Genomic DNA, 54,447 nt, shown 5'->3' with positions numbered 1-54,447 from the left:
AGTGTCCACGACCAGGTGCGCGGCAAGGTCGCGGCCGAGCTGATCGCGCTGGGACCGCAGCCGGTCAAGAACATCCCCGACCCGGTCGAGGTCTGGCGTGTAGGCGCAGAAGGCATCGCCTGCGCTACGGGCACCCCATTGATGCGCACCGAACTGCCCGCCGTGGTCATCCTGCCCTTTGACAACATGTCAGCCGACCCGGAACAGGATTTCCTGGCCGACGGCATCGTCGAGGACGTGACCACCGAACTCAGCCGGTTCCGCACCCTGACCGTGATCGCCCGAAACTCGGCCTTTGCCTTCAAGGGCAGCCACAAGGACGTGCGCCAGATCGCTGAGGAACTGGGCGTGCGTTATGTGGTCGAGGGTTCGGTCCGCCGCGCGGGCGACCGGCTGCGCGCCACCGCTCAGCTGATCGACGCCCGCACAGGTGCCCATGTCTGGGCCGAACGCTGGGACCGGACCATGGCCGACCTGTTCGATCTGCAAGACGAGCTGACCGCCGCCATCGTGTCCGGGGTGGAGCCGGAACTGGGCGCGCACGAACGCAACCTTGCCCGCCGCAAACCCACCGACAGCCTGACTGCCTGGGAGATGTGCCAAAAGGGTTATTCCGAATTCACCCGCTACACCGACGAGGGTTATTCGCAGGCACATGCCTTCTACACCCGCGCCATTGCCGCCGATCCGGATTTCGCCCTGCCGCACGCGCTGCTGGCACGCCTCGCCTGGGTGAAGGTCATCACCGGGCGGTCGCGCGACCCGGCCGCCGAAATCTCGACTGGGCTAGACCATGCTGCGCAAGCCATCGAGCGCGACGATCGCCTTGAAATCGGTTATGTCGCGCTGGGCGTCCTGCTGGCCATAACCGGGCGGGAACAGGATGCCGCCGACGCGCTGGACAAGGCCGAGGCGCTCAATCCCAACAACGCGGTGCTGCATTTCGGTCGCTGCCACGCCTGCCTGTTCATGCAAAGGCTCGATTGCGACCGGCTGGAACGGGCCGCCCGCACCGCACTGCGCCTGAACCCAAAGGACCCGATGGCCTGGGGCTTCTGGTTCCAGCTTGGCAATGCCTTCACCTTTCGCAACACCGACGCCGCCGATCCCGAGGCGCTGGCCGCCTATGAGACCGCCTGCCGGTTTCCCAATGCGGACTACTTCGTCTTCATGGCGACTGCCCTGAAACACGCCAAGCTTGGCAACCGGGACAAGGCCGCGCATTACCTTGCTCAAGCACGCGAAAGATACCCGGCCCTGACGGCTGAATTCTGGCGCCGCGCCTTCCGCTTTCCGATCTGGGCGCGCTGGGTTGCGGCCGACGAAGCCAATCTCCAGATCCTGATCGATCTTGGCCTGCCGGCCCAATGACGTGGCGCTCTGTTTGACAGGCCCGTCCCCGACCTGAGACCCTGTCTGTCAGGGAGGACGCAACATGACACCGGGCAAGGCCTATCTCAGCACCGAGGAAATCCGCCCCCTGGCCGAACGGTCGGACCTGATGGGCGTCTGGCTGGTTGCGCATTGCTGGGGCACCATCGCGCTGGCGGTGGCGCTCTTCGGGCTCTGGCCCAATCCGCTGACCTTTGTCCTGGCGGTGATCGTGATCGGCTCGCGCCAGCTGGGCCTTGCCATCCTGATGCACGAGGCGGCGCATAACGCGCTCTTCCGCAACCGGCGGTTCAACGACATTGTAGGCGAATGGCTCTGTGGCCGACCGATCCTGGCGGAACTGGCGGCCTATCGCCATTATCACCTGACCCACCACCGCTTTACCCAGACAGACAAGGACCCCGACCTTGTCCTGTCGTCGAAATTCCCCACCTCGCATGCCTCTATGCGGCGCAAGTTCGCCCGTGATCTGACCGGGCGCACCGGGATCAAACAGCTGACCGGCCAAATCCTGATGTCCTTCCGCCTCGCTGGCGATGACGAGGCGATTAAGGCTGCGGCTTCGGATTTCGCGCAAAGCTTCAAGGCGCCGCAACTGTGGAAATCGCTGCCGATCTTCCTTGGCGTGGCCCTGCTGATCAGCCTTGTCGGCGACTGGTGGTGGGGGCTGGCCTTCTGGCTGCTGCCCTATCTCACCTGGTTCCAGTTCGTCCTGCGTATCCGCAATATCGCCGAACATGGCGCCACCGAACAATCCGAGGATCCGTTCCGGAACGTCCGCACCACCCTTGCCGGTCCGATCGCACGGCTGCTGGTGGCGCCCTATTGGGTGAACTACCACCTAGAACATCACATGATAATGCATGTGCCTTGCTACAACCTGCCACGGATGCACGCGCTGTTGCTGGAAAAGGGGCTCGGCGCCCGGATGAAAACCGCCCCCAGCTATGGCGTCGCGCTGCGCGAGGCGGGCTGGCGCAGCGCATGAGCATTTTTCATGTCGCGCGGCCCGAGAAATCCGCTACCCTAAGAACCGCAAAGCATTTTTGTGCAGGAGATCTTGATGACACGGCGCAAGACGGCACTGGCGCTGCTGGGCGCGGGCCTTTTGGCCCCCAGCATGGCGCTCGCCTTTCAGGCCTTCAACCGGTTCGAGGTCTATCCCGTCAGCAAAGGCGTGATCGAGGTTGTCAACCGCAACGGCTCGGCGCCTAAGGATTTCTGGTGCGGCGCGGGTGACTATGCCATCCGCGTGCTGCGCACCAGCGCCACCCAGCGGATCTATTTGGTCCGCCCGGTGGGCCCCGCGGTCACGGTCAAGGGCCGCAAGGGCGTGCATTATGCGCTGCAACCGCCGCCGGGGGTCAACACCACGCCGGGCTATTCGGTCAGCGTCAAGGTCGTCGGCGACAATATGACCGCCTCGATGGCGCAGAACTACTGCTACGACCGGCTCGAGGAGGATTTCTGGCTCCGGCCCTGACCGATCGGAAACCCTCCCGCCGCTTCATTTCGCTGAAAATACTCCGGGGGAGTCGCCGCCAGGCGACGGGGGCAGCGCCCCCTTTCCCCGGTCAGATCCATTTTGCCAGCGGCGGCAGGCTCATCAGCACGGCATTTGCATCGTGGCCTGTCTCCAGTCCGAATTTGGTGCCCCGGTCATAGACCAGGTTGTATTCGGCATAGAGTCCCCGATGCACCAGTTGGGCCTCTTTCTCGGCCTCGCCGAAGTCCTGCACCCGGCGGCGCTCCACCAGCGGCAGATAGGCCGGCAGAAACGCCCGCCCGATATCCTGCGTCAGTGCGAAATCGGCCTGCCAGTCGTGGGTGCAGAGATCATCCATGAAGATACCGCCGACGCCGCGCGCCCGCTTGCGGTGCGGGATATAGAAATACTCGTCCGCCCAGGCCTTGAGCCGGGGGTAGTGGTCGTCCCCATGTGGGTCCAGATGGGCCTTTTGCGTGGCGTGGAAATGCGCCGTGTCCTCGGCGTATTCGATACAGGGGTTCAGGTCCGACCCGCCCCCGAACCACCAGGCATGCGGGGTCCAGAACATCCGCGTGTTCATGTGCACCGCCGGAACATGCGGGTTCTGCATATGCGCCACCAGGCTGATGCCCGAGGCCCAGAAGCGCGGATCGTCCGCCATCCCGGGAATGCCTTTGCGTGCGGCCATCGCCGCCTGCGCCCGCTCGCCCAGCGTGCCGTAGACGGTCGAGATGTTGACACCCACCTTCTCGAACACCCGGCCGCCCCGCATCACGCTCATCAGCCCGCCGCCCGCATCCGATCCATCGTCCGACTGGCGCGTGGTCTCGGTCACTTCGAACCGGCCCGGCGCCAAGTCGCTGAACGGCCCTTCGGCGTGGCTATCCTCCAGCCCTTCAAAGGCGGCAACGATCTGGTCGCGCAAATCCCGGAACCAGGCGGCGGCGGTGGATTTCTCGGTTTCGAACATCTGATTTTCCTTCAATGGGCGGGTGCTGCCACCGGGTCCAGCAGGGTGCGCCCGCCATCCACCGTCAGGATCTGCCCGGTCATGAAGCTCGACGCGTCCGAGGCCAGATATTGCGCGGTCTCCACCAATTCGTTCGCGGCGGCAACCCGGCCCAGCGGTGTATGCCGCTCGATATCCTGGCGGAACTCCCGGTTCTCCCTGAGCGTGGCCTGCAACGAGGCGCTCAGCACCGAACCGATAGCAATGGCGTTCACCCGGATCCGGTGCGGTGCCAGCGCCACCGCCAGCGAGCGGGTCATCTGGTCCTGCGCGGCGGTCGACACCGAATAGGCCATCAGGTCGGGATGGGTTCGCCGGGCGGCCACCGACGAGATGTTGATGATCGCGCCCGCAGGCCCTTCGCCATCCTCACCCGCTTGTTTGATCATCCGCTTCGCCACCGCCTGGCTCAGGCGAAAAGCGGGAAACAGGTTCTGGTTCAGCAGGGTGCGGATGGTGTCGTCCTCGGGATCCAGTGGATCCGTAGGGACCACTTGCCGCGCGCCGTTGACCAGAATGTCGATCTGCTCGAACGCGTCGATCGTGGCCGACAGCAGATTGGCGATGGTCAGCCGCTCGCGCAGGTCGCCCGCGAAATACCGGATCTTGCCCTCTTCGCCCAGATCGCCCAATTCCTCGGACAACCCCTTTTCGTCGATATCGGCGAACATGACATTCGCTCCGGCCGAGGCGAACTGGCGGGCAATGGCGAGGCCGATGCCGTTGGCGGCCCCGGTCACGATGGCGGTCTTGCCGGTAATGGAAAAGGACATGAGCTTCCTCCTGACTCGGGGCGCAACTTAGCCGGGATCACCGCTGGGGGCGAGAGGCATGCAGCACCTTGAAGCGGGCGTCGCCCGCCACCTCGGCCACCTGCGCGAAATGCCGCGACAGCGCCGCCTCATAGGGCAGGTGACGGTTGGCCACCATCCACAGCTGACCCGAGGCGACGAGCAGCCGCGCGGCGGCCGCGATAAATCCCTGGCCCAGCTCCGGCTCGGCGGCGCGGCCGGTGTGAAACGGCGGGTTCATCACCACCGTGTCGATGTTTTCGGGCGCCTTCCACGTAAGTGCATCGGACCAGTGAAAATGCGCGCGCGGTTCGTCCACGTTTACCCGGGCGCACTCCAGCGCCGCGTGATCGGCCTCGACCAGATGCACCGCCTTGACCCCCTCGCGCGACAAGAGCCCGGCAGACAGATAGCCCCATCCGGCACCCAGATCGGCAATCACCTTGCCGGGCTTTTTCGGCAGCGCCGCCAGCAGCAGGGCCGAGGCCGGGTCGATCCCGTCGGCGGAAAACACGCCCGGCGCGGTCCGGAATCCCTCTACCTCCTGCGCCTCGGGTGCGGCCCAGTCTGAGAAATCGGCCCCGTCGGCCCGGAACCAGAAGATCTTGCCATGCGCCTTGGACAGCGGCCCTTCGACCGCGACCCGCTTGCGGATGTCCTTCAACAGGCTGTCGATGCCATCGGTCTTGGCCCCGTCCACCACGACCACGCCCGAGGCGCGGCGGCAGGCATCCGCCACCATCGCCCGCGCCTGTGCCTTGGCGCGCGGCAGGAACACGATTGCATCCGTACAGGGCGCCTCCGACCGTGCCACCGTGTCAAAGCCTAGGCGCGCGAAATGGTCGTGATGGGGCCGAAACGGCTGCACCACCTGCGCGCCTTCGGGCAGGGCCGACAGGTCCTGCGCCGGGGTCGGCCCCAGAACAGACAAGGGCGGGCTCAGGACAAGGCCCGAGGCTAAGGCCAGCTCAAGACGAGGGGACATCGGCGTTTTCCGTTCCAGAGGGGGCAGGCGGCGCTTGCCGTCAGTCCTCTTTCTCCATGGTGCATTGCAGCGGGTGCTGGTGGCGGCGGGCGAAATCCATCACCTGTCCCACCTTGGTTTCCGCCACCTCGTGGCTGAACACGCCGACAACCGCAACGCCTTTCTTGTGCACGGTCAGCATGATCTCGAAGGCCTGCGCGTGATTCATGCCGAAAAACCGCTCCAGCACATGCACAACGAATTCCATCGGCGTGTAATCGTCGTTCAGGAGCAGCACCTTGTACAGCGGCGGGCGCTTGGTCTTGGGGCGCGTTTGCAACAGGACGGACGCGTCGTTGTCCTGGTCATCCTTGTCCGACATCATATGCGGTTTTGCGGTCATTGGGGGCGCGTATCCGATTCCGGCTTCGGTTGGGTCGCAAGCTTATATAACCTTAGCGCGGAAATGGAAAAGAGAAAGCAAACGCGAAACATGTCGCAAAAACTGACCACCGTGGGGTTCGATGCCGACGACACGCTTTGGCATAACGAGCGGTTCTTTCAACTGACACAGGCGCATTTTGCGGGGCTCTTGGCCGATTTCGCCGAGGCCGACCACCTGATGGAACGGCTGCTGGCCGCCGAGCGGCGCAACATCCGGCACTATGGCTATGGGGTAAAGGGGTTTACCCTGTCGATGATAGAAACCGCCATCGAAGTGACCGATGACCGGGTGCCCGCCGCCGTGATCCGGCAGTTGATCGAGGCCGGTCAAGAGATGTTGGCCCATCCCATCGAGCTTATGCCGCACGCCCGTGCCACGGTCGAGGCCATGGCGCAAACCCACCGCGTGCTGCTGATCACCAAGGGCGATCTGATCGACCAGGAACGCAAGCTGGCGCAATCAGGACTTGGCGACCTGTTCCACGGTGTCGAAATCGTCTCGGAAAAGACCGCCCGTACCTATCAGACCGTCTTTTCTCGCCATGGCGACGGGGCAGGGCGGTCGATGATGGTGGGCAATTCCATGCGTTCTGACGTGCTGGCCCCGATCGAGGCGGGCGCCTGGGGCGTGTTTGTGCCCCATGGGCTGGAATGGGAGATCGAAAAGGCCGACCCGCCTCAGGACCGGTCGCGATATCATAGCCTGCCTGATCTCGGCGCGCTGGCGGACCTGGTGGTTACAATCGGTTAGGCGCCGTACAATCTGCCCCGGCACACTGCACCCGGCACCTGGGCCACAAAGTACGGCCAGTGGGCACGTACTGCCATTGGCCACATTCTCGTCACAATCGCCGGTATAGAGGCGCACACGAACCAAACCCCTACATCTGGTCCAGCAAGTACAAACAAATTCTGCACATGCGCCCAAGCGGCGGGTTTATTTTGAGAAATTGCTGTGTTAGCCTGTCTCAAACACAATAAATTCGCCAGCCGGAAACCGGCGGCCCGAGGCAGACAGAGGCAATGATCGTGCAGGTTCGGCAAAAAATGCCGGCCCTTATGGGCTTACTCCTATTCGTTGCGGCAGTTGTGATGCTGTCGCTTGTTTCAATTGCGCGTGCAGCGCCCTATGCGGCTATGGTGATGGATGCCCGCACCGGCGAGGTGTTGCATTCCCAGAATGCCAACGCCCGGCTCCACCCGGCCTCTCTCACCAAGATGATGACGCTCTACATCGCGTTTGAGGCGGTGCGGAACGGCGAACTGACCATGGACACAGAGATCCGCATCACCCCGCAGGCCGCTGCCGAGCCGCCATCGAAACTGGGGTTGCGCGCCGGGCAAAAGATCGCCTTTCGCTATCTGGTGCGGGCTGCCGCGATCAAGTCGGCCAACGACGCCGCCACCGCCATCGGTATCGCCATATCGGGGTCCGAGGCCGCTTTTGCCCGCCGGATGAACCGGACCGCATCGGCGATGGGCATGACGCGCACCACCTTCAAGAACGCCAACGGCCTGACCGAGTCTGGCCACCTGAGCACCGCTCAGGACATGACCATCCTCGGGCGGCATCTGCTGTATGACTATCCACAGTATTACAACCTGTTCTCGCGTCGCCAAACCAGTGCTGGCATCAAGTCGGTGGCCAATACCAACCGCCGTCTGCTCGATGCATACGAGGGGGCCGACGGCATCAAGACCGGCTATACCCAGGCTGCGGGCTTCAACCTTGTGGCCTCGGCCAAGCGCGGCGACAAGCGGGTGATTGCCACCGTGTTCGGTGGCAAGTCGAGCACCGCGCGCAATGCCAAGGTGGCCGAACTGCTCGACCTCGGCTTCCGCAAAGCACCCAACCGCGCCCCGATCCGGGCGCCAGGCATCCCGCTCTATGCGGGCAACGACAATCTGCCGTCCGACGCGCCCTCTGTCGAAAGCACCTCGAAAACCGTGCGCGTCGCTGGCGCGCCCGGCAGTAGCCTGCGGCCGCTGGCCCGTCCCGGTGGCCAGATCGCGACCGTGGTCGCCCAGGCCGTCGCCGAAACCGCCCGCCAGGACGAAGACCGCATCCAGGCCGGTATCTCCGCTGCCATGGCCGAGGCCACTCCGGCGGCGCCCGCCGCTCCGTCAATTGCGACCCAGCTTGAACGCGGCGCCGATGCTGTGCCTGGTGTTCGCCCGACCATGCGGCCGGAAAATCTGGTTCTGGCCTCCGCCGACGCCGGTTCGACGCAAGCCGACGTGGTCGAGGTCGAACGCGAGGTCGTCACCCGCCTGTCCACCTCCGGCGGGCATCTGTGGGGTATCAATATCGGCCGTTACTCCAGCCGCTATGACGCCGAAAAGGTCCTGCTACGCACCGCGCTGGCCGAGATCAACACGCTCGACGGCACCCTGCGCAAGGTCAACCAGTCCTCCAAAGGGTACGACGCAACCTTCCAGGGAATGACCCGCGATCAGGCCGACCTGGCCTGCCGCCGTCTCTCGGCGCGAAATGTCCCCTGTTTCATGATCGGGCCGTCCTGAGCCAAAGACCTGCTACCTCGTGAATTGGCCGTGGACCCAAGCCGCGGCCTTTTCATTTCGAACATCGCCGCATGGCGCCAATGGTGGGCTATGTTCACAATGCCCAGCACTTGAACGCATTCGCGCTGTTCCGGGTTCATACGGCTTTCTGCGCTGTACCCAGGGTTATCCGTTCAGATGCTGCCGCAGCTCTTCGGCCTCTTGCCGCGCGGCGCGCAGCCCATCCATGGCGGCGCCCAGTTCGGCCTCGGTCTGTGCCAGCTGGTTGGACAGCTCCGCCTCGCGCTGCTGCAAGTAGGTAATCGCCTGATCGCGGGTTTCCTCCGCCTCGTGCAGCTCTTGGCTCATCCGGTCCAGATCGGCCACGTCGCTCTGCCGCACCCGGGTGAACCGGTGCACCAGCCAGTTGGCGAACCAGCCCATGGAAAAGGCGACGAACAGGATGATGGCCGTGGTGATGATAAACTCGGTTCTGTTCATTTATTGATCCTCCCCGGACGCCCCGTCAGCCCCTGTCGTCCCCGCTGCCGCATCCGCATCCGCATCCGCGTTTTCGGCCGCGCCGTTTTCCGTCGCCTCGATCTCTTCCAGCGCGGTGGTTTCCTCATCGAGCAACTCGGGCCGGATCAGGCGGAATTCGATCCGCCTGTTCGCCTCGCGGCCTTCCTCGGTACCGTTGTCTGCAATCGGCTGGCTCTCGCCATAGCCGACCGCCGAATAAGTCGAGGTGAGCACCCGTCGCGCCCTGAGTTCGTTCAGCACCGATTGCGCCCGCGCCTGGCTGAGCTGCTTGTTCATCTCTTCGCGACCCTGGCTGTCGGTGTGCCCCTGGATTTCCAGCCGGATCGGCCCACATGCCTGCAGCAGCTCCGCAATCTGTTCAATGGTGGTCGCCGAACTACCCGCGATGGTGGCTGAACCGGGTTCAAAATTGATCTTACCGGCTTTCTGGATTTCGACCAGTTGCGCCTCGCACATGTCGGGGTCCGGTCCGGCTTCTTCGGTCAGCGGAGGCTCTTCATAGACAATGTCCAGCTCGAAACTATGCGATTCGCCCAGTTTCTCGGCCAGAAGACGTGCCAGACTGGCGCCCGCTTCCTCGTCATGGCTGACCCCGCGCAGGATCAGGTTGTCCGGCTTCACCACCAGCGCACCGTTCTTCAGGGTCGCCAGCGCCTCTATGCCGGCCATCACCCGCATCGACCAGTCCCCAGGCAGTTCCGGCACGATCCGGGTCGCGGTATAGACCACGCTCGAGCCAAAGGCCGCCTTGGCGAAACTGTCCACCATGAACCGCATGTCCTCGCTGCCCAGCCGCCCGCGCAACTGCACCTGACCCTCGGGGCTCAGCGTCGCGGTGAATTCCGGCGGTCCCGCAGTCGATGTCTTCTCCGGCTCCGGCAGCACCGCGTGCAGGGCAAAGACATCCGGCAGGTCTGTCTGCAACTCGCCCACGACCCGGTCAAACAGCGCCTGATCGGTGCCCTCGGCGGCGACCAGGGTGATATCGGCATCTGCGATGGTTACCGATCCCCCACCCAGCGCAGCCACCGCCCCGATACTCAGTTCGACCGCCCGAGCCCAGCGGGGCGAAGGCACGCCCATCCCGATGGTACAGCCCGGGGTGCCCTTGACGCCTGCCGATTTCGCCGCCGCCAGGATGCGCGCGCGCGAAGTGGCAGTCTCGGCCGCGCAGGCGTCAAACCGAGCGCCTTCCTCGTCGATCAGAAACCGCAGGGTAAAGGGTGTAATCACCGGGCGCGGCGCCGCGATATCCAGCCCGATCCTCACCGAAGGCGGCGCTGCCCGGTTCAACGCCTCTTCCAGCCGCTTCTTGTCAGCACCGCTGTCCGAGATTGCCTTGACGGTCACTCGCCCGGCGCTGACGGAAATCTTCGACCGGGGCAGCATGTCCAGCGCCTTGACCGCAAATCCCAGCGCGTCGTTCCAGCCCTCGGGCACCGGATAGCTCGCGGTCTCCAAAAGGTCGGTCACGCTTTCGTTCTCGGCCAGCCGACCCAGCGAGGTGATCAGCGCCGCCCGGTCCATCCGGGCGGGCACAAGCCCGATCACCGATATACCGCTGTCGTTGCGCAAAATCTCGATAGAAAACCGCGGTGGCGCCATCCCGGCCGAGGGCCGGATCTGCATCCGGTCGATGACGCGCGAGGCATCCACCTCGGCGCCCACCACCGACAGCGCGTTGAACCGTTTCGCCTCGTCCGGGGCCATGCCGGTCAGCTGCACCTGCAATCCGTTCGCCTCAACCTCGGCCCAGTCATGCCCGTTCAGGTCCAGCGCCCGGCGCACGGCAATTTCCGAGTTCTCCTCGACTGCGGTCACCGCGAAACTGGCGGCAACACCGCACAGGGCCGCAGCCAGAACAAAGGTCAGCGCGACCACAAGGGTCAGGGGAAGTCGCATGAGCAGGTCGTGTCTCTCCGGTCTTTGACAGGTTTCTTAACCGCCACCGCCACCGGGTGCAATCACGCGAACAGGGCGGCGCCAAAGAAGATGAGCGGAATCAGGCCGGTGTCGCGGTTCACCCGAAACAGTTGCAAGAGCTTGCCGTTGTCGTTCAGGTCCAAGCCGCGCAGCTGCCAGGCCATGTGCCAGCCCATCGCCCAGGGCCCCGCCAGCGCCAGAACCAGCGCCAGGATCGAGGCATCTGGCAGCGCCGCCTCGATCACCGCGACTCCCATCAGGCTGACCGTGCCGATCAGGAAATACATCATCCAGCGCGGCGTCTGCTCGCCGAACAGCCGGGCGGTGGATTTCACTCCGATCAGCGCGTCGTCCTCGGTATCCTGATGGGCATAGATCGTGTCATAGAACAGCGTCCAGGAGATGCCCGCCGCATAAAGAAACACCGCGCCCCAGCCCAGCGAGCCGGAATGCGCCGTCCAGGCTAACAGAGCGCCCCAGTTGAACGCCAGCCCCAGAAACGCCTGCGGCCACCAGGTGAACCGCTTGGCAAAGGGATAGACCGCTACCGGCAACAGAGACAGTACGCCCAGCGCAATGGCCGCCCGGTTGAACGTCAGCAGGATCATCAGCGCCAACAGCGCCTGCGCCACCATCCAGACCACCGCCATCCGCACGCTCACCTGCCCCGAGGGGATCGGGCGCGAGCGCGTGCGCTCGACCTGCCCGTCGAAATCGCGGTCGGTGATATCGTTCCAGGTACAGCCCGCGCCCCGCATCAGGAACGCGCCCATGCCGCAACCCACCGCGATCCACAGATCGCCCCAGCGCGCATCCTGCCCGTCGAGCATGGCCAGCATCAGCCCCCACCAGCAGGGCAGCAGCAACAGCCAGGTGCCGATCGGCCGGTCGGCCCGGCTCAGCCGCAAAAAGGGTCGCGACCAGGCCGGGGCATGGATATCGACCCAGTTGCCGGTCACCGCATCGGCAACCTGACCATCTGGTGTTGGGGCTTGGCCTTGCATATGTAGTCTTTCATGAGTGCAAAGATCAGGCTGTATGTAGAGCACCCCTTGGCCCCGGGGCAACCTGTTCCGGTGTCGCGCGACCAGGCGCATTACCTCTTCGGGGTGATGCGGCTTGACGCGGGCGCCGCCGTGGCGCTGTTCAACGGGCGCGACGGCGAATGGCTGGCCCATGTGACCGAGGCGGGAAAGCGCGGCGGTACGCTGGTCTGTCAGACGCAGACCAAACCTCTGCAATTGCCCCCCGACCTCTGGCTGCTGTTTGCCCCGATCAAGAAGGCGCGCACCGATTTCATCGTCGAGAAAGCGGCCGAGATGGGCGCTGCCCGGATCGTGCCGGTGCAGACCGATTTCACCAATTCCGAACGCATCCGTCAGGATAGGCTCCAGGCCCACGCCATCGAGGCCGCCGAACAATGCGGCGGCACCTTCGTGCCCGAGGTGACGGATTTGCAAAAGCTTTCCCGCCTGCTCGATGCCTGGCCCGCCGACCGGCAGTTGATGTTCTGCGACGAGGCCGAGGCCGGGTCCGCCCTGCGCCTCGCCTCGGAAGGGCGGGGCAGGCCATGGGCCATCCTGATCGGCCCCGAGGGCGGCTTTTCCGAGGCCGAACGCAAGCGCCTGCACGCGATGGAGCAATCCCATGTCGTCAGCCTCGGCCCCCGCATCCTGCGCGCCGATACCGCCGCCGTGGCGGCCATGACCCTCTGGCAGCAGGCGCTGGGGGACTGGGCATGATCCGCAAGGCCGAGGACAAGGACGTCGGCGCGATTGTCGCCTTTCTGAGGCGACATAGCGAGACGTCCATGTTCCTGCTCGGCAATCTCGAAGCGCATGGTCTGAACAATACCGAACACGCCAACGGTACCGCGTATTTCCTCCGCGAGACGGGTGAGGGCATCACCGGTGTATTCGGGGCGACGAATGGCGGTTATCTGATGTGCCAGCTGCCCGGGATCGGCGCCACCGAGGCGCAGACCTATGCTCATCTGCTCCAAGGCTACACCCTGCGTGGCATGACCGGTGATGTGGCACAGGTGGATGTGGTCTTGGCAGCGTTGCCGGTGCCCGGGGACGCGTGGCACGTGAACCGGGCCGAGCCGCTCTATGCGCGCGACCTGGCAGGGATCAAAAGCAAAGCCACGCTGATCCGTCCGGCCGAGGATCACCGGGCGCTGCTGACCGAGTGGTTCGGGCAATACGCGGCGGATGCGGGGCTGAACGATGGCTGTGATCTGGCGCTGAACGCGGCCAATGCCGGGATTGCGATTGCCTCGGGCCGGGTGCGGCTGTTGCTCGTCGGCGGGATTCCTGTGGCGATGACGGGGATCAATGCCCGCGCAGGGATTACGGTTCAGGTGGGCGGCGTATTCGTGGTCCGGGACCGGCGCGGCGAAGGGCTGGCGGGCCAGATTGTTGCTGCGCATCTACAGGAATTGCGCGGCGAAGGCGTGGCCCGCGCGATCCTGTTTACCGCATCGGCACAGGCGGCACGGGCCTATGAGAAGATCGGATTCAACCAGATCGGCTCCTACCGTCTTGCCCTGCTGAAAGAGCCGCTGACATTGGGGGTGCCGCGATGAGTTTCATCCGTCCCGAGGCGCGCGCCGCGCTGTGGCGCTGGCGCGAGGTGCTGGCGGGGATCGCCATCGCGCTGGTGGGCCTCAGCTGGATCACCGGTCCGGGCGGGCTTTTGGGCTGGGTCGGCTGGCCGACCCTGCTGGCCGGTACGGGGCTCACTGTTGTCGGCCTTCAGCGTGCCCGTTTTCGCACCGGGTCCGGCGGGCCGGGCGTGGTCACGCTGGACGAGGGCGAGATCACCTATATGGGCCCGCTTACCGGCGGCTCGGTCGCCGCTGCCGATATCGAACGGCTCACGCTCGACCCCGCCCTCATGCCCGCCCATTGGGTGCTGGAGCGCCCCGGCCAGCCGCCGCTCCTGATCCCGGTCAACGCAGAAGGCGCCGAGGCGCTCTTTGACGTCTTCGCCAGCCTGCCCGGATTGCGCACGGAACGCATGCTGGCCGAGCTGAACGGCGCCCCTCGCCATGCCGTGGTGATCTGGGAGCGCACCCCTTCGCGGCCCCCCACGCAATGGCTGCACTGACAGCCGAATCAGCCGCCCGCACCCCCGCGCGCCTGACCTCCGGCCACCGACCGGCCAACACATCCGCGTGAGCTTCTCGCGCCCCATGCATTGACACCCGCGCGAAATATGCCACTTCTCGGCGGACGCAGCACAGCCAAGACGGAGCCCCAGCCATGTCCATTCCCCAGTCCGGCGGCGGACCGATCGAACGCCACGAACAGCTGGCCGAATACCTTGCCTCGGGCTGCAAGCCCAAGTCCGACTGGCGCATCGGCACCGAGCACGAGAAATTCGGTTACTGCAAGGACACGCTGAAACCGCTCCCCTACGAGGGCGAGCGCTCGATTCTCGCCGTCCTCCAGGGTCTGCGCGACCTGCACGGCTGGGCGCCGCTGGAAGAGGGCGGCAAGCTTATCGGGCTGACCAAGGACGGCGCCAATGTCAGCCTTGAACCGGGCGGCCAGCTGGAACTCAGCGGCGCGCCGGTGGAAACCATCCACCAGACCTGCGACGAGGTGAACGACCACCTGCGCGACGTCAAGGATATCGCCGACAAGATCGGCGTCGGCTTCATCGGCCTCGGCGCCGCGCCGATCTGGACCCATGACCAGATGCCGCTGATGCCCAAGGGCCGCTACAAGCTGATGGACAATTACATGCAACAGGTGGGCACATCGGGCACCACCATGATGCGCCGCACCTGCACTGTGCAGGTGAACCTCGATTTCGCCTCCGAGGCGGACATGGTGCAGAAACTGCGCGTCGCGATTGCCCTGCAACCGGTTGCCACCGCGCTCTTTGCCAATTCGCCCTTCCTCGAAGGCAAGCCCAACGGCCACAAAAGCTGGCGTGCCCGCGTCTGGCGGCATCTCGACAACGACCGCACCGGCATGGTGCCCTTCGTGTTCGAAGACGGGTTCGGCTTCGAGGCTTGGGTGCAATACGCGCTCGATGTGCCGATGTACTTCGTTTACCGCGACGGCAAGTATATCAACGCGCTGGGCCAGTCCTTCCGTGATTTCCTCAAGGGCCAATTGCCTGCGCTGCCGGGCGAGACGCCGACGCTCAGCGACTGGGCCGATCATCTGACCACGCTCTTCCCCGAGGCGCGGATCAAGAAATTCATCGAGATGCGCGGTGCCGATGGCGGTCCGTGGCGCAGGCTCTGCGCGCTTCCCGCCTTCTGGGTCGGGCTGATGTACGACCAGTCGGCGCTGGATGCTGCCTGGGACCTGGTCAAGGGTTGGGATGCCGAGACGCGCGAGACCCTGCGCATCGAGGCGAGCCGCCAGGGGCTTCAGGCGCGGGCGGGCAATATCGACATGCACGCGCTGGCGCGCGAAGTGCTGGCGATCTCCGAGGCCGGCCTCAAATCCCGCGCCCGCCCCGGCGCCGGTGGCATGGTCCCGGACGAGACCCATTTCCTCAGCGCCCTCAAGGACAGCGTCGAAACGGGCAAGACCCCCGCCGACGAACTGCTCGACCACTACAACGGCGACTGGAACGGCGACCTCACCTGCATCTACCGCGAATACAGCTATTGATCCGGCGCCCCCGCCCGTGGCGAGACGGCAGCGGGCGGGGGCGGCCGATCATGGATCATCGGATCGCACAGGATTCGGCTATCTGGTTGACTTAGGGGCAGACTATGCCCTTCATGGCGCTCTTGACCGCCAATGGCAGGTCCATATCGCCGGGAAGCCATGACAGACACATCAAACGGAAGCGGCGGGCAGGCGGAGTTTTCCGCGCCCGCCCTCATCAGAATTGTCAAATGGACCGGTCTGGTTCTCTTTGGGCCGTTCTATTTCCTGTTCATCGCTTTCATCCCGGTCCTGTGCCAATCCCGGCGCGGGTTTCGCGGCTGGTACTGGCGCACGATCAAACGAGCCTGTTCGCGCTTGATGTGGCTGCTGAGCACCCGCGTGGAAATGGGCGCAGCGGCACATGATGCGCTGCGCCACGACGAAAACAGCATCATCGTGATCAATCACCGCAGCCACCTTGACGGGTTTGCCCTGATGGATGCCCTGCCGGCCGAAAAATGGATCACCTTCGGCGCCAAGAAGGAGCTTTGCGATGCCGCCCTGCTTCGTCGCGGGTTCAAAAGCGCGGGTCTGGTCGAGATCGACCGCAAGAGCGGCAAGCTGGCGCTTCAGACATTGTCCGATGCCGTAAAGGCAATGCCCACCCGCCGGTCCCTGGTCCTGTTCCCCGAGGGCACACGCGTCGGCACCGAAACCCTGGGAGAGTTCAAGCCAGGCGCGGTTCTTGTCGCCCGCGAGACCGGTCGCACGATCCGCCCGATCGTCATCCTCAACTCCGACCGTCTCTTGCCAGGCGGCAAACGCCTGCCCAAGAGCGGCAGCATCCGGATCGAGGTGCTGGAGCCCTTCCTTTGCGACCCGAACGCGTCAGCCGACGCCGATGTGGCCCGCCTCCGGTCAGCAATGATCGAGGTTTTCGAGGGACGGCAACAGGCCCTCTGAGCGTGCCCCCGGAACACTCTCGGTCTGCTCAAAGGAAACCACGGCCTGTCGCTTTCCTTTCGACAGACACTTCTGACGGCAAGCAGGTTCATTCGGGCAGGCCGGCCCTTCGAAGCCCCCGGACAATCCGTTCAATCACTCTCTCTTCCTGAAATGGGCTTTCGCGATACTTTGTGATGCTGCTGCCCGGTTCGATGCGCAGGATATCCTCTGTTGCGGCCCGGGCTTCGCCGATCCGGCCAAGCTCTGCAAATGCCACGGCGAGCACGAAATGATTGTAGACATAGTCGGGATCTATGCGCGCCGACTCCTGCGCCGCCGAAATCGCTTCCTCTCGGCGATCCAGAAGCAGGTATGCATAAGCCAGGTCACCCAGGTACCAGGCCGGATAAATCGGGCAAAGTCGCATGGCGCGCTTGAGCAGCGGAACCATTGCCGCGGGGTTGTTGGAGTACAATTCGACGTTCGCCGCCACCGCTGGCGCGAATGAATTGCTGGGCCCCAGCAGCATCGCCCTGTTGGCAAAGTCGCGGGCCGCGTCGTGTTTGCCCAGCGAGATATGCAGAAATGCCAGCAACGCCAGCGTGTCGGGATTCGAATCGTCGATCTCGCGGGCCTTTTCCATCGCCTCCAGCGCCTTGGCTAGCGCCGCCTCCGGTTCGTCCGACCAACAGTTGTAGGCTTCGTTCCAGTATGACCATCCCAGCATGGCCCAGGCGCTGGCATATCCAGGATCGAGCTGCAAAGCTCTTTCGGCAAGTCGGCGGGCCGGAGCAATGTCAATGCGGCGATGGCTGTGCAGCAGTTCCGGGATCTGAATAGTGGCTTCCCAGGCCTCAAGGTTCTTCGTGCCGCTGGCCCAGAGCCGCGCTTGTTCCCCTTCGGTCAACTCGATCTGCAACGCGGACGTGACTTCGCGCGTCAACTCGTCCTGAATCTCGAAAAGGTCCGTAGTCGCGCGATCATAGCGCTGGGCCCAAAGGTGATGACCGGTCGTCGCGTCGATCAATTGCACCGCAATACGCAACCAGCCAGCGCCATGCTGCACGCTGCCGTCAAGCACATAGCGCACCTTCTGTTCTTGTCCGACCTTGCGAATGTCGACCGCCTTGCCCTTGTAGGTAAAGGTTGAATTGCGGGCGACGACAAACAGTTTCGAAAGCTTCGACAGGGCCGTTATGATGTCTTCCGCGATCCCATCGGCGAAAATCGCGTCCGTTGGATCGCCCGAAATATTGGCGAAGGGCAGCACAGCGATCGAGGGCAGCACGCGCACGCCCGGCGCGTCGTCGCCATTGCCCACGCGCCCGGATGCGGGAGTTGATACCGCGCCGGCCAGGATGGCCGCCCTGAGCGCCTCGGTCTCAGCGGCGGGTTCGGTGCCCAACTCGTTTTCCAGCATGACGCGGCAAGCCTCATACTGGCGCAGGGCCTGGTCGCGCGCGCCGGTTTGCACCAAGGCTGTCATGACGGCACGGTGCGCACGTTCCCGAAACGGTTCCAAGGCCAACAGCATGTTCGCCGCGGCCAGACGCTCGCCACCCTCTGCCGCCTCGAAAATCTGTTCGTGAACGCCAAATGCGAGTTCCGCTACCTTCTGGCGTTCGAACGACGCCCACTCTTCGAACGCTGCATCTCGAACATTGATGCCGTCGAGGAGAGGACCACGGTAAAGCGCCGCTGCCCTGCTCCACTCTCCCGCATCGGCCAGGGATTTCATCTCCGAAACATCGCAGCTGATCCGGTCTTGCACGAGCCGCACGTCGTCTCTCTCGGTTTCCAGGATATCCAGTGCGGCGTCGCCAAGGCGCTTCCTCAGCGCAACAAGCGCCTGACGCAGGCTGTTGCGCGAATGGTCGTCGTCACGGTCCGACCATAACAGCCCGACCAGCCGGTCGCGGCTCGCCGTCAGACCCGGCGAAAAAGCAAGGATGGAAAGAAGCCCCTGGATCTTTCGCCCGGTGATCGCCACAGGAACCCCATTGGGCGTAGTCATCTCGAAGCCGCCCAACAAACGTATCCGCGCTTGGACCTTTCCTGCGTCAGCCACCTCGCCACGCTCCCTGTCGTCGAATTGACGTTGTTCTTGGGACAATAAGCGCATTTTTCACGGCGCGTTATCGATTTCCACAATCGCTCTGACGATCGGTAAGCGATCCTTTCACGGCTCAAACGCAAACTGGGAGCATCCGGCCCGATCTCGGATGAACGGCAACAACTCCAGGGAATGTTCAGATGGCTCGCTTCGATTTGTTGAATGAATATACCAGTGCATATGTCCCACGTGTTTCAGAGCCCTCCGAAAAACCAAAAAACACGCGGCACAGGTGGTTTCCGCATTTAGCAGTTCTCGACACAATTAGCAGTTCTCGACACAATTGTGCCCGCCGCCCTCATAGTTTGTGTCTTTTGCTGACAGTTCAACGGGGATCCTGACCGTGTGGTGAATCCCGATGCCCGGCACAGCGATGATGCAGACGGCCCATCCCCTCCCGCCGGTTTCAGCTTTGGGTTATTGCCACCGATCAGTCCAAAAGGACCGCTACTCAATTGGTGGGAATCAATGGCCCGCACCCCTTTTCTTTATCGCGGGAACTCCGGCTCTAGCGATCCCTTTGGATCCAAAGATCTGGAACCACTTCGACATCGAGAAGAAAAGTATGAACACATTTGAAAACAGGGAGCTGTTCTAGCAGCACATCTTTGCGATCAATTTACCTGAATTCATAACGTTGTACGGGGGACGAAAGGATGGTCGATTTTTGTTGACTCTTCTATCCTTACAACGAGAATAAAAAATTGGAACTTAAATACATTTTTCTTTTTTTGGGAGACTTAAAAATGGAATTAAAGCTGATTGGTGTCTTTGCCGCAGCGCTTTCTTTCTTGGCTGCGGGTGCGAGCGCCGCTGTGATCTATGATGAATCCGTGAACGGGGATTTGGATGCGATCGGCAGCGCAAACGTAAATCTGGTGGCTGGCGTCAACGAGATTTTCGGCCGGCTCCCAGGAACACCGCCCGAAGACTCGGACAGAATCAAGTTTACACAGGTGCCAAACCTGATCGTCGACAGCATCGTTTTGTCATTCACCTCGCCGTTTGATCCGCAGACCATAGGGACAGCATTCAATCTGTCCCTGTTCAACAATCAGGCCAATCTGTTCGATGACAACTTTGGTACCGCGACATCGGGGGCTTCGATTTCGGCGTCTTTCTTTGACAGTTCCGGTTCTGAGACCGGGGCGCTGGTCAAGAACGTGTTTGGCACGATCTGGGATTTTTCGATTGCTGGCGGTCCAGTATATCCGCACCAAGACTGGAAGCTGACGATCACTACATCTTCCGAGAATGTAGGAGCGGTTCCCCTCCCGGCAACGGCTCCACTTATCATGGCGGCGCTGGGTGGGTTGGCGATGATGCGCCGTCGTAAGAAAACCTGAACCTCAATCTTTCGTTTGAGCTGGCAACGCCCGGTCTTTCCGGGCGTTGTTGCATTCTGTGGTGATACGCTGGCAAAGGCCCGGATCGTCCGTCACCCTGGCACATTGCGGATGATTGGACTTCAAAGGGCTGGATTCTCGATCGAAACGGGGCCAACGACGCTCCGCCAATGGATCTCGCTCCCATCCCCAAAAGAAAACCGGCAACAGATCGCTCTGCCGCCGGTTTCCCTGGGTGTGGCCGTGCTTAGTTCTGCAACTCCGCCGGGGATTTGGCGGCGATGTCAGTCCAGTTGGCGTCGGCCTTCACGATGAAACCGGGGATGTCCTCTTCCCACTTGGCCTGGATCTCGTCGGACAGGTTCAGGTACAGTTGGCCGTCAACGATCTTCCAGTTGTCCGGATCGCCGTCGAACTTGAAGCCCATCGCGGCGCCAAAGGCGCAATAGCCGCCATAAGCTGGCAGATAGGCCTCTGGGTTTGCCTCGAACGCTTCCTTGTTCTCCGCGCTGGCAAAGCGATAGGTGGCGTCATGATAGACCGAGGTGATCTTCCAGTCGCCTTCGGTGGCTTCGCCCACGGTGAAATAGGCCACCGGGTCATAGCCCTGCATGGCCAGACCGGTCGAGCTTGCGTTCAGTTCCACACCGGCGGCCAGGGCCGAGCTTGCCAGTGCGACGGACAGGGCGACGCCGCCCAGGAAGGTTTTGAAGGTTTTCATTGTCATGCCTTTCGATTTTGGCTGACCCGTCGGCGCAATTTCCGGCCGGGCCTGTTGGAACCCGCACGGCGCAATCTCGCCGCGGTGATCCCCAGATGGGCAGCCGCCCGATCACGTTCAAAGCAACTCAAGTTGATCGTGCACAGGTCCAGAGCGCCTGTGCGAAGATTCTGGGTTGACAGATCGGTAAATGATTAAACTTCCACCAGATCGGCAAGAAAGGCCACGACCTTTTCGACCGGCATCTCACAGGGAAACAGCCGCGCGCCGCCGCTCAGGTCGTAAAGGTTGAGGCTGATGTAATCGGTACCACCCAACTCGGTCGCCACCAGCTTGACCGACCGCCCACCGGCAAACACGGATTTGGACACGGAATACCGCCGCCCGCCGGACCGGCCGGGATTCGTGCCAATGGGCCAGGCGCGCAAGCGCGCCAGCGCCTGATCCTTCACGCCGATTTCTGGCCGATCTTCGGCTCGGTCCGGGCCTTCAGCCGTGCGATATTGGCCCGGTGTCGCCAGAACACCATCAGCGTCAGCACGATGCCCAGCGCAAACCCGGTGCCATATCCAAGGAACACCAGCCAGAAGGTCGAGCTTGCCGCCGCCACCAGCGCCCCCATGGACGAAATCCGCGTCACCGCCGCGCCCGCAAGCCAGCTCAGGCAGCAGGCAACCCCGACCGGCCAGGCCAGCGCCAGCCACAGACCCAGAAAGGTCGCAACCCCCTTGCCACCTTTGAAGCCCAGCCAGATGGGATAGCAATGGCCGACAAACGATGCCAGCGCCGCCACCTGTGCCGCGTCCTCGCCCGCGAACAGCCGCGCCAGCAGCACCGCCACCGCCCCCTTGCCACCATCCAGGAGCAGGGTCAGCGCCGCCGCCCCCTTATTGCCCGTGCGCAGCACATTGGTGGTGCCGATATTGCCCGAGCCGATCTTGCGCAGATCGCCCATCCCCATCGCACGGGTCAGGATCAGGCCAAAGGGCACCGAGCCCAGCCCATAGCCGATCACGGCCCAAAGGATCAGCATCATCACGGGCGTGTCAAAAACGGGCATCAGTCTCTCCGGTAAACGGCCTGTCCGGCCACATAGGTCGCCAGCACCCTACCTTGCATCCGCTGGCCGTCAAACGGGGTGTTCTGCGATTTCGACCGCAGCGTGAACCGGTCCAGAACAAAGGGCACATCCGGGTCGAACAGCACCAGATCGGCAGGCGCCCCCGCACTCAGCCGCCCGGCCTCCAGCCCCAGCCGCCGCGCAGGGTTCAGCGCCATGGCCCGGAACAGGGTGGGCAGGTCAAGCTGCCCGGCATGATAAAGCCGCAGCGCCGCAGGCAGCAGCGTTTCCAGCGCCACCGCCCCGCTTGCGGCCTCCTCAAACGGCAGCCGCTTGCTTTCCTCGTCCTGTGGCGTGTGCATGGAACTGATCGTGTCGATCAGGCCCGTGCGCACCGCCTCGATCACCGCCTGCCGGTCATCCTCGCTGCGCAAAGGCGGCTTGACCTTGAAGAAGGTGCGATAACCCGAAACATCCAGCTCGTTCAGGGTCAGATGGTGGATCGAGGTGCCGGCGGTGATGTCCAGCCCATTGCGCTTGGCCCGTTCCAGCGCGGGCAGCGCACGCGCCGTGGTGATCTGGTCGGCGTGGTATTTCGCGCCCGTCATCTCCAGCAGCGCGATATCGCGGTCCAGACCCATCCGCTCGGCCATGGGCGACACGGCGGGCAGGCCATAGAGCGATGCGAACTTGCCGCTGGTGGCCGCCGCCCCCTCGCTCAACCCCGGCTCCTGCGGATGCGCGATGACCAGCGCGCCCAACGATCGGGCATAGGTCAGCGCGCGGGAAAACACCTTGGTGTTGGCGACCACATGGTCGCAATCGGTGAACGCCACCGCGCCTGCATCCAGCAGGAACCCGATCTCTGTCATCTCACGGCCCTGCCGCCCCTTGGTCAACGCCGCCATCGGCAGCACGTTGACCGGAGTGTCGGCCTGCGCCCGGCGGGTGACAAACTCCAGCGCCTCGGGCGTGTCGATGGCCGGGTCGGTATCAGGCCGGGTGACGATGGTGGTGACACCGCCCGCCGCCGCCGCTTGTCCCGCGGATTTATAGCTCTCCTTGTGGCGCTCGCCCGGCTCGCCCACCTTGACGCCGATATCGACGATACCGGGGGCCAGGCACTTGCCACCGCAATCGACCACCTCGACATGTTCGGGCACGCCGATCTCGTGGCCCTGCGCCACGATCCGCCCGCCCTCGACCAGCAGCGCGCCGCGCTCGTCGGTGCCCGCCTCGGGGTCGATCAGCCGGGCATTGGTGAAAAGGATGTTGCTCATCTTATCGCCCTTTCGATGGCGGCCTCGGTGGCGGCCGGGTCCGCCTGGTATCTGATCAGGTGTTTGTCACCGCCCTTGGTGATCACCTGCACATAGCTGCCCATGGTCCGCACCATCTCGATCTGGCCGAGCGGCACCCGGTGGCCCGGGCCGCTGAGCGTACCGTCCGAGATTTCCCAGACCACCGCCAGCTCCTCCGACGCCAGGTACCAGCCGCGCAGCGCAATCGCGGCGAGGCCCGCCGGAGCACCGGTCCAGACATAGGGATTGTCCATCGCCCAGAGCACCGCCATGGCGCCGCCCATGGCAACCGCCGCCATCCAGGTGTGGTTGCGGATATAGGCCCCTCGGTCGGCGGGAAAGCGGAGTGTCGCGTCGCTCATGTCCCGCCCCCGGGGACGAGCGCCAGAGCGCTGAAACCCTTAACGAATCGTGAAATTGCCGATGTACAAAACGGCACATTCGCCCCGTGGGGCCGGTACAAAACGGTCAATTCGCGGGTCAAAAGATCAACCATGCCAGCCCCCCGATGATCAGCGACATCACCACGATGAACAGGGAAAACCCGATATTGCGTGCCTTCCGGCGCGCCTCGCGCGGTGGCAGACGCGGTGCGGAATGGGGCAGGGCGCTTGCCGTCTCGATCGGTGTCCCGCTCCAGTCGGTGTCTTCTTCGCGATACTCTCCCACCGGCTCCAGCGTTTCGGGCAAGGTAGTTTCGACCGGGTTCCCACCGAACGCCCGGCTTCGCAAAAGCAGTATCCAGCCCTTGTGCGCGGCTAGCTCTGCGCGGTCCAGATGGTCCTCGGATATCCCGCAACCCTCTGTAAGATAACCATAAAGACCGAAGTCTTCGAGGTCGGAGATCGGAAAGACCTCGACATGACCCATGTCGAGCGCATCGAGCCCCAGGAGTTGCGCCACCGCCCCCGGCTCGCGCAGGAACCGCGCCTCCTCGGGCCGCATGTTCAGGGCGTAAAGGCGGATCAGGCCGCTCTCGTTCCGGGGGACGCTCAGCCGGGTCATGCCGCCCCGCGCAGGTTGCGCGCCAGCAGCTCCATCGCCGCCATGCGCACCGCGACACCCATTTCCACCTGCTCCTGGATCACGGACCGGTTGATGTCATCCGCCAAGGTCCCATCAATCTCGACCCCCCGATTCATCGGCCCCGGATGCATCACAATGGCATCCGCCTTGGCCAGTCCCAGCTTCTCGCGATCCAGCCCGTAGCGGTGATAATACTCGCGCTCGGACGGGATGAAACCGCCATCCATCCGCTCTTTCTGAAGCCGCAGCATCATCACCACATCGACGTCTTTCAGACCCTCGCGCATGTCGTCATAGACTTCGGCGCCAAACGCGGCGAACTGAGAGGGAACCAGCGTCGGTGGCCCGATCAGGCGGATGCGGTTTTCCATTTTTCCCAGCAAAATCAAATTCGAACGCGCCACACGGCTGTGCGCGATGTCACCGCAGATGGCGATGTTCAGCCGGTGTAGCCGCCCCTTGGCCCGGCGGATCGTCAGCGCATCCAAGAGCGCCTGGGTCGGGTGTTCGTGCCGCCCGTCGCCCGCGTTCAGCACCGCGCAATTGACCTTCTGCGCCAGCAAGTCTACCGCGCCCGAATGCGGATGCCGCACGACAAGCAGGTCGGGATGCATCGCGTTCAGCGTCATCGCGGTGTCGATCAGGGTCTCGCCCTTCTTGATCGAGCTGGCCTGCATGGACATGTTCATCACATCCGCGCCCAGCCGCTTGCCCGCCAGTTCGAAACTGGCCTGCGTGCGGGTGGAGTTCTCAAAGAACATGTTGATCTGGGTCAGCCCCGACAGCACGTCGGAATGCTTGGCCGATTGCCGGTTCAGGTCGACATAGGTCTCGGCCAGATCCAGAATGGCGGTGATATCTGCGGGAGACAGCTGTTCGATGCCAAGCAGGTGTCGGTGGGCAAATGACATGGGCGGCTCCGGTCAGGCGATTGCGCCGCTTATAGAAAGCGCGCGGGCCGGGGGCAATACGGCCCGTCGCCTCAGTCAGAGGGGGCGCAGCCGCCCTCGGGCAGGCAGGTCTCGCCCGGCTTGCACCATGCACCGCGCCCGCAATCGACCGCCAACTGCGGCACGCAGCCCCGTTCGGCCGAGCATTTGAAGCCCGGCCTGCATTGTGATCCGGTCTCTTCGCACAGGTACCAGCCGACGCGGCTGCACCCTCCCCCGGGCAGGCACTGGGTCCCCGCCGGACAGACCCGCCCGTCCTTGCAGGGCGGGTTTTGGGGAAGGGTCAGATCTGGTTTCGGAACCGGCACGCAGTCGCCGGAAACCGAACAGGTCATCCCGGGCCCGCAGGTCAGGCCGGTCTGGCATTTGCCCGCACCCTTGGGCGCGCATCTGGTGCCGCCTGCCACGCAGTCCTCGAACGGCCCGCAGGAACGGCCGCCGCCGCAATAGGTGCCGCCCAAAGGCAAGCAGTACCCGTCCCAGCTACAGGTTTGCGACAGGCCGCAGCAGTTTGATGCACCGCATTGGGCGGTGCCCGCGGGACATTCCGCCGCCCGGGCGTCATGAAACGCGGCAACAAAAAAGACGATCAGGCTCAGGCAGGACAGTTGAAACATGCCGCCATGCTCGGCTGCGCGTTGCGCGCTGTCCAGCGGCAATCCGCTTTCCCTTGCCGCGCAGACGGTTAGATTGGGGGCATGGAATCGGCACTTGATCCTCATGCGGCGCTGGCCCTGCTGGAATGGCAGGTGGAACTGGGCGTGACCGAAGCGATCGGCGACGCGCCGGTGAATCGCTATGCCTTGGCCGATACCGCGCCGCGCCCGGATCGCGCTACCGCCGCTGCGGCGCCATCACAGCCAGCCGCGCCGCAAGTGGTGCCAAAGACGGATCCGGTGCAAGAGGCGCGCAAGGCTGCGGCCGGGGCGACGGCACTGCCGTCGCTGCGCCAGGCGCTGGCGGAGTTCGAGCATTGCGAGCTTAAGAAGGGCGCGCGCAACCTTGTCTTTGCTGACGGGATGCCGGGGTCGCGGGTAATGATCATCGGCGAGGCGCCCGGCCGCGACGAGGATCGCGAGGGGCGCCCCTTTGTCGGCCGCGCCGGGCAACTTCTGGACCGGATGCTGGCGGCCATTGGCCTCGACCGGCAGAAAAACGTCTATATCACCAATGTCCTGCCCTGGCGGCCGCCGCAGAACCGCGACCCGCTGCCGGTCGAGATCGGGATGATGAAACCGTTCCTGGAACGGCATGTGGCGCTGGCACAGCCGCAGGTTCTGGTGCTGATGGGCAATATCAGCTGTGACGCGGTGCTGGGAAAACGGGGTATCACGCGGCTCAGGGGCCAATGGACCCAGGCGATGAACCTGCCGGTCATGCCGATGTTCCACCCTGCCTATCTGCTGCGCCAGCCGCAGATGAAGCGGCAGGCCTGGGCCGACCTTCTGGAACTCAAGGCAAAGCTGAAGGAGCAGTGATGCGCATATTGGCCTTTTCCGATCTCCACATGGCGCGCGCCCGGGCCGCCGATCTGGTCGCTGCAAGCCTGGAGGCCGATATCGTGATCGGCGCAGGCGATTACTGCAACGGGCGCCAGGGGTTGGATCAGGCGATGGCGATGCTGGCCGGGATCATGGTGCCGCTGGTGCTGGTGCCGGGAAACGCCGAAAGCGCCGCCGAGCTGGAGGCCGCCGCGCCCGAAGGCGTGCATGTGCTGCATGGCACCTCGGCCACGGTGGACGGGATACGGATGTTCGGGCTGGGCTATGGCGTGCCGCCCACGCCTTTTGGCGACTGGTCCTGTGACATGACCGAGGGCGAGGCATCCGAGATGCTGGCGCGCTGCAAGTCCGCCGATATCCTGATCACCCATTCGCCGCCAAAGGGGTTCGGCGATGTCACCTCGGATGGCAAGTCGGTCGGATCGACCGCGATCCGCGACGCCATCGAACGGGTGCAACCGCAGCTGGCGCTATGCGGTCATATCCATGACAGCTGGGGCGCGCGGGGCAGCATGGGGCGGACGCGGCTTGCAAACCTTGGTCCCACAGTGAACTGGTTCGAGTGGCCGCAATGATCGAGCCCATCACATTCTTGACGTTTTTGCCGGCCGCGCTGGCGCTGAACCTGACGCCGGGCGCCGACATGATGTTCTGCCTCGGCCAAGGGTTGCGATCTGGTCCGCGTGCTGCCTGGGCGGCCAGCGCCGGTATCTCGGCGGGCGGCATGGTGCATGTCGCGGTGGCCGGGCTGGGTCTGGGGGCTGCGGTGCAGGCAATGCCGTGGCTGTTCGACGCCATCCGCTGGGTCGGCGTGGCCTATCTGCTGTGGCTGGCCTGGGGGGCGCTGCGGCAAGGGGCCGTTGCCGCCGATACCCCGCCGCGTGCCGCGCGGCATGCCTTTCGCGACGGGATGCTGGTGAACCTGACCAACCCCAAGGTGATCTTGTTTGTGCTGGCCTTTATCCCGCAATTCGTATCGCCCGAGGCTGGCCCGATCCTGCCACAGTTTCTGGTCTTTGGTGCCATCATCGGGTTGGGCGGGTTTGTCATCAACGGGTTGGTGGGGCTTTTTGCGGGCGGCCTCGGGCGCCAGTTAACAGGCAATCCGCGCCTGGGCCGCATCCTGGGCCGGGTGACGGCGGGTATTTTTGCCGCGCTGGCGCTGCGGCTCGCCATTCTTGAAAGGACCTGATCCGCCATGTCGCGCATCGACGAAAGCCTCGATTTCATTCCTGTCCGTATCGCGGTGCTCACCGTGTCGGATACCCGCTCGCTGGAAGAGGATCGATCGGGCCAGACCTTGGTCGACCGGATCGCACGGGCAGGACATGTGCTGGCCGACCGGCACATCATTCAGGACGAGCGCGCCCAGATCGCCGACCAGCTGCGCGCCTGGGTCGCCGATCCGGATGTCGATGTCATCATCTCGACCGGCGGCACCGGCCTGACCGGGCGTGACGTGACGGTCGAGGCGCATCGCGACGTTTACGAGAAAGAGATCGAGGCTTTCGCCACCGTCTTTACCCTGATTTCGATGGAAAAGATCGGAACCTCGGCGGTGCAGTCGCGCGCCACGGGCGGCGTTGCGGGGGGCACCTATCTGTTTGCGCTGCCCGGCAGCCCGGGCGCCTGCAAGGATGCCTGGGACGGGATTTTGGAAAAACAGCTCGATTACCGCCATCGTCCCTGCAACTTTGTCGAGATCATGCCACGATTGGATGAGCATCTGCGACGGAAATAGGTCAGGATCACGTTCAAGAATATGAGGCTTGGCAATTTTCCGGGGCCTCCTAGCTTGTCTATGATACTGTCACCTGTAACCGGAACCCGGTAAACAATGCGATTTCTTCGGCAAAGCCTGCTTGGTGTCTTTCTTGCCTCGGTTGCCCTGGCCCTGCTGATCTGGGCCGGGCAATTGGTGTTGGACGCCGTGCAATCCCGGATGAACGCTGACAAGAAACCACCCGCAGCCCGTGAACGGGTGTTCGCGGTCAATGTACAAACCGCACAATCCGGCACCGTCACGCCGGTTCTGGAAGCATTTGGCAAGGTACAAAGCCGCCGCACTCTGGAATTGCGCAGCGCTATGGGCGGACGGGTGATCGGGCTGGCGGAAAACTTTGTCGACGGCGGCACGGTTCATGCGGGCGAGGTTCTGGTGCAGATAGACCCCGCCAAGGCGCAGACCGAACTGGACCGGGCGCGCTCGGATCTGATGGATGCCGAAGCCGAGGAACGCGATGCCGCCCGGGCCTTGATCCTGGCGGGACACGAATTACAGGCGGCGGAAGATCAGGCCACCCTGCGCGCGCAGGCGATGCAACGTCAGCAGGATCTGGTCGAGCGCGGGGTAGGCAGCGCCGCAATGACGGAAACCGCAGAACTGGCGGATGCCCAGGCGCGCCAGGCGGTTTTGTCCCGCCAGATCGCGGTGGCCCAGGCCGAGGCACGGGTGGACCAGGCCGCGACCCGGCTGGCACGCGCGCGTCTGGCGCTGGATCTGGCCGAGCGGGATCTGGCCGAAACCGAAGTGTTCGCGAGCTTTGACGGTACGCTGAGCGGGGTGACGCTGGTCGAGGGACGACTGGTCTCGGTGAACGAGAAACTGGCCGAACTGATCGACCCGACCGCTCTGGAAGTAGCCTTTCGGATTTCGACGGCGCAATATGCGCGTCTGCTTGACGCGTCTGGCCGGCTGATCGGCGCCCCTGTTACGGTCAAGCTGGATGTTACCGGGGCCGATCTGGTCGCACAGGGCAGCATCAGCCGTGACAGCGCGGCGGCAGGGGACGGTCAGTCGGGCCGCCTTATCTATGCCGGGCTGGATGCGTCGCCAGGGTTCAAGCCGGGCGACTTCGTAACTGTGAGTGTCGAGGAACCCCCGCTATTGAATGTGGTGCAACTGCCAGCCTCGGCGCTGGATGCGTCGGGAACGGTGCTGGTGCTGAGTGCAGAAGACCGTCTGGAGGAGTTGCCGGTGTCGCTGCTGCGGCGTCAGGGCGACCATGTTCTCGTCCGTGGCGACGGACTGGAAGGGCGCGAGGTGGTGATCGGCCGCACGCCATTGCTGGGTCCGGGAATCAAGGTTCGGCCGCTGCGGGTCGAAGCGGAGGCCGGTGAACCGGATGTCTCGCTGCTGGAGCTGTCCGACGAACGCCGGGCGCGCCTTGTGGCCTTTGTCGAGGGGAACGATCGGATGCCGGCGGATGTGAAACAGCGGCTGCTGGGCCAGCTTGGCGAAACCCGCGTGCCCGCACGCCTGGTGCAGCGGCTGGAAGAGCGGGCTGGGGGCTGACCGGCATGGTCCGCGATATCCCCAAAGCCGCTGGCGGGCTTCTGAGCTACTTCACGCGCCATCGGACCGCCGCCAATCTGCTGCTTGTGGTCCTGTTGGTGCTGGGGGCCGCAGCCATTCCGAACATGCGGGCGCAGTTTTTTCCCGACGTGATCGTCCAGAACGTGACGGTCAATGTCGAGTGGGAAGGGGCCGGACCCGAAGATGTTGACAGCGCCATCGTGCAGGTTCTGGAACCGGCCTTGCTGGCCGTAGACGGGGTGGAAAGCTCGACCGCCACCTCGCGTGAGGGGCGTGCCAATGTGACGCTGGAATTCGAACCCGGCTGGGACATGGCACAGGCCGCCGATGACGTGCAGGCGGCGGTGGATGCGATAACGACCCTGCCGGAGGATGCCGAGGAGCCATCGGTCCGTCGTGGGGTCTGGCGGGACCGGGTGACCGACGTTGTGATCACCGGACCCGTCTCGCCCGAGCAACTGGCCCGGTTTACCGACGAGCTGATCGTCCGGCTGTTCGAGATCGGGGTGACACGGACCACGATCCGGGGTCTGGCCGCTCCGCGCACGGTGGTCGAAGTGCCATCGGCCAAGCTGATCGCCAATGATGTATCCATGTCCGAAATCGCGGCGGCGATTGCGGCCGAGGTCACAGGTGATCCGGCGGGCGACGTGACAGGTGCAAATGCACGTATCCGCACCGGGGTGGAGAAGCGCAGCCCCGAAGAGATCGGCGGGATCGTCCTGCGCTCGAACCCCGATGGGTCCAAGCTGCGCGTTGCGGATGTGGCGACGATCCGGGTCGAAGGGGTCACGCGCAACCGGAGCTATTGGGTCGGGGACCAGCCTGCAATGTCGGTCCGGGTGGATCGATCGGATCAGGGCGATGCGATCAAGGTTCAGCATCAGGTCGCCGAGTTGGTCGAGGTGATGGAGGCAGGTCTGCCGCAGGGCGTGAGCATGGATCTGATCCGGACCCGGGCCGAGGCAATCACCGACCGTCTGAACATTCTGGTCGACAACGGGCTTGTCGGGCTGGGACTGGTCGTTCTGTTGCTGTTTTTGTTCCTGAACGCGCGGACGGCATTCTGGGTGGCGGCGGGGATCCCGGCGTCGATGTTCGCTGCGGTGGCCCTGATGTATGCGGCTGGATTGACGATCAACATGGTGTCGCTGTTCGGGCTGATCATCACGCTGGGCATCGTGGTGGATGATGCCATCGTTGTTGGGGAACATGCCGATTTCCGGGCGCGGCGGCTGGGGGAGCACCCGGTCGTTGCCGCGGAAACCGCCGCAAGACGCATGGCGATGCCGGTCTTTGCCGCGACGCTGACCACGATCATCGCCTTTTTCGGCCTTACCGCAATCGGAGGGCATTTCGGAAAGTTGATAGGGGACATTCCGTTCACCGTGATCGCCGTGCTGGCCGCGTCGCTGGTTGAGTGTTTCCTGATCCTGCCCAACCACATGTCCCATGCCATTGCGCATTCAGCCAAGGAACATTGGTATGACTGGCCGAACCGGGCGGTGAACAGGGGGTTTCGCTGGCTGCGCGACCATCTGTTTCGCCGTTTCGTGGGCTGGGTCGTGCGGGCGCGCTATGTCGTTCTGGCGGGCACGGTGACAGTTCTGGCCAGCCAGGCGGCGCTGTTCATCACCGGCGATGTGCAGTGGCGGTTCTTTAACGCGCCCGAACGCGGCTCGGTCACCGGCAATTTCAGCATGGTCGAGGGCGCCACGCGTGAAGATACGATGGCGATGATGCACGAGTTGCAGCGCTCCACCGAGGAGCTTGGCCGCATCTATGAAGAGCGCCACGGCCGTAACCCGATCGACTTTGTGATGGCCGAGATCGGCGGAAACGCAGGGCCCGGGCTGGCCGGTTCCGACACCAAGGATGCGGATCTGCTGGGCGGAATCTCGATCGAATTGATCGACGCGGACGAACGCCCCTATTCCAGCTTTGCCTTTGTCGGAGAGTTGCAGGATTTCGTGAACCGGCATTCCAAGGTCGAAACGCTCAGTTTTCGCGGCTGGCGGTCGGGGCCGGGTGGCGATGCGCTTGACGTGCAGTTCTATGGCGCCTCGGCGCAGGTGCTGAAATCGGCCGCTGAGGATCTGCAAACCGCACTGGCGCGGTACCCGGAGGTTTCTGGGGTCGAGGACGATCTGAGCTATGACAAGGAAGAGATTGTATTGGACCTGACAGCGCAGGGTCAGGCGCTGGGCTTTACGGTTGACGCGCTGGGCCGGGCGCTTAGGGCGCGGCTGAACGGGATCGAGGCGGCGACCTATCCCGACGGGCCGCGTAGCGCACAAATCCGGGTCGAACTGCCAGAGAACGAGCTGACCGCCGATTTCCTGGAACGGACGCTGATGCGGACACCGCAAGGTGTGTATGTTCCGCTCGCCGACATCGTTTCGGTCACCCAGCGCACCGGGTTTTCCACGGTGAAACGGGAAAACGGCATTCGGGTCGTTTCGGTCACCGGCGATATTTCCGAAGACGATCCGGCGCGGGCGGCCGAGATCTCGACGGCGCTGGAAACCGAGATCCTGCCACGGATCGCCAGCGAACGTCAGGTCGAATGGAGGCTGGCGGGGCTGAGCGAACAAGAGGACACCTTCCTGACCGAGGCGGCCTCGGGCGTGATCCTTTGCCTGACCGGCATCTACCTGGTACTGGCCTGGGTCTTTGCCAGTTGGACCCGGCCCTTGGTGGTGATGGCGATCATTCCGTTCGGGCTGGTGGGAACGATCTGGGGCCACTACATCTGGGAAGTGCCGCTCAGCATGTTCACGGTTGTGGGGCTTCTGGGGATGACCGGGATCATCATCAACGACTCGATCGTTCTGGTGACGACAATTGACGAATATGCCGAAACGCGCGGACTGCTCCCCTCTATCATCGACGGCACAGCTGATCGGTTGCGGCCGGTTCTGCTGACCTCGCTCACAACGGTGCTGGGTCTTGCGCCGCTGCTTTATGAGAGCTCGCAGCAGGCGCAGTTCCTGAAGCCGACCGTGATCACCCTGGTTTACGGGTTGGGGTTTGGTGTGCTGCTCGTACTGCTGGTTGTGCCTGCCCTGCTTGCAATTCAGAATGATGTGGTGCGGCCGCTGACCGCGCTGAAACGTGCGCTGCGCGGGCCGGACAGGTTGGCGCGCTGGGCAGTTGTCACATGCGGAATATCGACGCTTGGCTGGCTTGGCGTGACGGTTGTCTGGCCAGCGGTCTTTGGGTCTTTGCCCCCGCGCCTTGTCGAAATCGTGCCGAAAATCGCAGACAGGCCCCCCATGGTCGCGGGCATGGCCCTGTTCGTCGCAGGGGCATTTGCGTTGACCCTGTTGGCAATGGCGGTTTCTGGTCTGGTGCTGGCCCGTCGAGCCCGACGGCAGTCGCAGTAGGTTACCGGTTCAACCGTCGCGAAGAGCGATGCTCAAAAGCTCGGCGACCCGGTCAAGCAGGGGCAATGTGCCTTGCCGGACATCGTCGATATGCACCCATCTGGCATCCAGCGCGTCGTCTCCGCCGCGCGGATCGCCCTCGACATAACGGCACAGAACACTGACCAACAGGTAATGCACCAGGGTTTCGCCGCTGTCGCCGCGCCGGATCAGGTCGAAATGTGTAAGGTAACGTTGCGGGCGAGCGCTAATGCCGGTTTCCTCGAACAATTCGCGAATGGCGGCATCGCGCACGGTTTCGCCCCATTCCACATGGCCACCAGGGAACCCCCATAGACCACGGCCCGGGTCCTTGCCGCGTTGGGCCAGAAGAACATGGTTGTCGTGAAGGACAACGGCGAGGGCGCCGACAAGCGGCCGTTGCTCCATGCGTTACCCCGGCAGACAGCCCAAGATGTCGACCGCGTGCTTGCTGCCGAGAACGGTGATCCGCATCTGCGATCGGTCCAGCGCGAAGGCGCCGCCGGCGGCGTTCAGGATCTCGGACCGGGCGTATAATGTGTTTCCCTGACGGCGCGTCTCGGCCTCGGTAGCCCGAAGGGTTGGGTCGCTGGGTTCGAAAACGGCCAGTTCGCTGCCGCCGGTATGGGGCAGAGTGATCTCGGCCTCGATCTGCATGCCATTGCCGGTGGGCATTAGCCGACAGGTCGCCGAGCGTACCCCGGCCTCGCTGGCCGAGTAGGGCCGTTGCGCCAGCGCAGCGGCAATCGCCGGGTTGCGGGGGGCGTTGGCGTCCAGCGTATGGTCGATGTTCCGGCTTGCAGGCACGCAAATATCCTTGCACACGCCAAAGTCCATCTCGCCCTTGAGCCGGACCGGTTGTCCGGCCTTCCGGGGGGTAATCTCGATCGGCAGGACCACTTGATCCTTGTAACCGATTGAGCGCAGACCGCTTTGCTCGAACACATGCGGTGCCGGCCATGTGATTGTCAGTTCGCCGACATTGCGCGATCCGCTCCAGTTGAAACTGGGCGGAATTCCCGCCTCGCCCGGTGCGCGCCAATAGGTTTTCCACCCGTCGGCGAGGGTCAGCCGGATCGCGCCCAGAACGGTGCCGCGCGCTGTCATGCCGCCGTCGAGGATATCGACCTGTACAAAATCATCCAGGCCGGCGGCCCTGGAAGGCACAGCCCACGAAAAGCTTAGAGATGCGATGGCGAGTGCGCCGAGCAATGTGCGGTTCATGCACTAAAGATGGCCCTGCATCCTGCATTTGCCAAGTCACGATCGGTTTAAGCTGTGCAATTTCCGCGCGGCTGGCGGGCAACTGCTTGCACCGCGCAGCGCCGAACCCCATTGTTGAGTGGCAAGGAGACATGACCATCAATGCTGGACCTGACCGGAAAACTGCTGATCGCCATGCCTGGCATGGGCGACCCTCGATTTGACCGATCCGTCATCTTCATGTGTAGCCATGGAGCGGACGGCGCGATGGGTCTGATTGTCAACAAACCCTCCGATCTGCGCTTGGCCGACCTTCTGTCACAGATGGATATGGCTTGCGAGGACCCGGCTGTGGCTCAGGCCGCAGTGCGGTTTGGTGGACCGGTCGAGACCGGGCGGGGTTTCGTGCTGCATTCGTCCGACTATGCGGCAAATCTGCATTCTCTAAAAGTGTCAGACGGTTTCAGCATGACTGCGACGCTCGACATCCTTGAAGATATCGCAAATGGCCATGGCCCCGCGCGAAGGGCGCTGATGCTTGGGTATTCCGGCTGGGGGCCGGGTCAGTTGGAGGCAGAGATTTCTGACAATGGTTGGCTCACCACCGAAGCCGAAAGTGATCTGGTTTTCAACACTCCGGACGGGGAGAAATGGGAAGCGGCATTGAAGACGTTGGGCATTGATGCGCTACTGTTGTCAGCCAGCGCTGGGCACGCCTAAGCCATTCCAGCTTGGTTTAGTTTTCGCCCTCTAAGGCCAATTTCAGGGCTGCGGTGACATGCGCAGCCGACGGATTGACGAAAAGATGCCCACCTGCGCTGAACGTTACGTCATCGACATGTCGGGGAAAGGCCAGCGGCAGTTCGGTACAGGCCAGTAGGATCGCGGTGCCCGGGGTGGCATGTCGGTCACAATAGGCAAGGAGCTTGTCCCGCGCATGCGGCGAAACACCGGCATAGAGGTCTTCGTCGATCAGGGCCTGCATCTCGGCAATCTCAATGTCGCTTAGCGGGTCATTGGCCGTAATGCCGAAGCCTGACAGGGTATTGGCATAGTCGCGGGCCTGCATGGTCACGGTCGTTCCCAGAACCAGCGCGCGGGTCAGCCCGGTTTGGGCCGTGGCCTCGGCAGTTGCGTCGAATATCGACAGGATCGGCATGGAGACGCCCAGCTGGATCGCGTGCAGCCGCGCGTGGGGCGTGTTGGAAGCGATAATGGCGAAATCGCAGCCGGCATTCTGAAGGGTAAGCAAGGCATCGCGGAATACGGCGTCAAAGCCGGACCAGCTGCGCTCATCGCCAGCCCGGCCGCGCAGCGCGCGTGTCTGGGACTGTGTCACCGATTCGATGGTCATGCGCGGGATGGGCAGCGGCCTGGTGTGACCGCGGCTGGCAAAGAACCGACCGGCGCCCTCGGCGATAGCGCGATAGTAGTCTATGGTCGAGGGCCAGCCGACGCCGCCCAAAATCCCGATCTTCTTCATACCCGTTCCCTCTCGGATCATCTGCGCCGCACGCGATCATTGCGCGCGGCGCCGACAATTGCCAGAGCGGTCAGGCGGCGAGCTGACCGATCTGGGTCCGGGCTGAGGTCAGAGCGGCCTCGGGATCGACGGCCATGCGGTCTGCGGCGATCACGCTGACTTCGGTGATCCCGATGAAGCCCAGCACATGACGGGCATAGCCGGTGGCAAAGTCGATGTCGGAATCCACCGCTGTCCCGCCGGACGCCACCGCAAGGATGGCCCGTTTCCCGGTCAGCAGACCCCTGGGCCCGTTTTCGGAATAGGCAAAGGTCACACCCGCACGGGCGACAAGGTCGATCCAGGCCTTGAATGCGGCGGGCACCGAGAAGTTGTAGATCGGTAGGCCGATAACGATCGTGTCGGCGTCCTTCAGCTCCTGCACCAGTTGATCCGACAGGGCGAGTGTCTTGCGCTGCTCATCGGTCCGGCTGTCCGCCGGGGTGAAGTTGGCATCGACCCAGGCTTCGGTCAGCAGGGGCAGGGGCGTGGACAAATCGCGGCGGATGATGCGCGCCGGGGTAAGCCGACTGACGATGTCGGCCGAAAGATCTCGGGTCGTCGAACCCTGGCGGCGGGCGGATGCGTCGATATGCAGAACGGTCTGAGTCATTGGAACCCCTTTGAGATTTGTATGCGATGGGGTGAAATTGGTTATTGCAAATGTGAACGCAACGCTGGAAAAATCACATCTTATGTTGACGTGCGCACAGATGGATTAATTGTCGAATGGAAAACTGGGACGAGGTTCGAACCGCTTATCAGGTGGCCCGGATGGGGACGGTAAGCGGCGCGGCAGAGGTGCTGGGGGTGCATCACGCCACCGTCATCCGCCATATTGATGCGCTGGAGGCGCGATTGAGCGTGAAGCTGTTCCAGCGGCATGCCCGTGGTTACACGCCGACAGAGGCCGGTCTGGATCTGTTGCGGGTGGCGCAGGCCACGGATGACCAGTTCAACCAGTTGGTCGGCCGCCTGAAAGGGGTCGGAGACGATGTCTCGGGAGAACTGGTCCTGACATCGCTCGAGTCGCTGGCGCCATTGGTGGTGCCGGTGCTCACCGCTTTTCAACGCCAGCACCCCGGATTGATCGTGCGGTTTCTGACGGGGGCCCGTCTTTTCCGGCTGGAATATGGCGAGGCACATGTGGCGATCCGGGCCGGGCGCGTGCCGGACCAGCCGGATAACGTGGTTCAGCCCTTCGTCTCTCAGGAAGCGGGGCTCTATGCCAGCAAGGACTATGTCGAGAAGCACGGCAGCCTTGACGGAGTGGAAGACATGAAGAACCATGTCTTTGTCGGCAGCGACGACGAAAACAGCCGGGCCCCCTTTCACATCTGGTTGAGGCAGAACGCCCCGGCGGACAAGATCGTGTTCCGGTGCTCGGACAATGCATCAATCCAGCAGGCCGTTCTTGCCGGAGCGGGTATCGGTTTTGTGCCGCGCTGGGAGGCGGCGCGGCATCCCGAGTTGATAGAGATGATGCCGTCCCAGGACGAATGGGCGGGCAAGCTTTGGCTGGTGACACATGTCGACCTGCACAGGACGCCCAAGGTTCAGAGCTTCCTCAAATTTCTGAAACAGGAAGCGCAAACATGGGTGGGCTGAGCCCCGAGGGACGCGGGCATCTTGCGATGTTGTGCTTTTCGGCTCTGGTGGCGGGCAGTTTTTCGTTGGGGTCCATGGTCGCCAACGAGATTGCGCCGGCGGCCTTGAACGCGGCCCGGTTCGCCCTGGCAGTGATGGTGATTGCGGGCGTCGCCTCGGTCACCACCGGAGTGCCGCGCAGCGCGCTGCATGCGCCCTGGCGGTATTTCGTTCTGGGCGGCCTTTTTGCTGCTTATTTCGTGATGATGTTCGAAGGGCTGAAGACCGCGCCGCCGGTCAGTGCGGCGGCGGTCTTTACCCTGACCCCGATCCTGTCGGCGCTGGCCGGGTGGTTCCTGTTGAAACAGGTCACGACAACGCGGATGGCACTGGCGCTTGCCATCGGGGCGACAGGGGCGCTTTGGGTGATCTTTCGCGCCGATTGGTCCGCTTTTCGCGCCTTCGAGATCGGTCGGGGTGAGGTCATCTATTTCTACGGGTGTATCGCGCACGCTGTTTATACACCGATGGTGCGCAAGCTGAATCGGGGTGAACCGGCGGTTGTCTTTACTCTTGGGATGCTGCTAGCAGGTTGCGTGATCCTGACGATCTATGGCTGGCAGGATATTCGCGCGACCGACTGGATGCATTTGCCCGCGATCGTCTGGATCGGACTTCTCTATGTGGCGATCTGTGCCAGCGCCATGACATTTGTGCTGTTGCAATACGCAACGCTCCGGCTGCCTTCGGCCAAGGTGATGGCATATACTTATCTGACGCCAAGCTGGGTGATCTGCTGGGAAATGGCGCTGGGTAATGGTGTGCCGACGGGTCTGGTCCTGATTGGCATCGCCATGACGGCAATCGCGCTGCTTATGCTTCTGGAAAGCCCGGTTCGAAGGGCGGCGGCCTGACCGGTGCCACCACCTAGCTGTCGGGCTGGGCATCCTCGCCCAACTCGGTTTCCAGGAACCGCTCGAACGCGTCCAGGTTCACCGGTTCGAACTGGCCGAACCCCTGCATCCAGACGCTGGCCGCGCGCAGCGAGTCCGGTTCCAGCTTGCACCATTTCACCCGGCCCCGCTTTTCCTGGCTGATCAGCCCGGCGCGGGTCAGTATGACCAGATGCTTCGAGATCGCGGCCAAGGACATCTCAAAGGGTTCGGCGACGTCTGTCACGGCCATGTCATCCTCAAGCAGCATCGCGAGGATGGCGCGCCGGGTAGGGTCGGCGAGGGCGGCAAAGACGTCGTCAAGCGGTTCAGGCATGTCTTGCCAGAAACATATGGCGAAAGGATCGTCAACCATTTGGTTGAATATGTCCATTTGGCCCATTTGGCGCTAACAGCGGATGCGGCGCATTCGCGCGGCAAGTTTGAGCATATGTGTTTTTCAATAAAAACAGCCGCTTGCTTGGATAATAGAGGTCGGCACTGCGGCGTTGACTCCGAGGCACTTGCCCCTTAGCAGAGTGCCAACACTGCGTGGGAGTTCCGCCCGTGACCGAAGACGACCAAAAGCAGCGGCTGACGCAGCTGGAGGCGCGGATCGCGGCGGCCAAGAAGGCCGGAAGCAAGACCGAGAAACGCGCGGATGCAAGCCATGCCCAGGGCGAATTGGCCTGGCGCATGGTGATCGAGATGGTTTCCGGTCTGGGGATCGGATTTGGCATTGGGTACGGGCTGGACAGCCTGTTCGGGACGATCCCGATCTTCCTGGTGCTGTTCACATTGCTAGGTCTTGCCGCCGGGGTGAATGTCATGCTCCGCAGTGCGCGCGAAATCCAGGCGAAGACAGAGGCTGAAGCCGCGAAGGCAAAGGCCGAGAGAGACGAGAGGGACTAGACGTGGCAAGCGAAGCACAGGCCGCAGACAAGGCAGCAGAGGGTGGTAGCCTGGTCTTCCACCCGATGGATCAGTTCATCGTCAAGCCGCTGTTCGGCGACGGCGCGGTGGGCATGTTCACCATTACCAACTCGACCCTGTGGATGGGTCTGGCGGTGCTGGCGATCATCGGCCTGCTGGTGCTGAGCACCTCGAAGCGCGCCATCGTTCCGGGCCGCATGCAGTCGATCGCGGAACTGGCCTATGGTTTCATCTACAAGATGGTCGAGGACATCTGCGGCAAGGACGGGGTGAAATACTTCCCCTATGTCATGACGCTGTTCATGTTCATCGTGACCGCCAACTTCCTGGGCCTGCTGCCCAAGTCGTTTACCACCACCTCGCATTTTGCGGTGACCGTGGTGCTGGCGTTGGCGGTGTTCCTGACCGTGACCATCCTGGGTTTCGTCAAGAACGGTGCCGGCTTCCTGAGCCTTTTCTGGGTGTCGAGCGCGCCTCTGGCGCTGCGCCCGGTTCTGGCGATCATCGAACTGATTTCCTACTTCGTGCGTCCGGTCAGCCACTCCATTCGTCTTGCCGGTAACGTCATGGCGGGCCACGCGGTGATCAAGGTGTTCGCAGGCTTTGCCGCCATCGCCGCGATCAGCCCGGTTTCGGTCCTGGCGATCACCGCGATGTACGGTCTCGAGGTGCTGGTGGCCTTTATCCAGGCCTACGTGTTCACCATCCTGACCTGCGTGTACCTCAAGGACGCGCTGCACCCGCATCACTAATGCAGCGGTGGGCAAACTGCCCACCCTACGCAACTGATAACTCTGACATTCAACTTCCAATCGTAAGGAGACACATCATGGAAGGCGATCTCGCACATATCGGCGCAGGCCTGGCAGCAATCGGTTCCGGCGCAGCCGCAATCGGTGTGGGCAACGTGGCCGGCAACTTCCTGGCCGGCGCCCTGCGCAACCCTTCGGCCGCCGCGTCGCAAACCGCGACCCTGTTCATCGGCATCGCATTCGCAGAAGCTCTGGGGATCTTCGCGTTCCTCGTCGCTCTGCTGCTGATGTTCGCCGTCTAATTCGCGGAACCTGATCCTTACGCGCAGGTGGGCCCAAGCCATAGCGGCCCACCTGTTGTAAAGACAACGTTCCGACGGAGGACAACATGGCGACTGAACATACCGGAGCTGTCAGCACCTGCGTCGATTCCCATGGCTCTGCCATTGGTATGCCGCAGCTCTGTTTCGACTGGTTCCCGAACCAGATCTTCTGGCTTGTCATCACGCTGGTCGTCGTCTTTCTGGTCCTGTCGCGCGTGGCCCTGCCGCGTATCGCGGCAATCCTGGCCGAACGGCAGGGGACCATCACAAACGACCTCGCCGCTGCCGAAGACCTGAAGGCCAAGGCGCTTGCAGCGGAAGAAGCCTATACCAAGGCACTGGCCGAAGCCCGCGCCGAAGCACAGCGTATCGCCGGTGAAGCCCGCGCCGAGATTCAGGCGGAGCTGAACGAGGCCATCGCCAAGGCAGACGCGGAAATTGCCGCCAAAGCCGCTGAATCGGAGAAGGCGATTGCCGAGATCCGGGCAGGGGCGCTGGAAAGCATCGAGGCGGTTGCCAAGGATACCGCTGGCGAATTGGTGAACGTGCTGGGTGGCCAGGCCGATGACGCGACCGTCGCCGGTGCCGTCGAAGCCCGGATGAAAGGATAAGCGACATGCGTAACATTCTCGCCCTTGTCCTGACAGCAGGTTTCGCCAGCCCGGCGCTAGCCGCAAGCGGTCCGTTCTTTTCGCTGAAGAACACCGATTTCGTGGTGACCATCGCGTTCCTCGTCTTTATTGCGGTCCTGTTCTATTTCAAGGTACCGTCGATGATCGGCGGGGCACTGGACAAGCGCTCCGAAGGCATCAAGTCGGACCTGGAAGAAGCCCGTAAACTGCGGGAAGAAGCTCAGGCCCTTCTGGCATCGTACGAGCGCAAGCAGAAGGAAGTCCAGGGGCAGGCCAACGCCATCGTTGCCGCTGCCAAGGACGAAGCCATGCGTGCGGCCGAACAAGCCAAGGTGGACCTTGAAGCGTCGATCGCCCGCCGGTTGGCTGCGGCTCAGGACCAGATAGCCTCGGCTGAGGCTGCTGCGATCCGCGACGTGCGCGACCGTGCCATCGCGGTGGCTGTCGCTGCTGCAGGTGACGTGATTGCCAAGCAGATGACCGCTGCCGAAGCGAACAAGCTGATCGAGGCCTCGATCGCAGACGTTGGCGCAAAGCTGCACTGAGCGCAGAAGAAATCTGTAACAGAGAAACCCGGGTCGTCGATCCGGGTTTCTTTTTGTGACAGCAGGGTCAGAGTCTTGCGTTTTCATGCTCCAGGCGCTGGCGGGCAATGGCCTCATTCTTTTCCGCCTTCTTCTGGTCGGCAAGACACATCTCGACATAGCTCAGATGCGCTTCGACTGCGGCCCGGGCGCCCGCCGGATCACGCTCTTGAAGCGCGTTGTTGATCACACGATGCTGGTCCAAGATTGCTTCACGCGTCGTGCGCTGGTGGAACATGATCTGCCTGTTGTAGAAAACCCCCTGCCGGAGCAGGTCGAACATCGAGCGCAGCATGTGCAACATCACCACATTGTGGCTGGCTTCGATGATCGCCATGTGGAATTCGGCATCCAGGCGCGCTTCTTCGTCACCCTTGCTGCGTTTTTGGGCCTCGACCATCTTGTCGAAAATGGCCTGGATCACTTTCAGGTCACTTTCCGATCCCAGCCGGGCGGCGCGCTCTGCCGCCAGCCCTTCCATATCTCGGCGGAACGAGAGGTAGTCGAACATCGCTTCGTCATGGGACGCAAACAGGCGGGTCAACGCGGGTGAAAAAGCATTCCCCAGCACTTCGGCCACGTAGATCCCCGAGCCAGCCTTGGTCGTCAGGAGACCTTCGCATTGCAACTCGGCCACCGCGTCGCGCAATGACGGACGCGACACTCCCAGCCGCTCGGCCAGGTCGCGTTCGGCAGGCAGGCGTTCGCCCGGCCGCAGGATGCCCCTGAGGATCAATTGTTCGATCTGGCGCACCACCGAAGTCGAGAGTTTCTCGGACTGGACCTTTTGAAACGGCATTTACTTCGAATGTCCCTTTATCTGTGTTGGAAAACATATTGCTGGTGGATGACCGGCGCAAGTTCACGTCTCTTGTAATAATGGTCAGCAATATTGACTTTGTTTTGGGCTGTCTTACGGTCGCGGCGACGGTGGAGGAGTGACCATGACCCTTGAACAGATATTCGCAACCCGCGCCGCGCGGTTGAAAGCGTCAGAGATACGCGAGTTGTTGAAGCTGCTGGATCAGCCCGACATCCTGTCCTTCGCCGGTGGCATCCCCGATCCGTCGCTGTTTCCCGCCGAGGCTTTTTCGAAGGCGTTCTCCGAGGCGTTGACACCGTCGCGCCAGGCGCAGGCGCTGCAATATTCGGTCAGCGAGGGATACCTGCCGTTGCGCCGCTGGCTCGTCAATCACATGGAAACCATCGGTGTGCCATGTACGGTGGACAATATCCTGATCACCTCTGGCTCTCAGCAGGCACTGGACTACCTAGGCAAGTTGTTCCTCTCGCCAGGCGATACGGCGCTGGTTGGCTGGCCGACCTATCTGGGGGCTTTGGCGGCGTTCAACGCGTATGAGCCGGTCTATGACCGCCTGCGGATCGGTACAAATCGTGCCCCGGCCGATTACATTGCGGCGGCCGAAGCCGCGGGCGGGCGCATCAAATTCGCATATCTCTCGGCAGATTTCTCCAACCCAACCGGTGAAACGGTCGACCACGCCGGGCGGGAACGTTTGTTGGATCAGGCCGAGACGATGGATTGCGCGGTAATCGAAGACGCGGCCTATCAGGCGCTGCGTTATGACGGCGCGCCGGTGCCACCGATCCTGGCGCTCGAGATCGCGCGCAAGGGGACGATCGAGGCTTGCCGAACGATCTATTGCGGGTCCTTCTCCAAGACATTGTCACCGGGATTGCGCGTGGGATGGGTGGTTGCCCCCCAGCCGGTAATCCGGCAACTGGTCCTGTTGAAACAGGCAGCAGACCTGCATTCGTCCAGCATCAACCAGATTGCCATTCATACCGTCGCCGAACGCCTGTTCGACAGCCATGTCGCCGAATTGCGTTCCGTCTACCAACGCAGGCGCGATGCGATGCTGGATGCACTGGCCCGTCACATGCCGGACGGTGTCACCTGGACCCAGCCCGAAGGCGGTATGTTTGTCTGGCTTACCTTGCCAGAGGGACAGGACGGAGCCGCTCTGTTGGCGCGGTCGCTGGAATCGGTCAAGGTTGCTTTTGTGCCGGGCCGCGCCTTTTTCGCCGATGGGTCCGGGGCGAACAGCTTGCGTCTCAGTTTCTCTTGCGCGTCTGAGCCGACGATCGAGGAGGGGATGAAGCGTTTGGGAGTGCTGTTGCGAGAAGGGAAACTCGCCAGCTGACAACGAATGCTTAAGGCTTGTCGTGCCAGTCTCTGGCATGATCCGCTTGTCTCTGCTTCTTATCGTTCTGGTCGGGTGCTCTCAGCCGGGTCCGGAGCTTCGTGGTCTGCCCGCTACTAGCGTGGACGTGGGCGGCAGTCTGTTCGACGTTCGAGTGCGGGGCAATCTGGCGGAAGCGATCCGCCTGAACCCGCAGTACGCGCCACGGTTCGGCCCGATCCGGGACCGGGCGGCTTTTGCGATGGCCCAGGTCTCGGGCTGTCGGGTCGAAGGCGTGCTGGGGGATCAATCGGTGGCCTTGGGCATTCTGGACTGCGGTACGCGGTCTTTGGACTGGGTGTTGCCCGTGTCTGTCCTTCGCTTCGATTGTATCGAGATCGACCAATGGGCGCAGCGACCGACGCAAACCCGTTATGTCGACTTCGAATGCACGCCATACTGAGCAGTGTGCCGCCAGATATTGTGGATAACCTCTGAGAATCATCCAGATGCAGGGGTCTGGCGTTGACAGAGGGCAACTGGGGCATGCAGTCTGATCCGACACAGGAATCACGAAAGCACGCCTTTGCGTTTCACGCGCCTCAAACTGAACGGCTTCAAGAGCTTTGTTGACCCGACCGATCTGATCATCGCGGACGGGTTGACTGGCGTTGTTGGCCCGAACGGGTGCGGGAAATCCAACCTGCTGGAGGCACTGCGCTGGGTGATGGGCGAGAACCGCCCCAAGGCGATGCGCGGCGGGGGCATGGAGGATGTGATCTTTGCCGGGGCCTCCTCGCGCCCGGCGCGCAACTTTGCCGAGGTGACGCTGTTGCTGGACAACTCCGAGCGGCTGGCGCCCTCGGGGTTCAACGATTCCGACCAACTGGAAATCGTGCGCCGCATCACCCGTGACGTGGGCAGTGCCTATAAGGTCAATGGCAAGGATGTGCGCGCCCGCGACATCCAGATCCTGTTTGCCGATGCATCGACTGGGGCGCATTCGCCTGCTCTGGTGCGGCAGGGGCAGATTGCCGAACTGATCAACGCCAAACCCACCTCTCGCCGCCGTATCCTGGAAGAGGCGGCGGGGATCTCGGGCCTCTACCAGCGTCGCCACGAGGCCGAGCTGAAGCTGAAGGGCACCGAAACCAACCTGACCCGCGTCGACGACGTGCTGGAACAGCTGGGCACTCAGCTGGCGCAGCTGGCGCGGCAGGCCCGGCAGGCGGCGCGCTATCGCGAGATCGGCGAACAGCTGCGCCTGGCCGAGGGTCAGCTGCTCTATCGCCGCTGGCGAGATGCCGACGAGGCGCGCGCCCGGGCCGAGGAGGTGTTGCGCCACCGCACCCTGGATGCAGCGCGCGCCGAGGCGGCGGTGCGGCAGGCCGAGACACTGCGCTCAGAGACCGAGGCGGCGCTGCCTGCGCTGCGCGAGGAAGAGGCGATTGCCGGAGCGGTGCTTCAGCGTTTGCATGTGCAGCGCGACACGCTCAATGATCAGGAGCAGCGCGCCCGCCAGCAGATCGAGGTTCTGACTGCGCGGATCGCCCAGCTGGGCCGCGATATCGAGCGTGAGACAGGGCTGAACCGCGACGCGGGCGACACGATCGAGCGGCTGGAATGGGAGGCGCGCGAACTGGCCAAGGCTGGCGCCGGCCATGCCGACCGGCTGGCCGAGGCGGCGGAACTGGCGCGCGAGGCGGCCGCTGTCCTGCAAGAGCGCGAGGATCACCTGAGCCAGGTGACCGAGGATGTGGCGCGGCTGGCCGCCCGCCACCAGTCGGCGCAGCGCCTGGTCGAGGACAGCCGCAAAACGCTGGCCCGCTCGGAGGCCGAGGAGACCCGCGCCCGAAGCGCGGTCGAAGAAGCCCATGCGGCGCTGGATCGCGCGGGCGAAGCTTATGAGGGGGCCGAGAGTGCCGCCGAAGAGGCCACCGAGGCAGCCGAGGCTGCGGAAGAGGCGCTGGCCGCCGCCGACGAGCTGCGCGGCGAGACCCAGGCCCGCGAGGCCGAGGCCCGCGCGCAGCTCTCCGAGGCCGAGGGCGAGCTGGGCGCCATCCGCGCCGAGACCGGCGCACTGGCCAAACTGGTCGAACGAGACACCGCCGAGGGCGGTCAGGTGCTTGACCTTATGCGGGTGCAGCCGGGCTATGAAAAAGCGCTGGGCGCGGCATTGGCCGATGACCTGCGCGCGCCGTTGGTCGAGGGCGAAGGGCCGTCGGGCTGGCTCGACCTGCCCGATTACGACCAGGGTCAGCCTTTGCCGGAGGGCGCAGAGCCGCTGGCGCTGCATGTCTCCGGTCCCGACCGGCTGAGCCGCCGCATCGCGCAGATTGGTCTGGTCGATGCAGCCACCGGGGCCCGCCTACAGGCGGCGCTCAAACCCGGTCAGCGGCTGGTCAGTCTCGAAGGCGATCTGTGGCGGTGGGACGGGTTCCGCGCCTGGGCACAGGACGCCCCCAGTGCGGCGGCGATGCGGCTGGAACAGCTCAACCGGCTGGAGGCGCTGAAACAGGAACTGGCGCAGGTCAGCGCGCGCGCCGAAGGCGCGCGCGCCGCCCATGACCGCCTGTCGCAGCGCCTGCGCGAGGTGACCGAGGCCGACCGTCAGGCCCGCGAGGCCCGCCGTGCCGCAGATCAGCGGATGGCAGACGCCGCCCGCGCCCAAAGCCGGGCCGAGGCCGAGCGCAATCTGGCGCAAGGACGGTTGGAAACGCTGGGTCTTGCCGTCACTCGCCACAAGGAAGACGCGATGGCCGCCCGCGCGCAATTGCGCGAGGCCGAGGCCGGGTTGGCGGAACTGGGTGACCTTGGTACAGCGCGTTCCTCGGTCGAGGATATCCGCCACGCGGTCGAGGCGGCGCGGATCACAATGCTGACGCACCGTTCCAGCCATGACGAGGTGCGTCGCGAGGGCGAGGCCCGCACCAAGCGCGCCCAGGAGGTGACCAAGGACCTCAGCGGTTGGCGCCACCGCTTGGAAACCGCAGGCAAGCGCATCGCCGAGCTGGAAGAGCGCAAGGCCGCCTCCGAGGAAGAGTTGATCGAAGCGATGCAGGTTCCCGGCGAAATCGCCGAGGCGCGCGAGGATCTGGCGGAACAGACCGAAACTGCCGAGACTCGCAGAGCCGAGGCCGCGGATCGGCTCGCCGCAGGCGAGGCGAAACACCGCGAGGCCGCTTTGGCGGAGCGTGAGGCGGCACGACTCGCCTCCGAGGCGCGCGAGGGCCGGGCGGCCGCCGAGGCCCGGGCCGAGGCCGCCCGCGAAACCATGCAGGCCGCCGCCGAACGAATCGCCGAGGAACAACAGGTAACCCCGAACCAGCTCTTGTCGAAACTGGGGATCGAGCCGGACGCCATGCCCAACAGTGACGCGCTCGAAGCCGAGGTCAACCGTCACAAGCGCCAGCGCGACGCCATGGGCGCGGTCAACCTGCGTGCCGAGGAAGACGCACGCGAGGTGCAGGAGGAATTCGACTCGCTATCCAAGGAAAAGAGCGATCTGGAAGAGGCGGTCAAGACCCTGCGCAGCGGTATTGCCAGCCTCAACCGCGAGGGGCGCGAGCGGCTGCTTACCGCCTTTGAGCAGGTCAATTCGAACTTTGCCATGCTGTTCCGCCACCTTTTTGGCGGCGGCGAGGCCAATCTGGTCATGGTTGAAAGCGACGACCCGCTGGATGCGGGGCTGGAGATCATGTGCCAGCCGCCGGGCAAGAAATTGTCGACCCTGTCGCTTTTGTCGGGTGGCGAACAAACTCTGACCGCGATGGCGCTGATCTTTGCGGTCTTCCTGGCCAACCCGGCGCCGATCTGCGTGCTCGACGAGGTCGACGCGCCGCTCGACGATGCCAACGTGACACGGTTCTGCGATCTTCTGGACGAGATGTGTCGCCAGACCGACACACGGTTCCTGATCATCACCCACCACGCGGTGACCATGGCGCGGATGGACCGGCTGTTCGGCGTGACCATGCAGGAGAAGGGCGTCAGCCAGCTGGTCTCGGTCGACCTGAAAAAGGCCGAGGCGCTGGTCGCCTGATCCGCCTCACCGCAACGTGACTGGGGATGCAGGGGCTGCCGGGCTAGGTTTGGCGCATGATCCTGCGCCTTGCCCTTGCCTTCTCTCTTGTCGCGACCCCAGTGATGGCCACCGAATGGCGCCTGAAAGAGGGCGATCGCCCCCTGAATGCTGCGGAGCTGGAGGCGCTGGCCGGGCGCACGCTGACCTTCTACGACGATGGCCGCTCGACCTATTCGGCGGGGGGGTCGTTTTCCTACACCTATTCCCTGGCCAATGGCGGCGGTACCGCATTCGGCACCTATCATATCGCCGAGGATGGCAGCATCTGCACTCGCTTCCGCAACGGTCTGGGTCGCTGCGACCTCTATGTCCTGAACGGCACCCGGATGCTGCTGATCACCGAAAAGGGCGAGCGGTATCCGGTCCGGCCAGAGTAAGGCGCCCCCTCACAACCGGTTCAGCAGTTCCGCCGTGGGCCAGGCATCGGCGGGCAGGCCCAGCCGGGCCTGTTCGGCCTGGACGGCGGTCCGCGTGCCCGCGCCCAGGATGCCGTCGATCTTGCCCACGTCATGGCCGCGCGCCTGCAACTTCTGTTGCAGCGCTTTCATGCCCGCACCGTCCAGCCCGGGCTCGGGATTGCCTGCCTCATAGACCTGCCGGCCCTCCAGCCTGGTGCCGAAATAGGCCGCCGTCAGCACATAGACAAAGCTTTGGTTCCATTCGAAATAGACGTCGAAATTCGGATAGGCGAGGAAGGACGGCCCCTTGTGACCCTGCGGCAGGATCAGCGAGGCGGGTAGGTTGGCAAGGTCCCCCGCGCGCGGGCGCACGCCCATCGCCTGCCACTCCGCCGCTGAACGCGGCTTGCCCGGCCCGCTCAGCGACCAGTCCATCCGGTCGGGCAGGGTGACCTCTTGCAGCCAGGGCTCGCCCGCGCGCCACCCCAGATGCGACAGCATCCGCGCGCCCGACATCAGCGCATCCGGTGCCGAGGTCTTGAGGGTCACATGCCCATCGCCATCTCCGTCGACGCCGTTTTCAAGGATATCGCGCGGCAGCATCTGAACCATGCCGATCTCGCCTGCCCAGGCGCCGGTGGTGCGGGCGGGGTCGAAATCGCCATGGCTGTAAAGCTCGATCGCGGCAAAGATCTGTGGCCGGAACAGTTCGGGCCGGCGACAGTCATGTGCCAGCGTGATCAGCGCGTTGCGGGTGTTGAAATCGCCCTGATAGCCGCCGAAATCGGTCTCGAACGCCCAGAAGGCCAAAAGTACGCCCCGTGACACGCCGTATTCCGCCTCGATCCGGTCGAACACCGCATCATATTTGCGCCCCATCGCCTTGCCGGTGTCGAGTCGGTTTTGCGAGATTAGACGGCGCGAGAACTCGACAAAGGGTTTCTGGAACACACCCTGAGCACGGTCGGCCTTTAGCACCTTGGCGTCCTGCGTCGCGCCCTGAAAGAAGCGGCCGACCAGCGCCGGGTCATGGCCCATCGAAACCGCTTCGGCCTTGAGACCATCGACAAAGCTTGAAAAACCGCCGCCGCATTGCGCCAGCGCCGGAGAGGCCAGTAGAATAGCGGCCATGATCTGGGGGAGAATTCGCATGATGTCCTGTTGGTTTGGTCCTGGAATGCGATCAGAAGATCGCCGCCAGCGCCACCAGCGTCAAGGTCAGGCCAAGCGCCAGCGCCCAGACTTGCCAGAGCAGATCCACGGCACGTTCGATCTCGCGCGCACCGATATCCTTGCGCCCTTCTTCGTTGACCCAGGCGAGATGGCGGATTTGTCCGTGATAACTGCGCGGCCCTGCAAGGGCCAACCCCAGGGCACGGGCCATGGCGGCTTCGGGCCAGCCTGCATTGGGGGAGACGTGGCGTTCGGCATCCTCGACGATGCCGCGCCATTGGCGCCAGTTGTTCGACAATCCCATGATCATCAGGCAGGTCAGGCGCGCCGGGATCAGGTTCAGCAGATCGTCGAGTTTTGCAGCGGCCCAGCCAAATTGGATGTATTTCTCGTTCATGTAGCCGATCATGCTATCTGCGGTGTTGATGGTCTTGTAGAGCAGAAGACCCGGTAAACCACCGATCAGAAACCAGAATGCGGGCGCTATCACACCGTCACTGAGGTTTTCGGCGGCGCTTTCAATAGCCGAACGCGCGACTTGCGGCTCGGTCATCGCCGCAGTGTCCCGGGATACGATGCGCGCGACGCTGCGGCGAGCTTCGGGCAGGGACAGGCGCAATGCATCGGCGACGTCTGCCACATGTGTTGCCAGCGATTTTTGCGCCAGCAGAATGGCACAGATCAATAACTCTGCCATTGGACCCAACAGCGACAGGATCGCGCCGACGGACAATGCGCTCAGTGAGAGTATGACGGTCAGGGCCAGGCCCTTCAGGCGCTTGTGCTGTCCTTCGTTCAATTCCTGATCGAGGGTCGAGATGATGTTACCGATCAGGACCGCCGGATGTTTGACCCGTGACCAAAGCCACTCTGGTTCGCCGAATGCGGCGTCCAGCAACATGGCAAAGCCGAGGAGCATTGCGGTTGTCACAATGCGCTCTCCAATTGCTGCCAGCCGTTGACTGGAGGCAGGCCAAGACGCAGAAAATGGTCGGAGTAGGGAAAGATGCGGCTCCAGATCCGGGCCTGGGCCAGTCGTTCCTGCCACTCCGCTGCTTTGTTGACATGGTACAGGCGAAAGAGGCTGGTTCCGCCGACCAGGGCCGCGCCATTCGCGGTCATCGCTGTGTCGAGGCGGGCGGCGTCGCGGGTGAGCCGCTGCCGGGTTTCGCTGGCCCAATCCAGATCGTCCAGCGCGCGTGTGCCGATACGCAGGGCTGGTCCCGAAACGGCCCAAGGGCCGGTCATATCATTCAGTCTTGCGATGATGTCGGGCCGGGCGATGGCAAATCCCAGTCGCAATCCCGCCAAACCCCAGAATTTGCCAAAGCTTTTCAACACGATGGTACCGGGTCGTTCGGCCAAGTGGATCATCGTCGCGTCCGGGGTGACATCGCAGAAGCTTTCGTCGATCACGCTAAGTTGGGCGTCAGTGTCGACGGGCGACCACAGATGGCCGTCGGGATTGTTCGGATGCACAACGACCCGAGCGTCACCATTTCTCGTGTCGGTGACTTGCCAGCTATGCGCCAAGAAAGCGGCGGCGTGTTCATTGTAGGTTGGTGTCGTGATGTGTACCCTTCCGGGTTTCACCAGGGCTGGAATGCGCGCGATCAATGCAGAGGCCCCAGGCGCAGGCAGGATCGCTGCGCCGTCGGGAACACCCCAGAACCTGCGGGCGGCTGCCGTAAGGTCTGAAAATGCGCCGTGATCGGGCAGCGCGGCCCAGTCTGCGGTTTCAAGTTGCCCGATTGGATAGGGATCAGGGTTGATGCCTGTGGAAAGGTCGATCCATTCGTGACGAGCGCCTCCGAACCGCTTGATGGCATGATCCAAGCCGCCGCCATGGTCACGGCGGGCGCGCGGATCGGTTGTTTCTTGACCCGCCTGTGGCGGTGCAGCAAGTTCAGGTATCATTCTTCACGTCGTCCCGGCTTGGCATTCAGCTTGAAACGGATTTCCGGGCAAAGCTCAAGATCGTTCCGAGCCTTCCGAGGCGAGTTGTCGAATGTTAACAATTTGTAAAACATTTGATCAGATCACGGTACTTGGGGATGGCACCATGTATGACAACAAAGTACGTGCCAGGTTGGCTGTTATGAATGTGCTCATTGTAGAAAGTAACCCGGAGTTGGGAGAGCTATGGCAACGCCATTTGCAGCGGCAAGGGGGCGAGGTTACGCTCGTCCAGTCACAAGAAGACGCGATCCTGGCGCTGTACCGTAGCGATTACGAGATCATCGTTTTGGATCTGGTTCTCGCACAGGGCAGTGCCTTGGCGGTTGCGGATTTTGCGAGCTATCGTCAACCAAAGGCCCGGGTCATTTTCGTGACCAACACGACCTTCTTTTCTGATGGCTCGATATTCGCCCACAGCCCCAATGCATGTGCTTACGTCCACGGTGACACGCCTCCAGAGGATCTTGCGGCGATGGTCGAGCACTATGCCGCGGGACGCTGACCCCGGCCATGCGGCGCGAGATAGTCGAGCTGCGGGTTGATCGGGATGATCCTGTGCGGATTGATACTGTCGTGGCTGAAATGATAGTGGCGCACGATATGGTCCAAATTGACCGTCTCCGAAACGCCAGGCCATTGATAGAGCTCGCGGGTATAAGCCCACAGGTTGGGATAGTCTATCAACCGGCGGCGGTTGCATTTGAAATGTAGGTGATACACGGGGTCAAACCGGACCAAGGTGGTAAACAGCCGCCAATCAGCCTCGGTCACGCGGTCACCCATCAGATATCGGTTTCGTGACAGGCGTGTTTCGAGCCAGTCAAGCGTATCGAACAGCGGATGAACGGCGGCATCGTATGCTGCCTGAGTCGTGGAAAATCCGCATTTGTAGACGCCATTGTTGACAGCTTCGTAAACCCGAGCGTTGACCTCTTCGATCTCACTCCGAAGGCTTTCGGGCCAGTAGTCGTCCGTGTTCCCGGTGATCCCGTCGAAGGCAGAGTTGAACATCCGGATGACTTCCGAACTCTCATTTGAGACGACGGTCTGGCGCTCTGTATCCCACAGGATTGGGACGGTCACCCGGCCTGAATAGGTGGGGTTGGCGCGGGTATAGAGTTGGTGGGCAAATTCATGCCCATAGAGCCGGTCGCCTGTCGATCCTTTTCGGTCTGTGGCAAAGGACCAGCCGTTTTCCAGCATATCGGGGTGGACCACCGAGACCCCGATATGATCGGATAAGCCTTTGATTGCGCGGAAAATCAGCGTTCTGTGGGCCCAGGGGCAAGCCAGGCTGACATAGAGGTGGTAGCGCCCAGAGACGGCGGCAAATCCGCCTGAACCTGTCGGGCCGGCGGAGCCGTCGGGGGTGATCCAGTTGCGAAATCCGGCCTCGCTCCGAAGGAATGATCCGCCTGTGGACTTGGTATCGTACCAGACATCCTGCCACACTCCGTCAATCAGTTGTCCCATATCCGCCTCCACTTTTGCCACACGCAAAATGTAGGATCCACTCGGCGGATTGGACACGCCAATGACGCGCAGGTCTTATGCGTGGATGCACATCCGGCGATGTGACGTTGCTGCTCAAAATGGAAAACAACGCCTTTGCGGGAAAAACTTTGCTTGTTTTTTACAAATGTCAGGGCACCCTTGTTTCAATCGCGAGGAGGATCGAATGAGTACCTACGTGTCCAAGGAGATCAGCGAAGGTCTTGCCGCAGCCCGGATTTCCGGGCTGAAGAAGATGAGCCGCCTGCGTGTCGAGCAGGATGGGATGCTTTATACGGTGCTTCGTCTCTGGCGCGACGGGTTTGCTGTCGAGGCCGAGACTACGCCGCCGCTGCGTGGGCTTGTCGATATCTACGAGGGGTCGAACCTGCTTTATCAATGCCTGATCGTGGCCTCGGGGGGCGAGGGCGGTGAGATGGTCTATGAGTTCAAGCGGCACACGTTAGCGATGGACCGGGCGCCGCTCGATTTCGCCCGGTCGCCGGATGCGCCTGCCGGTCTGATCGGCAAGGAGTAACCGCGTCCAGCGCTGCGTCGGTAAAAACGCGGCGCAGAACCAGACAATCTCTACTGCAAATCGCCGAAGGCTTGGTTCAGCCGGTCGATTGCCTCTTCGATCCGGGCCTTTTGTGTTCCCAGGTTGAACCGCAGGAAGCTTTCGCCACCGGTGCCGAAACTGGTGCCGTGATTGACCGCGATCCTGGCCTGCTGCTCAACTCGCTCGGTGAACTCGGCCCGGTCCATGCCCGTCCCCGAGAAATCCACCCATGCGAGATAGGTCGCTTCGAGCGGCATCGAGCGCAGGCCTGGGATCGCTGCGATAGCACTGTCGAACAGGCGCCGGTTTTCGTCCAGATAAGCCATCAACCCACCCACCCATTCGGCCCCCTCCGGCGAATAGGCGGTCAGCGTCGCCATCTGCCCGGTCGAGTTCGGCGCCAGCGACAGGGCCGCCATCCGCTTGGCGAAACGTCCACGCAGTTCGGGGTCGGGGATGATCACCTGCCCGGTATGTAGGCCCGCGATGTTGAACGTCTTGGACGGCGCGGTGAGCATCAACAGCCGGTCGACGATATCGGGTGCCGCGTTGGGCATCGGGATATGGGTATGGCCGGGATAGACCAGGTCATGATGGATCTCGTCGGACAACAGCAAAAGGTCATGCCGCTTGGCGAAATCGGCCACTGCGCGCAGCTCCTCCTGCGTCCAGACCCGGCCGCCGGGATTGTGCGGCGAGCACAGGATCACCATGCGCTCGTTGCCGGTCATCTGCGCGTCATAGGCAGCAAAGTCCATCTCGTACCGGCCATCGGTGTTGACCATCTGGCATTCCACCACCTGCCGGC

58 protein-coding genes (2 of these 58 only partly in view) are annotated in these 54,447 nt (G+C 63.2%); 31 read left to right on the top strand and 27 right to left on the bottom strand.

The genetic code is table 11. The features are described from left to right. From OEZ49_RS13060 to OEZ49_RS13050, 3 genes are all read left to right on the top strand, one after another. A protein-coding gene (locus OEZ49_RS13060; protein ID WP_263388718.1) for an adenylate/guanylate cyclase domain-containing protein crosses the window boundary here: on the top strand, window positions 1–1,371 show its 3' portion. Its footprint begins 402 nt before the window's first position; the window shows 1,371 of its 1,773 coding nt (coding positions 403–1,773); the start codon falls outside the window, past its left edge; it ends in the stop codon at window positions 1,369–1,371. Between the two features lie 64 nt (window positions 1,372–1,435). Beyond that, entirely contained in the window at window positions 1,436–2,380 is a 945-nt protein-coding gene (locus tag OEZ49_RS13055; protein ID WP_263388717.1) for a fatty acid desaturase family protein, read from the top strand. Between the two features lie 75 nt (window positions 2,381–2,455). Further along, on the top strand, window positions 2,456–2,875 hold the full coding sequence (locus tag OEZ49_RS13050) for an RraA family protein (protein WP_263388716.1): 420 nt from the start codon (window positions 2,456–2,458) through the stop codon (window positions 2,873–2,875). 91 nt (window positions 2,876–2,966) lie between these two features. Here the strand turns inward: OEZ49_RS13050 and hemF are convergent, their stop codons facing one another. Genes hemF through clpS form a run of 4 tightly spaced genes read right to left on the bottom strand, consistent with a single transcriptional unit; the run spans window position 2,967 to window position 6,048 of the window. Beyond that, a complete protein-coding gene (gene hemF, locus OEZ49_RS13045) occupies window positions 2,967–3,851 on the bottom strand; it encodes an oxygen-dependent coproporphyrinogen oxidase (protein WP_263388715.1) in 885 nt (294 codons plus the stop codon). Window positions 3,852–3,862: 11 nt separating this feature from the next. Further along, window positions 3,863–4,663, bottom strand: coding sequence for an SDR family NAD(P)-dependent oxidoreductase (locus tag OEZ49_RS13040; RefSeq protein ID WP_263388714.1), 801 nt, complete (start codon window positions 4,661–4,663; stop codon window positions 3,863–3,865). A gap of 37 nt (window positions 4,664–4,700) precedes the next feature. Further along, window positions 4,701–5,666 (bottom strand): methyltransferase, encoded by a 966-nt coding sequence (locus OEZ49_RS13035; RefSeq protein WP_263388713.1) that lies wholly within the window; start codon window positions 5,664–5,666, stop codon window positions 4,701–4,703. Between the two features lie 40 nt (window positions 5,667–5,706). Beyond that, window positions 5,707–6,048 (bottom strand): ATP-dependent Clp protease adapter ClpS, encoded by a 342-nt coding sequence (gene clpS / locus OEZ49_RS13030; RefSeq protein WP_164127358.1) that lies wholly within the window; start codon window positions 6,046–6,048, stop codon window positions 5,707–5,709. Between the two features lie 90 nt (window positions 6,049–6,138). Between clpS and OEZ49_RS13025 the strand changes: the two genes are divergently transcribed. Continuing rightward, on the top strand, window positions 6,139–6,840 hold the full coding sequence (locus OEZ49_RS13025) for an HAD family hydrolase (protein WP_263388712.1): 702 nt from the start codon (window positions 6,139–6,141) through the stop codon (window positions 6,838–6,840). Window positions 6,841–7,148: 308 nt separating this feature from the next. Then, window positions 7,149–8,612, top strand: a complete 1,464-nt coding sequence (locus tag OEZ49_RS13020; protein WP_263388754.1) for a D-alanyl-D-alanine carboxypeptidase family protein — start codon at window positions 7,149–7,151, stop codon at window positions 8,610–8,612. A 165-nt stretch (window positions 8,613–8,777) separates the two neighbouring features. Here OEZ49_RS13020 and OEZ49_RS13015 read toward each other — a convergent pair whose 3' ends face one another. The 3 genes from OEZ49_RS13015 to ubiA form a co-directional block, all read right to left on the bottom strand. Next, on the bottom strand, window positions 8,778–9,092 hold the full coding sequence (locus tag OEZ49_RS13015; RefSeq protein WP_263388711.1) for a hypothetical protein: 315 nt from the start codon (window positions 9,090–9,092) through the stop codon (window positions 8,778–8,780). Next, on the bottom strand, window positions 9,093–11,036 hold the full coding sequence (locus OEZ49_RS13010; RefSeq protein ID WP_263388710.1) for an OmpA family protein: 1,944 nt from the start codon (window positions 11,034–11,036) through the stop codon (window positions 9,093–9,095). A 62-nt stretch (window positions 11,037–11,098) separates the two neighbouring features. Next, on the bottom strand, window positions 11,099–12,061 hold the full coding sequence (gene ubiA / locus OEZ49_RS13005) for a 4-hydroxybenzoate octaprenyltransferase (protein WP_263388709.1): 963 nt from the start codon (window positions 12,059–12,061) through the stop codon (window positions 11,099–11,101). Window positions 12,062–12,073: 12 nt separating this feature from the next. Between ubiA and OEZ49_RS13000 the strand changes: the two genes are divergently transcribed. From OEZ49_RS13000 to OEZ49_RS12980, 5 genes are all read left to right on the top strand, one after another. Then, the gene (locus OEZ49_RS13000) at window positions 12,074–12,799 is read left to right on the top strand and encodes a 16S rRNA (uracil(1498)-N(3))-methyltransferase (RefSeq protein ID WP_263388708.1); all 726 of its coding nucleotides are present in this window, start codon (window positions 12,074–12,076) and stop codon (window positions 12,797–12,799) included. Continuing rightward, entirely contained in the window at window positions 12,796–13,644 is an 849-nt protein-coding gene (locus tag OEZ49_RS12995) for a GNAT family N-acetyltransferase (protein ID WP_263388707.1), read from the top strand. The genes OEZ49_RS13000 and OEZ49_RS12995 overlap by 4 nt, the downstream gene beginning before the upstream one ends. Next, complete coding sequence (locus OEZ49_RS12990) at window positions 13,641–14,168, top strand: hypothetical protein (RefSeq protein ID WP_263388706.1); 528 nt, start codon at window positions 13,641–13,643, stop codon at window positions 14,166–14,168. The genes OEZ49_RS12995 and OEZ49_RS12990 overlap by 4 nt, the downstream gene beginning before the upstream one ends. Window positions 14,169–14,323: 155 nt before the next feature. Then, window positions 14,324–15,694 (top strand): glutamate--cysteine ligase, encoded by a 1,371-nt coding sequence (locus OEZ49_RS12985; RefSeq protein WP_263388705.1) that lies wholly within the window; start codon window positions 14,324–14,326, stop codon window positions 15,692–15,694. A gap of 159 nt (window positions 15,695–15,853) precedes the next feature. Next, window positions 15,854–16,639 (top strand): lysophospholipid acyltransferase family protein, encoded by a 786-nt coding sequence (locus OEZ49_RS12980; protein ID WP_263388704.1) that lies wholly within the window; start codon window positions 15,854–15,856, stop codon window positions 16,637–16,639. 88 nt (window positions 16,640–16,727) lie between these two features. Here the strand turns inward: OEZ49_RS12980 and OEZ49_RS12975 are convergent, their stop codons facing one another. After that, entirely contained in the window at window positions 16,728–18,635 is a 1,908-nt protein-coding gene (locus OEZ49_RS12975; RefSeq protein ID WP_263388703.1) for a BTAD domain-containing putative transcriptional regulator, read from the bottom strand. An 803-nt stretch (window positions 18,636–19,438) separates the two neighbouring features. Between OEZ49_RS12975 and OEZ49_RS12970 the strand changes: the two genes are divergently transcribed. Beyond that, entirely contained in the window at window positions 19,439–20,080 is a 642-nt protein-coding gene (locus tag OEZ49_RS12970) for a VPLPA-CTERM sorting domain-containing protein (protein ID WP_263388702.1), read from the top strand. Between the two features lie 247 nt (window positions 20,081–20,327). Here the strand turns inward: OEZ49_RS12970 and OEZ49_RS12965 are convergent, their stop codons facing one another. The 8 genes from OEZ49_RS12965 to OEZ49_RS12930 all read right to left on the bottom strand — a co-directional run bounded on the left by OEZ49_RS12965 (window position 20,328) and on the right by OEZ49_RS12930 (window position 25,797). Beyond that, entirely contained in the window at window positions 20,328–20,801 is a 474-nt protein-coding gene (locus OEZ49_RS12965) for a YHS domain-containing (seleno)protein (RefSeq protein WP_263388701.1), read from the bottom strand. Window positions 20,802–20,995: 194 nt separating this feature from the next. Then, window positions 20,996–21,253, bottom strand: coding sequence for a hypothetical protein (locus OEZ49_RS12960; protein WP_397545666.1), 258 nt, complete (start codon window positions 21,251–21,253; stop codon window positions 20,996–20,998). Further along, window positions 21,250–21,861, bottom strand: coding sequence for a glycerol-3-phosphate 1-O-acyltransferase PlsY (gene plsY / locus OEZ49_RS12955; RefSeq protein WP_263388700.1), 612 nt, complete (start codon window positions 21,859–21,861; stop codon window positions 21,250–21,252). Before plsY ends, OEZ49_RS12960 begins: the two co-directional genes overlap by 4 nt. Continuing rightward, window positions 21,861–23,141 (bottom strand): dihydroorotase, encoded by a 1,281-nt coding sequence (pyrC, locus tag OEZ49_RS12950; RefSeq protein ID WP_263388699.1) that lies wholly within the window; start codon window positions 23,139–23,141, stop codon window positions 21,861–21,863. Before pyrC ends, plsY begins: the two co-directional genes overlap by 1 nt. Beyond that, complete coding sequence (locus OEZ49_RS12945; RefSeq protein WP_263388698.1) at window positions 23,138–23,524, bottom strand: hypothetical protein; 387 nt, start codon at window positions 23,522–23,524, stop codon at window positions 23,138–23,140. Before OEZ49_RS12945 ends, pyrC begins: the two co-directional genes overlap by 4 nt. Window positions 23,525–23,642: 118 nt before the next feature. Continuing rightward, complete coding sequence (locus OEZ49_RS12940) at window positions 23,643–24,167, bottom strand: hypothetical protein (protein WP_263388697.1); 525 nt, start codon at window positions 24,165–24,167, stop codon at window positions 23,643–23,645. Then, a complete protein-coding gene (locus OEZ49_RS12935; protein ID WP_263388696.1) occupies window positions 24,164–25,099 on the bottom strand; it encodes an aspartate carbamoyltransferase catalytic subunit in 936 nt (311 codons plus the stop codon). Before OEZ49_RS12935 ends, OEZ49_RS12940 begins: the two co-directional genes overlap by 4 nt. Window positions 25,100–25,170: 71 nt before the next feature. Then, complete coding sequence (locus tag OEZ49_RS12930; protein ID WP_263388695.1) at window positions 25,171–25,797, bottom strand: scavenger receptor class F, member 2; 627 nt, start codon at window positions 25,795–25,797, stop codon at window positions 25,171–25,173. Between the two features lie 39 nt (window positions 25,798–25,836). On the opposite strand from OEZ49_RS12930, the gene OEZ49_RS12925 reads away from it, so the two are divergent. From OEZ49_RS12925 to OEZ49_RS12900, 6 genes are all read left to right on the top strand, one after another. Continuing rightward, entirely contained in the window at window positions 25,837–26,616 is a 780-nt protein-coding gene (locus OEZ49_RS12925) for a uracil-DNA glycosylase (RefSeq protein WP_263388694.1), read from the top strand. Beyond that, on the top strand, window positions 26,616–27,215 hold the full coding sequence (locus OEZ49_RS12920) for a metallophosphoesterase family protein (protein WP_263388693.1): 600 nt from the start codon (window positions 26,616–26,618) through the stop codon (window positions 27,213–27,215). Before OEZ49_RS12925 ends, OEZ49_RS12920 begins: the two co-directional genes overlap by 1 nt. Beyond that, the gene (locus OEZ49_RS12915; RefSeq protein WP_263388692.1) at window positions 27,212–27,832 is read left to right on the top strand and encodes a LysE family translocator; all 621 of its coding nucleotides are present in this window, start codon (window positions 27,212–27,214) and stop codon (window positions 27,830–27,832) included. Before OEZ49_RS12920 ends, OEZ49_RS12915 begins: the two co-directional genes overlap by 4 nt. Before the next feature lie 6 nt (window positions 27,833–27,838). Continuing rightward, window positions 27,839–28,381: a molybdenum cofactor biosynthesis protein B gene (moaB, locus tag OEZ49_RS12910; RefSeq protein ID WP_164127275.1), complete on the top strand. Its 543-nt coding sequence runs from the start codon at window positions 27,839–27,841 to the stop codon at window positions 28,379–28,381. Window positions 28,382–28,477: 96 nt separating this feature from the next. After that, on the top strand, window positions 28,478–29,935 hold the full coding sequence (locus OEZ49_RS12905) for an efflux RND transporter periplasmic adaptor subunit (RefSeq protein WP_263388691.1): 1,458 nt from the start codon (window positions 28,478–28,480) through the stop codon (window positions 29,933–29,935). A 5-nt stretch (window positions 29,936–29,940) separates the two neighbouring features. Continuing rightward, on the top strand, window positions 29,941–33,342 hold the full coding sequence (locus tag OEZ49_RS12900) for an efflux RND transporter permease subunit (RefSeq protein WP_263388690.1): 3,402 nt from the start codon (window positions 29,941–29,943) through the stop codon (window positions 33,340–33,342). 9 nt (window positions 33,343–33,351) lie between these two features. Here OEZ49_RS12900 and OEZ49_RS12895 read toward each other — a convergent pair whose 3' ends face one another. Continuing rightward, window positions 33,352–33,771, bottom strand: coding sequence for an NUDIX hydrolase (locus OEZ49_RS12895; RefSeq protein WP_263388689.1), 420 nt, complete (start codon window positions 33,769–33,771; stop codon window positions 33,352–33,354). A gap of 3 nt (window positions 33,772–33,774) precedes the next feature. Then, on the bottom strand, window positions 33,775–34,587 hold the full coding sequence (locus OEZ49_RS12890; protein WP_263388688.1) for a protein-disulfide reductase DsbD domain-containing protein: 813 nt from the start codon (window positions 34,585–34,587) through the stop codon (window positions 33,775–33,777). A 144-nt stretch (window positions 34,588–34,731) separates the two neighbouring features. Between OEZ49_RS12890 and OEZ49_RS12885 the strand changes: the two genes are divergently transcribed. Then, complete coding sequence (locus OEZ49_RS12885; RefSeq protein WP_263388752.1) at window positions 34,732–35,286, top strand: YqgE/AlgH family protein; 555 nt, start codon at window positions 34,732–34,734, stop codon at window positions 35,284–35,286. A gap of 16 nt (window positions 35,287–35,302) precedes the next feature. Here the strand turns inward: OEZ49_RS12885 and OEZ49_RS12880 are convergent, their stop codons facing one another. Continuing rightward, a complete protein-coding gene (locus tag OEZ49_RS12880) occupies window positions 35,303–36,049 on the bottom strand; it encodes an aspartate/glutamate racemase family protein (RefSeq protein WP_263388687.1) in 747 nt (248 codons plus the stop codon). 70 nt (window positions 36,050–36,119) lie between these two features. Beyond that, complete coding sequence (locus OEZ49_RS12875; RefSeq protein ID WP_263388686.1) at window positions 36,120–36,701, bottom strand: FMN-dependent NADH-azoreductase; 582 nt, start codon at window positions 36,699–36,701, stop codon at window positions 36,120–36,122. A gap of 116 nt (window positions 36,702–36,817) precedes the next feature. Here OEZ49_RS12875 and OEZ49_RS12870 point away from each other — a divergent pair, with 116 nt between their 5' ends. Together OEZ49_RS12870 and OEZ49_RS12865 are read left to right on the top strand one after the other, a co-directional pair. Further along, the gene (locus OEZ49_RS12870) at window positions 36,818–37,696 is read left to right on the top strand and encodes a LysR family transcriptional regulator (RefSeq protein ID WP_263388685.1); all 879 of its coding nucleotides are present in this window, start codon (window positions 36,818–36,820) and stop codon (window positions 37,694–37,696) included. Further along, a complete protein-coding gene (locus OEZ49_RS12865; RefSeq protein WP_397545665.1) occupies window positions 37,684–38,589 on the top strand; it encodes a DMT family transporter in 906 nt (301 codons plus the stop codon). Before OEZ49_RS12870 ends, OEZ49_RS12865 begins: the two co-directional genes overlap by 13 nt. A 13-nt stretch (window positions 38,590–38,602) precedes the next feature. Here the strand turns inward: OEZ49_RS12865 and OEZ49_RS12860 are convergent, their stop codons facing one another. Next, the gene (locus OEZ49_RS12860; protein ID WP_164127497.1) at window positions 38,603–38,944 is read right to left on the bottom strand and encodes an ArsR/SmtB family transcription factor; all 342 of its coding nucleotides are present in this window, start codon (window positions 38,942–38,944) and stop codon (window positions 38,603–38,605) included. A gap of 230 nt (window positions 38,945–39,174) precedes the next feature. Here OEZ49_RS12860 and OEZ49_RS12855 point away from each other — a divergent pair, with 230 nt between their 5' ends. The 5 genes from OEZ49_RS12855 to OEZ49_RS12835 all read left to right on the top strand — a co-directional run bounded on the left by OEZ49_RS12855 (window position 39,175) and on the right by OEZ49_RS12835 (window position 41,792). Continuing rightward, window positions 39,175–39,519, top strand: a complete 345-nt coding sequence (locus OEZ49_RS12855; protein ID WP_263388684.1) for an AtpZ/AtpI family protein — start codon at window positions 39,175–39,177, stop codon at window positions 39,517–39,519. A 65-nt stretch (window positions 39,520–39,584) separates the two neighbouring features. Continuing rightward, window positions 39,585–40,292: a F0F1 ATP synthase subunit A gene (locus tag OEZ49_RS12850; protein WP_164127495.1), complete on the top strand. Its 708-nt coding sequence runs from the start codon at window positions 39,585–39,587 to the stop codon at window positions 40,290–40,292. A gap of 77 nt (window positions 40,293–40,369) precedes the next feature. Further along, window positions 40,370–40,594 (top strand): F0F1 ATP synthase subunit C, encoded by a 225-nt coding sequence (locus tag OEZ49_RS12845; RefSeq protein ID WP_011048925.1) that lies wholly within the window; start codon window positions 40,370–40,372, stop codon window positions 40,592–40,594. A gap of 86 nt (window positions 40,595–40,680) precedes the next feature. Continuing rightward, window positions 40,681–41,226 carry a F0F1 ATP synthase subunit B' gene (locus OEZ49_RS12840; protein ID WP_164127257.1) on the top strand — a complete coding sequence of 182 codons (546 nt, stop codon included), beginning with the start codon at window positions 40,681–40,683 and terminating at the stop codon, window positions 41,224–41,226. 5 nt (window positions 41,227–41,231) lie between these two features. Continuing rightward, window positions 41,232–41,792 (top strand): F0F1 ATP synthase subunit B, encoded by a 561-nt coding sequence (locus tag OEZ49_RS12835; RefSeq protein ID WP_263388683.1) that lies wholly within the window; start codon window positions 41,232–41,234, stop codon window positions 41,790–41,792. A 67-nt stretch (window positions 41,793–41,859) separates the two neighbouring features. On the opposite strand, the gene OEZ49_RS12830 is transcribed toward OEZ49_RS12835, so the two are convergent. Continuing rightward, window positions 41,860–42,630, bottom strand: coding sequence for a FadR/GntR family transcriptional regulator (locus OEZ49_RS12830; protein WP_263388682.1), 771 nt, complete (start codon window positions 42,628–42,630; stop codon window positions 41,860–41,862). Window positions 42,631–42,775: 145 nt separating this feature from the next. Between OEZ49_RS12830 and OEZ49_RS12825 the strand changes: the two genes are divergently transcribed. The 4 genes from OEZ49_RS12825 (at window position 42,776) to OEZ49_RS12810 (ending at window position 48,436) form a co-directional block, all read left to right on the top strand. Further along, window positions 42,776–43,996 carry an aminotransferase-like domain-containing protein gene (locus OEZ49_RS12825; RefSeq protein WP_263388681.1) on the top strand — a complete coding sequence of 407 codons (1,221 nt, stop codon included), beginning with the start codon at window positions 42,776–42,778 and terminating at the stop codon, window positions 43,994–43,996. Window positions 43,997–44,033: 37 nt separating this feature from the next. Continuing rightward, on the top strand, window positions 44,034–44,438 hold the full coding sequence (locus OEZ49_RS12820; RefSeq protein WP_263388680.1) for a hypothetical protein: 405 nt from the start codon (window positions 44,034–44,036) through the stop codon (window positions 44,436–44,438). A gap of 123 nt (window positions 44,439–44,561) precedes the next feature. Continuing rightward, a complete protein-coding gene (locus OEZ49_RS12815) occupies window positions 44,562–48,017 on the top strand; it encodes a chromosome segregation SMC family protein (protein ID WP_263388679.1) in 3,456 nt (1,151 codons plus the stop codon). Between the two features lie 56 nt (window positions 48,018–48,073). Next, window positions 48,074–48,436 carry an META domain-containing protein gene (locus tag OEZ49_RS12810; RefSeq protein ID WP_263388678.1) on the top strand — a complete coding sequence of 121 codons (363 nt, stop codon included), beginning with the start codon at window positions 48,074–48,076 and terminating at the stop codon, window positions 48,434–48,436. 9 nt (window positions 48,437–48,445) lie between these two features. On the opposite strand, the gene OEZ49_RS12805 is transcribed toward OEZ49_RS12810, so the two are convergent. From OEZ49_RS12805 to OEZ49_RS12795, 3 genes are read right to left on the bottom strand one after another with little or no spacing between them, the layout of a single operon-like run. After that, window positions 48,446–49,609 (bottom strand): lytic murein transglycosylase, encoded by a 1,164-nt coding sequence (locus OEZ49_RS12805; protein WP_263388677.1) that lies wholly within the window; start codon window positions 49,607–49,609, stop codon window positions 48,446–48,448. Between the two features lie 31 nt (window positions 49,610–49,640). Further along, on the bottom strand, window positions 49,641–50,561 hold the full coding sequence (gene cbiB / locus OEZ49_RS12800) for an adenosylcobinamide-phosphate synthase CbiB (RefSeq protein WP_263388676.1): 921 nt from the start codon (window positions 50,559–50,561) through the stop codon (window positions 49,641–49,643). After that, window positions 50,558–51,547: a threonine-phosphate decarboxylase gene (locus tag OEZ49_RS12795; protein ID WP_263388675.1), complete on the bottom strand. Its 990-nt coding sequence runs from the start codon at window positions 51,545–51,547 to the stop codon at window positions 50,558–50,560. The genes cbiB and OEZ49_RS12795 overlap by 4 nt, the downstream gene beginning before the upstream one ends. A gap of 181 nt (window positions 51,548–51,728) precedes the next feature. Here OEZ49_RS12795 and OEZ49_RS12790 point away from each other — a divergent pair, with 181 nt between their 5' ends. Beyond that, the gene (locus OEZ49_RS12790; protein ID WP_263388750.1) at window positions 51,729–52,091 is read left to right on the top strand and encodes a response regulator transcription factor; all 363 of its coding nucleotides are present in this window, start codon (window positions 51,729–51,731) and stop codon (window positions 52,089–52,091) included. Here the strand turns inward: OEZ49_RS12790 and OEZ49_RS12785 are convergent. Next, complete coding sequence (locus tag OEZ49_RS12785) at window positions 52,073–53,062, bottom strand: glutathione S-transferase family protein (protein ID WP_263388674.1); 990 nt, start codon at window positions 53,060–53,062, stop codon at window positions 52,073–52,075. The two genes, OEZ49_RS12790 and OEZ49_RS12785, sit on opposite strands and share 19 nt — an antisense overlap. 205 nt (window positions 53,063–53,267) lie before the next feature. Here OEZ49_RS12785 and OEZ49_RS12780 point away from each other — a divergent pair, with 205 nt between their 5' ends. Continuing rightward, the gene (locus tag OEZ49_RS12780) at window positions 53,268–53,618 is read left to right on the top strand and encodes a hypothetical protein (protein WP_263388673.1); all 351 of its coding nucleotides are present in this window, start codon (window positions 53,268–53,270) and stop codon (window positions 53,616–53,618) included. Between the two features lie 50 nt (window positions 53,619–53,668). Here OEZ49_RS12780 and OEZ49_RS12775 read toward each other — a convergent pair whose 3' ends face one another. Further along, window positions 53,669–54,447 carry the 3' portion of a MalY/PatB family protein gene (locus OEZ49_RS12775; RefSeq protein ID WP_263388672.1) on the bottom strand. 394 nt of this gene lie beyond the right edge of the window, so 779 of the gene's 1,173 nt are visible here — the last part of the coding sequence; its start codon lies beyond the right edge, outside the window — the gene reads right to left on this strand; its stop codon occupies window positions 53,669–53,671.

The organism is Ruegeria marisflavi (assembly GCF_025673445.1).
Classification (GTDB): Bacteria; Pseudomonadota; Alphaproteobacteria; order Rhodobacterales; family Rhodobacteraceae; genus Ruegeria_B; species Ruegeria_B marisflavi.
Note: the sequence above shows the minus strand (reverse complement) of the source record. Positions and strands in the feature narration are given on the sequence as shown.

What these genes read in the sequence shown, in the direction of transcription:
- OEZ49_RS12860 (WP_164127497.1), bottom strand. Translation starts at nt 38,944, where the DNA reads ATGCCTGAACCGCTTGACGACGTCTTTGCCGCCCTCGCCGACCCTACC.
- OEZ49_RS13050 (WP_263388716.1), top strand. Translation starts at nt 2,456, where the DNA reads ATGACACGGCGCAAGACGGCACTGGCGCTGCTGGGCGCGGGCCTTTTG.
- pyrC (WP_263388699.1), bottom strand. Translation starts at nt 23,141, where the DNA reads ATGAGCAACATCCTTTTCACCAATGCCCGGCTGATCGACCCCGAGGCG.
- OEZ49_RS12915 (WP_263388692.1), top strand. Translation starts at nt 27,212, where the DNA reads ATGATCGAGCCCATCACATTCTTGACGTTTTTGCCGGCCGCGCTGGCG.
- OEZ49_RS12895 (WP_263388689.1), bottom strand. Translation starts at nt 33,771, where the DNA reads ATGGAGCAACGGCCGCTTGTCGGCGCCCTCGCCGTTGTCCTTCACGAC.
- OEZ49_RS12795 (WP_263388675.1), bottom strand. Translation starts at nt 51,547, where the DNA reads ATGATACCTGAACTTGCTGCACCGCCACAGGCGGGTCAAGAAACAACC.
- OEZ49_RS12880 (WP_263388687.1), bottom strand. Translation starts at nt 36,049, where the DNA reads ATGAAGAAGATCGGGATTTTGGGCGGCGTCGGCTGGCCCTCGACCATA.
- OEZ49_RS12845 (WP_011048925.1), top strand. Translation starts at nt 40,370, where the DNA reads ATGGAAGGCGATCTCGCACATATCGGCGCAGGCCTGGCAGCAATCGGT.
- OEZ49_RS12935 (WP_263388696.1), bottom strand. Translation starts at nt 25,099, where the DNA reads ATGTCATTTGCCCACCGACACCTGCTTGGCATCGAACAGCTGTCTCCC.
- OEZ49_RS12975 (WP_263388703.1), bottom strand. Translation starts at nt 18,635, where the DNA reads ATGACTACGCCCAATGGGGTTCCTGTGGCGATCACCGGGCGAAAGATC.
- OEZ49_RS12850 (WP_164127495.1), top strand. Translation starts at nt 39,585, where the DNA reads ATGGATCAGTTCATCGTCAAGCCGCTGTTCGGCGACGGCGCGGTGGGC.
- OEZ49_RS12945 (WP_263388698.1), bottom strand. Translation starts at nt 23,524, where the DNA reads ATGAGCGACGCGACACTCCGCTTTCCCGCCGACCGAGGGGCCTATATC.
- OEZ49_RS12920 (WP_263388693.1), top strand. Translation starts at nt 26,616, where the DNA reads ATGCGCATATTGGCCTTTTCCGATCTCCACATGGCGCGCGCCCGGGCC.
- OEZ49_RS12925 (WP_263388694.1), top strand. Translation starts at nt 25,837, where the DNA reads ATGGAATCGGCACTTGATCCTCATGCGGCGCTGGCCCTGCTGGAATGG.
- OEZ49_RS13040 (WP_263388714.1), bottom strand. Translation starts at nt 4,663, where the DNA reads ATGTCCTTTTCCATTACCGGCAAGACCGCCATCGTGACCGGGGCCGCC.
- OEZ49_RS12980 (WP_263388704.1), top strand. Translation starts at nt 15,854, where the DNA reads ATGACAGACACATCAAACGGAAGCGGCGGGCAGGCGGAGTTTTCCGCG.
- hemF (WP_263388715.1), bottom strand. Translation starts at nt 3,851, where the DNA reads ATGTTCGAAACCGAGAAATCCACCGCCGCCGCCTGGTTCCGGGATTTG.
- OEZ49_RS12905 (WP_263388691.1), top strand. Translation starts at nt 28,478, where the DNA reads ATGCGATTTCTTCGGCAAAGCCTGCTTGGTGTCTTTCTTGCCTCGGTT.
- OEZ49_RS12790 (WP_263388750.1), top strand. Translation starts at nt 51,729, where the DNA reads ATGAATGTGCTCATTGTAGAAAGTAACCCGGAGTTGGGAGAGCTATGG.
- OEZ49_RS12840 (WP_164127257.1), top strand. Translation starts at nt 40,681, where the DNA reads ATGGCGACTGAACATACCGGAGCTGTCAGCACCTGCGTCGATTCCCAT.
- OEZ49_RS13000 (WP_263388708.1), top strand. Translation starts at nt 12,074, where the DNA reads ATGAGTGCAAAGATCAGGCTGTATGTAGAGCACCCCTTGGCCCCGGGG.
- OEZ49_RS12940 (WP_263388697.1), bottom strand. Translation starts at nt 24,167, where the DNA reads ATGACCCGGCTGAGCGTCCCCCGGAACGAGAGCGGCCTGATCCGCCTT.
- OEZ49_RS13035 (WP_263388713.1), bottom strand. Translation starts at nt 5,666, where the DNA reads ATGTCCCCTCGTCTTGAGCTGGCCTTAGCCTCGGGCCTTGTCCTGAGC.
- moaB (WP_164127275.1), top strand. Translation starts at nt 27,839, where the DNA reads ATGTCGCGCATCGACGAAAGCCTCGATTTCATTCCTGTCCGTATCGCG.
- OEZ49_RS12900 (WP_263388690.1), top strand. Translation starts at nt 29,941, where the DNA reads ATGGTCCGCGATATCCCCAAAGCCGCTGGCGGGCTTCTGAGCTACTTC.
- OEZ49_RS12875 (WP_263388686.1), bottom strand. Translation starts at nt 36,701, where the DNA reads ATGACTCAGACCGTTCTGCATATCGACGCATCCGCCCGCCGCCAGGGT.
- OEZ49_RS12890 (WP_263388688.1), bottom strand. Translation starts at nt 34,587, where the DNA reads ATGAACCGCACATTGCTCGGCGCACTCGCCATCGCATCTCTAAGCTTT.
- OEZ49_RS12965 (WP_263388701.1), bottom strand. Translation starts at nt 20,801, where the DNA reads ATGAAAACCTTCAAAACCTTCCTGGGCGGCGTCGCCCTGTCCGTCGCA.
- clpS (WP_164127358.1), bottom strand. Translation starts at nt 6,048, where the DNA reads ATGACCGCAAAACCGCATATGATGTCGGACAAGGATGACCAGGACAAC.
- OEZ49_RS13025 (WP_263388712.1), top strand. Translation starts at nt 6,139, where the DNA reads ATGTCGCAAAAACTGACCACCGTGGGGTTCGATGCCGACGACACGCTT.
- OEZ49_RS12810 (WP_263388678.1), top strand. Translation starts at nt 48,074, where the DNA reads ATGATCCTGCGCCTTGCCCTTGCCTTCTCTCTTGTCGCGACCCCAGTG.
- OEZ49_RS12820 (WP_263388680.1), top strand. Translation starts at nt 44,034, where the DNA reads ATGATCCGCTTGTCTCTGCTTCTTATCGTTCTGGTCGGGTGCTCTCAG.
- OEZ49_RS13020 (WP_263388754.1), top strand. Translation starts at nt 7,149, where the DNA reads ATGGGCTTACTCCTATTCGTTGCGGCAGTTGTGATGCTGTCGCTTGTT.
- OEZ49_RS12785 (WP_263388674.1), bottom strand. Translation starts at nt 53,062, where the DNA reads ATGGGACAACTGATTGACGGAGTGTGGCAGGATGTCTGGTACGATACC.
- OEZ49_RS12990 (WP_263388706.1), top strand. Translation starts at nt 13,641, where the DNA reads ATGAGTTTCATCCGTCCCGAGGCGCGCGCCGCGCTGTGGCGCTGGCGC.
- plsY (WP_263388700.1), bottom strand. Translation starts at nt 21,861, where the DNA reads ATGCCCGTTTTTGACACGCCCGTGATGATGCTGATCCTTTGGGCCGTG.
- OEZ49_RS13055 (WP_263388717.1), top strand. Translation starts at nt 1,436, where the DNA reads ATGACACCGGGCAAGGCCTATCTCAGCACCGAGGAAATCCGCCCCCTG.
- OEZ49_RS12865 (WP_397545665.1), top strand. Translation starts at nt 37,684, where the DNA reads ATGGGTGGGCTGAGCCCCGAGGGACGCGGGCATCTTGCGATGTTGTGC.
- OEZ49_RS12985 (WP_263388705.1), top strand. Translation starts at nt 14,324, where the DNA reads ATGTCCATTCCCCAGTCCGGCGGCGGACCGATCGAACGCCACGAACAG.
- OEZ49_RS12995 (WP_263388707.1), top strand. Translation starts at nt 12,796, where the DNA reads ATGATCCGCAAGGCCGAGGACAAGGACGTCGGCGCGATTGTCGCCTTT.
- ubiA (WP_263388709.1), bottom strand. Translation starts at nt 12,061, where the DNA reads ATGCAAGGCCAAGCCCCAACACCAGATGGTCAGGTTGCCGATGCGGTG.
- OEZ49_RS12870 (WP_263388685.1), top strand. Translation starts at nt 36,818, where the DNA reads ATGGAAAACTGGGACGAGGTTCGAACCGCTTATCAGGTGGCCCGGATG.
- OEZ49_RS13015 (WP_263388711.1), bottom strand. Translation starts at nt 9,092, where the DNA reads ATGAACAGAACCGAGTTTATCATCACCACGGCCATCATCCTGTTCGTC.
- OEZ49_RS12825 (WP_263388681.1), top strand. Translation starts at nt 42,776, where the DNA reads ATGACCCTTGAACAGATATTCGCAACCCGCGCCGCGCGGTTGAAAGCG.
- OEZ49_RS12835 (WP_263388683.1), top strand. Translation starts at nt 41,232, where the DNA reads ATGCGTAACATTCTCGCCCTTGTCCTGACAGCAGGTTTCGCCAGCCCG.
- OEZ49_RS12805 (WP_263388677.1), bottom strand. Translation starts at nt 49,609, where the DNA reads ATGCGAATTCTCCCCCAGATCATGGCCGCTATTCTACTGGCCTCTCCG.
- OEZ49_RS12830 (WP_263388682.1), bottom strand. Translation starts at nt 42,630, where the DNA reads ATGCCGTTTCAAAAGGTCCAGTCCGAGAAACTCTCGACTTCGGTGGTG.
- OEZ49_RS13010 (WP_263388710.1), bottom strand. Translation starts at nt 11,036, where the DNA reads ATGCGACTTCCCCTGACCCTTGTGGTCGCGCTGACCTTTGTTCTGGCT.
- OEZ49_RS12780 (WP_263388673.1), top strand. Translation starts at nt 53,268, where the DNA reads ATGAGTACCTACGTGTCCAAGGAGATCAGCGAAGGTCTTGCCGCAGCC.